This is a genomic window from Candidatus Wallbacteria bacterium, from assembly GCA_028687545.1.
Lineage (GTDB): Bacteria > Muiribacteriota > JAQTZZ01 > JAQTZZ01 > JAQTZZ01 > JAQTZZ01.
This window is the reverse complement of the sequence record JAQTZZ010000026.1, coordinates 1-57,671: the sequence shown is the minus strand read 5'-3', so window position 1 is coordinate 57,671 and position 57,671 is coordinate 1. Positions and strand designations below refer to the sequence as shown.

40 protein-coding genes (1 of these 40 running past the window's edge) are annotated in these 57,671 nt (G+C 46.8%); 24 read left to right on the top strand and 16 right to left on the bottom strand.

The window, feature by feature from the left end:
• From PHW04_11655 to PHW04_11640, 4 genes are all read right to left on the bottom strand, one after another.
• The coding region annotated (locus tag PHW04_11655) for a hypothetical protein (GenBank protein ID MDD2716535.1) crosses the window boundary (this coding region is incomplete at its 3' end): on the bottom strand, positions 1-13,329 show 13,329 of its 14,157 nt. The annotated region extends 828 nt beyond the left edge of the window.
• Positions 13,230-14,075, bottom strand: a complete 846-nt coding sequence (locus PHW04_11650; GenBank protein ID MDD2716534.1) for a hypothetical protein — start codon at positions 14,073-14,075, stop codon at positions 13,230-13,232. The genes PHW04_11650 and PHW04_11655, both read right to left, overlap by 100 nt.
• Positions 14,066-15,418 (bottom strand): hypothetical protein, encoded by a 1,353-nt coding sequence (locus PHW04_11645; protein ID MDD2716533.1) that lies wholly within the window; start codon positions 15,416-15,418, stop codon positions 14,066-14,068. The genes PHW04_11650 and PHW04_11645 overlap by 10 nt, the downstream gene beginning before the upstream one ends.
• On the bottom strand, positions 15,415-16,089 hold the full coding sequence (locus PHW04_11640) for a hypothetical protein (protein ID MDD2716532.1): 675 nt from the start codon (positions 16,087-16,089) through the stop codon (positions 15,415-15,417). Before PHW04_11640 ends, PHW04_11645 begins: the two co-directional genes overlap by 4 nt.
• Before the next feature lie 505 nt (positions 16,090-16,594).
• Here PHW04_11640 and PHW04_11635 point away from each other — a divergent pair.
• Positions 16,595-17,005 (top strand): hypothetical protein, encoded by a 411-nt coding sequence (locus PHW04_11635; GenBank protein MDD2716531.1) that lies wholly within the window; start codon positions 16,595-16,597, stop codon positions 17,003-17,005.
• A gap of 11 nt (positions 17,006-17,016) precedes the next feature.
• Here PHW04_11635 and PHW04_11630 read toward each other — a convergent pair whose 3' ends face one another.
• Positions 17,017-18,927, bottom strand: coding sequence for an amylo-alpha-1,6-glucosidase (locus PHW04_11630; GenBank protein MDD2716530.1), 1,911 nt, complete (start codon positions 18,925-18,927; stop codon positions 17,017-17,019).
• 18 nt (positions 18,928-18,945) lie between these two features.
• A complete protein-coding gene (locus PHW04_11625; protein MDD2716529.1) occupies positions 18,946-19,272 on the bottom strand; it encodes a CBM20 domain-containing protein in 327 nt (108 codons plus the stop codon).
• Positions 19,273-19,392: 120 nt separating this feature from the next.
• On the opposite strand from PHW04_11625, the gene PHW04_11620 reads away from it, so the two are divergent.
• Together PHW04_11620 and fusA are read left to right on the top strand one after the other, a co-directional pair.
• Complete coding sequence (locus PHW04_11620; GenBank protein MDD2716528.1) at positions 19,393-24,852, top strand: MG2 domain-containing protein; 5,460 nt, start codon at positions 19,393-19,395, stop codon at positions 24,850-24,852.
• 141 nt (positions 24,853-24,993) lie between these two features.
• On the top strand, positions 24,994-27,072 hold the full coding sequence (gene fusA, locus PHW04_11615; GenBank protein ID MDD2716527.1) for an elongation factor G: 2,079 nt from the start codon (positions 24,994-24,996) through the stop codon (positions 27,070-27,072).
• 192 nt (positions 27,073-27,264) lie between these two features.
• Here fusA and PHW04_11610 read toward each other — a convergent pair whose 3' ends face one another.
• Together PHW04_11610 and PHW04_11605 are read right to left on the bottom strand one after the other, a co-directional pair.
• Positions 27,265-27,966 (bottom strand): CPBP family intramembrane metalloprotease, encoded by a 702-nt coding sequence (locus PHW04_11610; GenBank protein ID MDD2716526.1) that lies wholly within the window; start codon positions 27,964-27,966, stop codon positions 27,265-27,267.
• Positions 27,967-27,968: 2 nt separating this feature from the next.
• Positions 27,969-29,027 carry a hypothetical protein gene (locus PHW04_11605; protein MDD2716525.1) on the bottom strand — a complete coding sequence of 353 codons (1,059 nt, stop codon included), beginning with the start codon at positions 29,025-29,027 and terminating at the stop codon, positions 27,969-27,971.
• A gap of 149 nt (positions 29,028-29,176) precedes the next feature.
• On the opposite strand from PHW04_11605, the gene PHW04_11600 reads away from it, so the two are divergent.
• Positions 29,177-29,764 carry a DNA-3-methyladenine glycosylase I gene (locus tag PHW04_11600; protein MDD2716524.1) on the top strand — a complete coding sequence of 196 codons (588 nt, stop codon included), beginning with the start codon at positions 29,177-29,179 and terminating at the stop codon, positions 29,762-29,764.
• Here the strand turns inward: PHW04_11600 and PHW04_11595 are convergent, their stop codons facing one another.
• A complete protein-coding gene (locus PHW04_11595; protein MDD2716523.1) occupies positions 29,765-30,175 on the bottom strand; it encodes a secondary thiamine-phosphate synthase enzyme YjbQ in 411 nt (136 codons plus the stop codon).
• Positions 30,176-30,468: 293 nt separating this feature from the next.
• On the opposite strand from PHW04_11595, the gene PHW04_11590 reads away from it, so the two are divergent.
• From PHW04_11590 to PHW04_11525, 14 genes are all read left to right on the top strand, one after another.
• Positions 30,469-31,059 carry a thioredoxin family protein gene (locus tag PHW04_11590; protein ID MDD2716522.1) on the top strand — a complete coding sequence of 197 codons (591 nt, stop codon included), beginning with the start codon at positions 30,469-30,471 and terminating at the stop codon, positions 31,057-31,059.
• A 206-nt stretch (positions 31,060-31,265) separates the two neighbouring features.
• On the top strand, positions 31,266-34,022 hold the full coding sequence (locus PHW04_11585) for a type I restriction-modification enzyme R subunit C-terminal domain-containing protein (GenBank protein ID MDD2716521.1): 2,757 nt from the start codon (positions 31,266-31,268) through the stop codon (positions 34,020-34,022).
• A gap of 50 nt (positions 34,023-34,072) precedes the next feature.
• Positions 34,073-34,876, top strand: a complete 804-nt coding sequence (locus PHW04_11580; protein ID MDD2716520.1) for a hypothetical protein — start codon at positions 34,073-34,075, stop codon at positions 34,874-34,876.
• On the top strand, positions 34,851-36,341 hold the full coding sequence (locus tag PHW04_11575) for an ATP-binding protein (GenBank protein MDD2716519.1): 1,491 nt from the start codon (positions 34,851-34,853) through the stop codon (positions 36,339-36,341). Before PHW04_11580 ends, PHW04_11575 begins: the two co-directional genes overlap by 26 nt.
• An 8-nt stretch (positions 36,342-36,349) precedes the next feature.
• Positions 36,350-38,062 (top strand): hypothetical protein, encoded by a 1,713-nt coding sequence (locus PHW04_11570; protein ID MDD2716518.1) that lies wholly within the window; start codon positions 36,350-36,352, stop codon positions 38,060-38,062.
• Between the two features lie 59 nt (positions 38,063-38,121).
• On the top strand, positions 38,122-39,597 hold the full coding sequence (locus PHW04_11565; protein MDD2716517.1) for a restriction endonuclease subunit S: 1,476 nt from the start codon (positions 38,122-38,124) through the stop codon (positions 39,595-39,597).
• A 69-nt stretch (positions 39,598-39,666) separates the two neighbouring features.
• Complete coding sequence (locus PHW04_11560; protein ID MDD2716516.1) at positions 39,667-39,879, top strand: hypothetical protein; 213 nt, start codon at positions 39,667-39,669, stop codon at positions 39,877-39,879.
• Positions 39,876-40,271 (top strand): putative toxin-antitoxin system toxin component, PIN family, encoded by a 396-nt coding sequence (locus PHW04_11555; protein ID MDD2716515.1) that lies wholly within the window; start codon positions 39,876-39,878, stop codon positions 40,269-40,271. The genes PHW04_11560 and PHW04_11555 overlap by 4 nt, the downstream gene beginning before the upstream one ends.
• 53 nt (positions 40,272-40,324) lie before the next feature.
• On the top strand, positions 40,325-41,761 hold the full coding sequence (locus PHW04_11550) for a class I SAM-dependent DNA methyltransferase (GenBank protein ID MDD2716514.1): 1,437 nt from the start codon (positions 40,325-40,327) through the stop codon (positions 41,759-41,761).
• A 98-nt stretch (positions 41,762-41,859) separates the two neighbouring features.
• Entirely contained in the window at positions 41,860-42,354 is a 495-nt protein-coding gene (locus PHW04_11545; protein ID MDD2716513.1) for a hypothetical protein, read from the top strand.
• On the top strand, positions 42,351-42,509 hold the full coding sequence (locus tag PHW04_11540; GenBank protein MDD2716512.1) for a hypothetical protein: 159 nt from the start codon (positions 42,351-42,353) through the stop codon (positions 42,507-42,509). Before PHW04_11545 ends, PHW04_11540 begins: the two co-directional genes overlap by 4 nt.
• Positions 42,510-42,696: 187 nt before the next feature.
• A complete protein-coding gene (locus PHW04_11535; GenBank protein MDD2716511.1) occupies positions 42,697-43,119 on the top strand; it encodes an HI0074 family nucleotidyltransferase substrate-binding subunit in 423 nt (140 codons plus the stop codon).
• Entirely contained in the window at positions 43,112-43,402 is a 291-nt protein-coding gene (locus PHW04_11530) for a nucleotidyltransferase domain-containing protein (protein MDD2716510.1), read from the top strand. The genes PHW04_11535 and PHW04_11530 overlap by 8 nt, the downstream gene beginning before the upstream one ends.
• 31 nt (positions 43,403-43,433) lie before the next feature.
• Entirely contained in the window at positions 43,434-45,080 is a 1,647-nt protein-coding gene (locus PHW04_11525; protein ID MDD2716509.1) for an ABC transporter substrate-binding protein, read from the top strand.
• A gap of 25 nt (positions 45,081-45,105) precedes the next feature.
• Here PHW04_11525 and PHW04_11520 read toward each other — a convergent pair whose 3' ends face one another.
• Complete coding sequence (locus tag PHW04_11520; GenBank protein MDD2716508.1) at positions 45,106-45,486, bottom strand: response regulator; 381 nt, start codon at positions 45,484-45,486, stop codon at positions 45,106-45,108.
• A 245-nt stretch (positions 45,487-45,731) separates the two neighbouring features.
• On the opposite strand from PHW04_11520, the gene PHW04_11515 reads away from it, so the two are divergent.
• From PHW04_11515 to PHW04_11500, 4 genes are all read left to right on the top strand, one after another.
• Positions 45,732-46,856 carry an aminotransferase class V-fold PLP-dependent enzyme gene (locus tag PHW04_11515; protein ID MDD2716507.1) on the top strand — a complete coding sequence of 375 codons (1,125 nt, stop codon included), beginning with the start codon at positions 45,732-45,734 and terminating at the stop codon, positions 46,854-46,856.
• Between the two features lie 6 nt (positions 46,857-46,862).
• Positions 46,863-47,243 (top strand): hypothetical protein, encoded by a 381-nt coding sequence (locus PHW04_11510; GenBank protein ID MDD2716506.1) that lies wholly within the window; start codon positions 46,863-46,865, stop codon positions 47,241-47,243.
• Between the two features lie 66 nt (positions 47,244-47,309).
• Entirely contained in the window at positions 47,310-48,089 is a 780-nt protein-coding gene (locus tag PHW04_11505; GenBank protein MDD2716505.1) for a hypothetical protein, read from the top strand.
• A gap of 115 nt (positions 48,090-48,204) precedes the next feature.
• On the top strand, positions 48,205-49,314 hold the full coding sequence (locus tag PHW04_11500) for a hypothetical protein (protein ID MDD2716504.1): 1,110 nt from the start codon (positions 48,205-48,207) through the stop codon (positions 49,312-49,314).
• A gap of 134 nt (positions 49,315-49,448) precedes the next feature.
• On the opposite strand, the gene PHW04_11495 is transcribed toward PHW04_11500, so the two are convergent.
• Positions 49,449-50,717, bottom strand: coding sequence for a PQQ-binding-like beta-propeller repeat protein (locus PHW04_11495; GenBank protein ID MDD2716503.1), 1,269 nt, complete (start codon positions 50,715-50,717; stop codon positions 49,449-49,451).
• A gap of 79 nt (positions 50,718-50,796) precedes the next feature.
• On the opposite strand from PHW04_11495, the gene PHW04_11490 reads away from it, so the two are divergent.
• Entirely contained in the window at positions 50,797-52,359 is a 1,563-nt protein-coding gene (locus tag PHW04_11490) for a GNAT family N-acetyltransferase (protein MDD2716502.1), read from the top strand.
• 17 nt (positions 52,360-52,376) lie between these two features.
• On the opposite strand, the gene PHW04_11485 is transcribed toward PHW04_11490, so the two are convergent.
• From PHW04_11485 to PHW04_11475, 3 genes are all read right to left on the bottom strand, one after another.
• On the bottom strand, positions 52,377-53,009 hold the full coding sequence (locus tag PHW04_11485) for a hypothetical protein (GenBank protein MDD2716501.1): 633 nt from the start codon (positions 53,007-53,009) through the stop codon (positions 52,377-52,379).
• Positions 53,010-53,181: 172 nt separating this feature from the next.
• The gene (locus PHW04_11480) at positions 53,182-53,757 is read right to left on the bottom strand and encodes a flavodoxin family protein (protein ID MDD2716500.1); all 576 of its coding nucleotides are present in this window, start codon (positions 53,755-53,757) and stop codon (positions 53,182-53,184) included.
• A gap of 10 nt (positions 53,758-53,767) precedes the next feature.
• Positions 53,768-54,397 carry an NAD(P)H-dependent oxidoreductase gene (locus tag PHW04_11475; protein MDD2716499.1) on the bottom strand — a complete coding sequence of 210 codons (630 nt, stop codon included), beginning with the start codon at positions 54,395-54,397 and terminating at the stop codon, positions 53,768-53,770.
• 161 nt (positions 54,398-54,558) lie between these two features.
• Here PHW04_11475 and PHW04_11470 point away from each other — a divergent pair, with 161 nt between their 5' ends.
• Positions 54,559-55,623 (top strand): M20/M25/M40 family metallo-hydrolase, encoded by a 1,065-nt coding sequence (locus PHW04_11470; protein MDD2716498.1) that lies wholly within the window; start codon positions 54,559-54,561, stop codon positions 55,621-55,623.
• Between the two features lie 12 nt (positions 55,624-55,635).
• On the opposite strand, the gene PHW04_11465 is transcribed toward PHW04_11470, so the two are convergent.
• A complete protein-coding gene (locus PHW04_11465; protein MDD2716497.1) occupies positions 55,636-57,147 on the bottom strand; it encodes a hypothetical protein in 1,512 nt (503 codons plus the stop codon).
• 53 nt (positions 57,148-57,200) lie between these two features.
• Positions 57,201-57,671 (bottom strand): hypothetical protein (locus PHW04_11460; protein ID MDD2716496.1); only part of this gene is annotated, 471 nt, incomplete at its 5' end.

Sequence of the window (57,671 nt, the reverse complement as noted above, 5' to 3'; positions counted from 1 at the left end):
GTAGGTACCGTCGTAGCCTCCGATCACGAACATTTTCCCGTTCAGGACAATGTTCCCATGACCGTAGCGTCCGCCGAATCCTGCTGTCTGTCCCTGGGTCCACGGGACAGCCTGATAGATGCAGGGTACAGATATATCTCCAGCCTCCATGGTTCCATGCACGGATTCAGGCTGGCTATAGCCGATCACATCACGATATTCCACAGTACAGGTACTGCCTTCGCTCAGGCTGACACTTGTCCCACTGTTCCTCCACAGGTTTTCTCCTGATAATCTCCACCCTGCTCCTGAAAAAACCGCACCTGGAGGTGAAATTGTTACTGTCAGGTTATGGCTCAGGTTCTGATTGTATTCAGCATACATCACATTTTCGGTAGTGCCGTCTATCGGCATTACACCTTTCAGCATACCTGGCGTGCAGTACCCTCCGGTCTGCCTGAATTCCAGCATATAGCCATCGCCTTCCTGCACCTGTGCATTAGTTCCGGAATCACGCCAACCAGTTTCTCCAACCAGCTTCCACCCTGCTCCGGTAGTCACAGCTTCGGCTGGACTCAGTTGCACTGACAATTGTCCGTAAACAGGCGCTTCATAATAATTCCAGGTGTCGTTTAGGTAAGGAGCAGATCCGGTTGATCCGGCAATGATCCACAATGAGCCATTGAAAGCAGTCATAGAATGGCAATATCGCGAGGTGAGTCCAGTGGACACAGCCTGGGTCCAGCTGACCCCATCCTTTGTATACCATACATCGGCAACTGTTCCTCCACCTGTCGTTTTCCCGCAGGAGAGCCACAATCTGCCGTCATACGCCGCGCAGGTCCCAAATCTTGCGCTGAACGGGCCCTGGTTAGTTACCTGGGTCCAGTTCTTTCCGTCTGCGCTGTTCCAGACATCCCGTAAATAGGTATTGTTGGTAGTAGTGTATCCGCCTACCACCCAGATTTTATTAACATACACTGCAGTGCCTAAACAATAACGGCTTGTGAACGGAGCGTCACATTCTTTGGTCCAGGTAATGCCATTGTAACTGCTCCAGACATCGTTTTTACTGCCGCCGGCAATGTTCCCGCCGATCAGCCATAGTTTACCCTCAAACGACTCCAGCCCTGCCGCGTTCCTTGCTCCAAATCCTCCGTCAGCAGTCACTTGCGTCCAGTTTTTCCCGTCTGAGCTCTGCCAGACATCGGACTTGATTCCAGTGCTTGCACCTCCACCTGCAATCCAGATCTTGCCGTCATGCACTGTGCAGCCGAAAGAATACCTAGCTGCAAAAGGTGCGTCGCATTCCTTGGTCCAGGTAATGCCGTCAACGGTACTCCAGATATCGCGCCTGTATGTTCCGTCATAGCCACCGATTACGAACAATTTTCCGTTCAATACAGCGCTTCCATGCCCATAGCGTCCGCCAAAGGCAGCACTTGCAGTCTGCCTGCTCCAGGCAGGTGCTGAATAAGTTCCTGTTTCAGACTTGTCGTTTGTGCTCACTGTGCCGGTAATATTTGCAGGTGGTTCGTATCCTATAATGTCCCTGAAAATTATCTCGTATGAGGTTCCCTCTTGTAACTCGATGTAACTGCCACTGGATCTCCAATCAGCTTCGCCCAGGAGTTTCCAGGCTGCGCCTGCGGAATTGACCGCAGCAGGACTAATGTTGACAGTCAGGTTGTGTTGAGCAGGCAGATATTCCTGATCTATTACTATTTCCTGGGTTCCAATAATACCTGTAACATTGTCCGGTGTCAGCCAGCCCTGGATTTGCTTGAATTCGATTTCAAAGGTGGTGCCTTCTTCAATAAATCGCGTACAGGAATCAGACCAATCCTGGGTTCCGACAAACCGCCACCCAGCTATGGCGGAAATCTCTGCTTCGGGTTGCAGAGTGACAGAAACGCCATGGTAAATTCTTCTGGATGATTCCGCCCAAGTGTCGCCAAATGCAGAGTGAGGTCCCATTCCGGCAGTCAGCAGCATAGTCCCGTTGAATGCTACTGCACCTGCCATGGTTCTCTCGCAACATCCGGATTTATCCGTTACTTGTTGCCAAACAATTCCATCTGTGCTCTTGTAGTAATTTAGGTCATAACTAGTCATCGCCATGTCCAGAGTACCGCCAGCAATGATAAAGGTATTCCCTACTTTAACGCCGGACAGGAACATCCTCCTCCCGAAGCCTGCGGTCTGGGTGAGAAGCTCCCAATTGATTCCATCAATTGTATGCCACACATCATCAAGCAAGTTCACTCCGTCATTTCCGCCAATCAAATAAGCTCCATCTGCATCGGCAATCACGCATTGACCATACCTTGCTCCAAATGGAGCGGTCTGCGCTTCAAGCGTCCATTCCGTACCATTGGCTGAGCTCCAGATATCTCCATGAAGCGTTGTGCCGTCTCGTCCGCCGATGATCCAGAGTTTGCCGCCTAATGTAAAGCATGAATGCCCAAATCGTGGCCCAAACGGGGTTGATGAGACTTCAGTTGTCCAGGTTTGTCCATCTGATGAGCTCAACACATCGGACAAATAATTCTGACCTGATTTGCCTCCGATCAACCAAAGGCCGTTGTTCCAACTTGTAATGGTGTGTCCATACCTGCATGGACCCGGGATGGTTTCCAATGATTTCTCCCAAGTTGAGCCATTATCAGAACTCCACACATCATTTAGCTCATTTGTTCCATCAGATCCGCCTGTCAGCCAGCATTTTCCGTTGAATACTGCCATGGCTGAACCAAACCTGACCGGATCAATCCCTGCCTGATTGAGCTTTGTCCAATTTTTCCATGTATATGTGACTTCCAGTGTCAAGTCATTCTGCGGCATGGTCCCTGAGAGAGTGTCAGGCTGATAATAATTATCCAGGATCTTGAGGTTGATGGAGTAATTATCTCCCTCATACAGGTAAGCTGCATTACTTGGGTAGTTCCAGCTATTATCTCCGGACAGTTTCCACTGAGCCCCTCTCATGACTGCATCATTCGGAAGAATCGACACACCGATCCTGCGCGCCTGACAGTAGTTTGCAGAAATCAAGGTATTTCCGTTCATGGTTCCCGTGATCATTGAGGGCGCACGGAACCCGGCAGCATTAGAAAATTGCAGTCTATAAATCTGGTGTTCCGACAATTCCATGGAACTCTGGGAATCTCTCCATACGCTTTCCCCATACAATTTCCATTTTGCTCCTGAATCCACTGCCCCTGCAGGATAGAGGCCGACGGATAAAGTATATCTCGTTTCAGAAGATTGATAAGTTACGTCCAGATCAGTTTCTTCGGTATCGATTACTCCTGATACAGGAGAGGGCGTAACCCATCCCGCAACATCCTTAAAGATCAATTCATATGTATCACCTGCTAGAACGAAAATACTTGAGCCTGAAGTTTTCCAGTGCTCATTCCCTGCCATTTTCCAGCCTGCGTCTGCGGAAACGATTTCAGGATGCAGATTGACTTTGAGAGTTTTCAGGGAGCAAGGTTTCACCGCATACCAGGCATCGGACAGCAATCCGTTCTTGCTTATCCCACCGAAAAGCCAGACAGTATCGTGGAACATGGCAGCTGATTGCAGCGCTCTCGCGCTGACCGCACCGTTGTCCATTACTCTTGTCCAGTTTATGCAGTTATCGCTGAAATAGAAATCAGGATCAAGCTGGTCCCTGGTCGGGCTTACAAATCCGCCCGCAATCCATAACATTCCATTGTAAAACACGCAACTATGGAATGCTCTGGGACCAAAATCTGTTGTTTGAGCAAGATTCGACCAGGTAGAACCGTCAGGGGTGTACCAGACATCAGAAAAAAGATTCACACCATCATATCCGCCGGTCAAAATCAGCCCTGTCGGTGTAGCAGTCAATGCAAGCCCTGCTCGTGGAGTGAAAGGAGCTGGATCAACAGCCTGAGTCCAGTCCAGTCCGTCAGTAGTAGACCAGACATCGTTCTTGAATGCAGTACCGTCAAACCCTCCGGCCATCCACAGCTTACCGCCATATACCGCTGTCCCGCAAACATATCTGTGACCAAATGAAGCATTCATCGTGACCTGGGTCCACTCAACTCCATCTTCGCTCGACCACACATCTGAAAATATATTGTTCTGATCAGCTCCGCCGAATACATATATCTTGTCGCCTATCACTCCACATCCGAAACCATACCTGGGTGCAAAACCTGCATTTTCCGTAATTCTCTCCCAGTTGATTCCGTCGACAGTCACCCAGACATCGGCATAAGTTTTCTGTGAATCGTAGCCGCCGAGCAGGTACAGCTTATCCTTGAAATAGACTGTAGCCTGATCGTATCTTGCCGGATAACCGCCATCCGATGCCTGGAACCAGTATTTCCAGGTGTAATTAACAAAAAATACTTCGTCGCTGGCTCCTACGACTCTCAGGATGTTTTCCGGTTTGTTCATTTTTTCAACATCCTTGAATGTTACTTCAAAAGAAGTGCCAGACTGCAGTTCAACGGAATCCCCGCTTTGACGCCAGTCAGTTTCACCTGCCAGTTTCCAGGCAGCACCTGCTGCCATAGTTTCTGGTGGAAATTGGATGCCAATTTTTTGATATCTCGGGACGTAAGAAAGCTCAATAGTACCGTCAGTTACAGTTTCTATCACAGCATCAGATGGCCCGCACCAGCCAGGCACAGGTTTGAGCCAAACCGGATAGCTGAGTCCTTCCTGTAAAACGACTTGTTCGCCGCTCTGGTGCCATGATTGTTCTCCTGCCAGCATCCATTGGCCACCTCTTGCCAGCGCTTCCTCAGGCCCTAACACAACGCAGCAGGTGTGCATGAGTTCAGTGTAGAAAGCAGTCTGCTCAAAATCATCCTCGCCGATCAATCCTGAGATCGGCATTGGAGTTGAAAAGCCAGTCGCATCACTAAACAAGATTTCATAAGTTACACCACGCCTGATCTCAACGCTGTCGCCGTTCAAGTTCCATACGTCGCTGCCGTTGATTTTCCAGGTCCCTCCATTGTCAGCGGCTGATTGTGGTTGGATCAGAACACTCAATTTCTGGTTTATCGGGAGGTATTCCACTGATATAGTCAGGTCAGAAGTTCCGACTTCGCCGGTTACTGAAGATGGTGTAGTCCAGCCATATATATCGTTAAATACCACCTGGTAATTATCACACTCCTGGATCTCCACTGAATCACCGCTGTTTTTCTGGATCATGTCTGAAGCTAACGCCCAGGCTGCCCCGCTCCCGGCGGCTTCAGCAGGCAGTATCACCGCAGAAAGTTTATGCATGATCGAAGAATACTCAATGTCCTTCACTGTGTTTTCTGCAGGCATTATCCCTTCAATGGCTTGAGGACTAATCCATCCGCTCAAGCTTGTGAATTCAACCGAGAATTGAGTTCCATGGGTTACGGTCAGGCTGACCTGGCTATCCAGCCAGTCACCGTCTGGCAGCATCCTCCATTTTGCTCCTGCATTCCTCGCATTTTCCGGTTCGATTGCCATGGAAAGTTCATATTCGACAGGATCATATTCCTCGCTGAGCGACACATTACCGTTTACAACATCACCAACCTGCCAGCCATGGTTCGCCCATCCTTGCAAGTCCTTGAATTCGACCTGATAGTGTGAATGATTCTCGATTTCCAGCGAGTCTCCAGATCCCCGCCATCTTTCTTCACCTACCAGTCTCCACCCGGCAGTTTCAGATACGGCAAGATCAGGGCCAATCTGAACAGACAGTCTGTATTTTACCGGTTTGTATTGTGATGAAAGATTGAGATCAGCAGTGCCGATATTACCATTGAATGCATCAGGTTTGACCCAGCCTTCGACAGTTGAAAACTCGATTGTATAATTAGTGTCATGCGGTAGATTCACTGCATCAGAACTTGCATGCCAGCCGGATTCCCCTGCCATTCTCCATAAAGCCCCTGCTTCACATGCCCAGAAAGGCTCAATCGTTATACAAACAGGATAATTCCTCAACTTATACTCTTGGTTTATCTGAATATCTTCGTATCCGACCGTTTCCCCAGTTGAGGATGGAGCGAACCAGCCAGGAATTTCCCGATACTCTATGCCAAAAGCAGTTCCACGTTCGATTTCCACTGTTCCGGCTTGCCTCCAATTGGACTCACCGGAATATCTCCAGCCTGCGCCTTCGCTGACTGCAGCATTGGGCGATAATGAAACTGATAGATGGTATTTCTGCACCTGGTAGGTGAATGTTTCACTCGTATCCTGCTCAAGGTCGATTACTTTGTCTTGCGGGGTGACCCAGCCGTTCAGATCAGTGGTTTCTATGGTACATCTGCTGCCTTCAGGCAAAGTGACGGATGAACCAGATGCCCGGCCTTCGCTTTCCCCTGCAAATTTCCAGACTGCCCCGTCATTCAAAGCAGCAGTTGGTTCGATAAAAACGGTCAGATCCCTCATGCTCTGAATGTATGAACGAGAGAAACTTGCTTCCGCTGTTCCGATATTACCACTGACAGGTTCAGGCGTCGCCCAATGCGGAAGAATCCTGAACGTAATTTCATAGCTTGAATTTTCAGGAACCCTGGCAGATGTGCCAGACTGCCGCCAGACTGAATCCGATGCAAGTTTCCAGCCTGCCCCTGCATCCAATGCCGCCTGAGGAGTGATTTCCACTGTCAGGCATTGATAGCCGATGGTGTCAGCAGAATACAATGCGTCCGCAACCGGCCCGGCCGGTCCTGCGCCTGAACATAGCCACAGCCTGGCCGATTTTTCAAACAGGCAGGGCAATGCCCTGGCAGCAAAGCCTTCGTTGTCATGATGAACAGTCCAATCCACACCATTGGTGGTGGAATAGAAGTCGCTTTCCAGGCCTGTATTATTATTAGCAAGGAATCCGCCGACCATCCACAGACTACCTCCGTATCCAATGGCTTGATGATAATAACGGGCAGGGATTGCAGACGCAGAGATCATTGTCCAATTGATGCCGTCATCAGTTGACCAGACATCAGATAATGGTTGAGTGCCGTCATGACCACCGATCAGCCAGAGCTTGCCGTCATAAACCGTAGCAGCAGCACCATAGCGGGCTGAGAAACCAGGAGCGTCGCCGGCCAGGCTCCAGTCAGTACCGTTTTCAGAATACCAGACGTCTGATTTCAACCCTGTTATGCCTTGTCCGCTGATAACCCAGAGTTTGCCTGAAAAAACAGCAGCTGCCTGACCGTATCTTGGGCCGAAAGCAGCGCTCGAGGCTGCGCATTGCCAGTCAGTTCCATCGCTCGAATGCCAGATGTCTCCGTAAATGCTTGAACCGCTGGTACCGCAAAGCAGCCAGACTTCGCCGCTTTTTTCCAGCATGGAATGCAGGAAACGATTGCCGAAAGCAGCTTCAGCAGTGAGAATTTCCCAGGTAGCACCGGTCTGTGAGCGCCAGACATCTTTGTTAGTTGAAATACCGTTGTTTCCTCCAGTCAGCAGAATTTCAGATGACAACACAACCGCTGCAGCACCATACCGTGGTTGGAACTCAGCCATAGCTGAAGCTACATCCCAGAAATTTTCCGTGTAGATTGGCTCGATTATAACAGAGGAAGTGATCATACCTGACATAGATACTGGTTTGATCAAATCCAAAAGATCGCTGAACTCTACTGAATAGGTATCTCCAATTTGAATTGCTACAGAAGTGCCGGAATTTCTCCACTCGTTTTCTTCTGCCAGTTTCCAGCCAGCTCCCAGTTGTAGTGCCTTTAACGGTGCCAGAGTCACGGTCAAGCTGCAGGTTTGTTCAGGATAGTTTACTGATATAGTATTATCATAATCAGGCATCAGGCTTGATAAATCGGATGGAGTCAAGTATCTGGAGGCAGCGCTGAATTCCAGATTGTATGGTTTGCCTGCCTGTACTTCAATGCTGAAGCCGGAAGATTTCCAATCCTGTGTGCCTGAACTCCGCCAGGCGGCTCCGTTTTGGATTGCCTCTTCAGGTCCGATGTTTACAGTGAGGTTACGATAAAAAGGCGTGCAGGTCACGCTGACAGTAGAACCTGATTCTTCAACAACAAGGGAAACTGGTTCAGGTGTGTTCCATCCTGAAATCTGTCCGTTGCATTCCACTGTGCATGGGCTGCCTTTATCCAGCATTGTAAAACTGCCACTGTTTTGCCAGTCAGTCTCTCCTGATAACTTCCATTTCATGCCGTCTGTGACAGCCTGCTCAGGCGAAATCAGCACTGTCAAAGGTCGCAGGGAACTTTCATAGGTGGCGTCAATCGTCAGATTGGCGGATGGCATGACCAGAGATTGCTGTGTAGGAGCAGTCCAGGAAGGGGTGACTTTGCACTCAAGTGTGAAGAGCTTACTCGCCGGTACTTCAAGTGTGCCGCCGTCAGTTATCCATTCTCCTCCGTCAACACGCCAGGATGCTCCTGCAGTGATTGCATTTGCGGGATGCAACCCCACTGTCAGCACTTCCTTAGTTGCTTCAAAGTACCAGAGGTCATTTTTTGTGCCTGTATAGTCGCTGCCACCCAGCAGCCAGATTTTATCCTGAAAAGAAACAAGAGCATGCCCATAGCGCAGACCGAAACCGGCCTTGTCAGTATCTTCAACCCAGGTTGAACAGTCTGCAGAATGCCAGGCATCGTCTGATATCATAGACCCGCTTGATTCATATTTCAGTCCGCCAGCCAGCCAGATCAGGTTGTTGTATGCAACCGCTGCAGCGCCGTATCTGTCGCCAAATCCTTCGGATATCGAAGTCTGAGACCAGTGTTCTCCATCAGGGCTGGACCAGCAGCCGGTCTGTCCGCTGCTGATCAGATAAAAACCACCGCGATATGAGATGATCGATGTACTGGACGCAAAAGAAACACCGGTTTCAGCGGTCACCAGCGTCCAATCGCCGCCGTTATCGGATCTCCAGACATCCGATAATTCCAGCGAATCCCGCCTGCCGCCAAAACACCATAAAGCCCCATCATGTTCTACGAGATGTGTATTTCTTCTTGTACCGAAAGCTGCCTGACCTGTGACGAGCGTCCAATCAGCACCGTCAGTGCTTGTCCAGATGTCTCCCAATTCCACGCTGCCGTTCCAGCCACCGACCAACCATAGGATTCCGTTATGTTCTGCACAGGCGTGCAGGGAACGGCCACCGAAAGCCGCAGATTCTGTATCGCAAGTCCAGGCAATGCCGTCTGTTGAGCTCCAGATATCCGAGAGTTCCTGTGTACCCTGCCTGCCAGAAATCACCAGGATCTCGGCTGAGTAAGGTAAAGCCACGAAATCGCTTCTCTGAGGAAATTCAACTGTATCAGCTGCCAGGGTCCAGGAACCATGTTCAGGCTGGTACTCTGCAGTCAGGGTTTCTGACCAGGAACTTTTCCTTCCTGTAATCCCGGTCGGCTTGTCATAGCCCTGATAATCCGAAAATTCGAGTTCATAAGTGCCACCGGTTGGCACGATTACGGTTGATCCGCTATATAGCCAGGTCTGGCCACCAGATAATCTCCATGATGTATATGCTCTGATCCGCTCAGGCACGATCCGAACGCACAGGGTCGAACCGATCAGGCTATAATTACCGTATTCCACGGCATTTTCCGACCAGAACATGTTTGTGATCGGTTTTGGGGAAGTCCAGCCTTCCACTGGCTTGAAATCAATGATGTAATCCGTGCCGATCCTCATTTCGACCGTGCTCTCCGACTGCCGCCAGGCCACTTCTCCGGAAAGTCTCCAGGCTGCTTCGGCTGAATTTACAATGTCCGGTGCTGTATTGACTGATAAAATGCCATACGCAGGAGTATACTCCGGTCTGATCGACAGGTCCGACGACTCGATCGTACCGAAAACAGATGCTGGTGCGTGATAGCCGAAAACAGGCCTGAACAATATTTCATAGGTGCCGCCTGCCGGCAATCTGACTCCAGTTCCGCTGAAATGCCAGTCTTCTTCCTGGGCCAGACGCCAGCCTGCTCCTGACAAGACTGCATCTTCAGGGGTGGCTTCAATCATAACCTGATATCCGTATGATCCGGTATGGGTGTACTCTGCTGTGACAGTCTGATCCTGGGCTTCCATTGTACCGATGACAGGATCAGGCGTTGCAAAATCACCGGATGCAGGGCAGAACTTTATTTCATAGGTTTCACCTTCGACTAGATCAAAGGTCTCGCTTGTTCCATGCCAGAATCCATCGGCAAATCGCCATTTTGCACCTGCTGCGACTGCATCCTGGGGCAATAGAGCCACCTGTAGTTTATGATAACCGGTGTAATATGCGGACAAAGTTCTGTCCTTATCCATCAGGCAGGGAATTGTCGAAGGAGTAGTTCTACCCGTGATCTCCAAGAATTCTATCCAATTTAGAGAATTCATCCGCAATTCGCAAGTCGCTCCGCTTTGCTGCCAGTCCTGATCCCCCTTGATTCGCCAGCGTCCCTGACTGGTTGCATAATCATCAGGACCGAGTATGACTTCCAGCTTTCTCTTCACTATGCTGTATGAGCGGTCAATCACTTTATTTTCAGTCATCAATAGTTTCTCTGAGAGCGGAGTTGGATTGATCCAGCCATTACTACTGGATAACACGTAATATTCCACATACACATTCAAACCGTCTTTCAGATCAACCGTATCGCCGCTGGACATCCAGCCGGTATATCCGCTCACTCTCCATTTAGCTCCATAAAGTATCGCATCGTCCGGGTGCAATTTTACCGTCAGGGTACGTTTGGGTTTGTAAGCGATGTTGATGTTGATTTCATTCGTGCCGAATGGAATGAAGGAATACGGAGAAGGTGTTTCCCAGCCGGACATGTCTTGAAAATACAAAGTGACATACTGAGTCGCTGGAGACGAGTCTCCTGGTAAGGGGTAGGAGCCTGAGTCTCTCCATGTGTAAGGTGGATCGGAACTGAAACGAAATTTGGCTGTTGACGGATTGATATTGATCAATAGCAGGCGTTGCTGCTTTGCAGATACAACAACTGAGCTGTGTATGCCGTCTGTATAAAAACTGAGTGGTCCGCTGACATCATATCCTGGATCAACTTTGTATTCCAGATCGAAATTGCAGCCGTAAGGGATGGGATATGAACCCGGATTACGCCAGCATCCTTCATGGTAAAGTCTCCATTTTCCATGCGCTGCGGAAAAATTATCACCGCCTCCTACCGAAAAGCTAGGACTACCTGGTCCAAGAGTGTAAAGATCAGTTGTGCGCATACTCCAATTGGTTTTGAGTGCAAGAACTTTACCTGCAGATTCAAAAATACTCACGCTATCGTAGGGGAAAGGGGTCTGCACTAATTCGACATTACCTGAAGCCACCCTGGTAGGAGGTGATTCTGCATCCCCAGGTATACCATGATAGAAGAATCTGTTTCCAACTAAATTAAATTCACCATTAAATATCAGAGCTGTATTTAACCCTGAAGCACCTAAAAGAGCATTAGGATCTGTTAAGCAATCATTGGTGACTTTTCCCCAGAAAGGCTCGATATACCAATCAACTGATCCGATGTTAAAACAAGCGTAGTTCTCACCAATGGAAAATGAGTCAATCGAAGATGCCCAGGGTAGATAAAAATCCTCCAACCCAATAGTCTCGCAATCTGTAGTGAAGGGAATGCTATAGACCATTCCCGAACCTTCCCTATGGGCTTTTATCTTATCAGGGATCCACAGATAAGCTTTATTTTCCCTGCGGCCGCATTCATGACCGAGCCAGCCTGTCAACAGGCCTGTGGACTTAGTGTAAATCTCAGGTAAAGGATCATTGTGAGGGCTTAGTCCATTTTCAGTAATTTCAAAGTTACCGCTGTCAGCCACTAAATATTTCCCGGCAACTGTAACAAATCCATTAAATGTTTGTGTATGCTGCCAACACAAATCCGGCGTGTACGGGGCATAGGCATAAGTGGGATATGCCTGCATCACACCAGACACTCCTTGGGGTTTCATGAGTTTTTCTACATCATTAAACGTAACCGAATATTCTTCACCGGCATTGAGGGAGACTAATTGGTCAAAATCGATCCAGCCCGAATTGTAATTTGCAGTAGTGACGCACCATTTACCACCGTGTTTGACGATCCAGTCGGAAAAATAAGGTGGGAGTATCAATGCGCTCAGAGTATTCCTGAAGGGTGTATAGGATACAGTAATTTCCCGTGATATCTTCATGTCCAGATTCATGGTCTGAGGCGCATTCCAATATTCCACAGGTTTGAAATAGACACTGATCGTCCTGGGCGGGGAAACTGTAACACTGTCTCCGCTTGAATGCCAGCCATCCGTGGTGTCTGCCGAGGATTTCCAGCCTGTCATCATGGAGATTTGATCAGGAAGAATGGTCACTTTCAAGGTAGTAGGTGGCAGATCTACCGGAGGCTTGTAATCAGGGTCTTTCCAGTATAAGGCTGTGAGGGTCTGATTAGCCGTGAGATTTACTATTTGATCTGATGGCCTGATCCACCCAGTCACATCAGAAAAACTGATGTAATAGGATTCATTTGCCTGGAGAGATACGCTATCTCCGTGTTTGTAGGAACCTTTGAGATAGACTGACCATCTGGCATTGTCGCGTACCTCAGGAGTATCTGGATTGATGTTGAATGTGAGTTTTTTGTATGCTGGTTTGTAAATAAAGGTGAAATCTGTGTCTGAAGTAAGCTCCACAACCTTATTCCCGCCAGGTGGGTTGTCAAAATCCCAGCCTGAGGAACTGAGATTTTTGGCCTGCAGTTCATACTTGCCTGGAACAAGTTCGGCTACTCCAGCAGATAGATCAGAACTCCATGTCCCAGGAGGGGTGTTCGGATCATCAGGGATATTCCGGTATTTCCATCTCCCGTCAGGGGCTGTGCCGTCCTGAAGTTCGTCTGGTTTGAAGCCGACGGAAAGTTTACGCAGATCAGGCACAAGATACATACTTTCTTCTGCCCGATTTCCTGCATTGTCATAAATCCAGGCAGTAATCAGCATTTTTTCAGTGGAATAAAATGTGCGGGTATATTCAAAAGGCTCAGAAAAAACAACTTTGTTCTGAATCACTCTGTTTTCCGAGATTTCCTTTATTGAAAAACTGACACTATGTACACCTGAGTTGAGATCTGTGGCTTCCACTTTGAAGGTTATTGGTTCTCCAGGTGTATATACTCCTGTGTATTCATCATTGTTTTTCTCGCTTGCCGCGAGGTCCTGCGGAGGGGAAATAATAAAGCGAGAATTTTCATCAGCCAGGATCGGGGCAATTGACTTGGATTCTACCAACCCACTTTCACCCCAATGCTCGACAGGATGCAGCTTACCCCATATAGAGCCTGGATTAGCATCAAGTAATTCCCCTGCTTTGAGATATGCCATCTGAACAAGCCAAGGGCAGGGAAAACATTCAGGCATTTACCGGCAGTGTCATATTCCTCGACATAGCGAAGAGCCCAACGGGTATAAGGGTATGGGTTACCTAATTTGTCTATGCGCTCTTCAGTCACTTCCACCAAATCATACCTGTAACTTCCATCACCAAATGGAAGCTCCCAGTCATCTGTGCCATCATCCTGATACCTTCCGATCGGATTTCCATTTTCGTCATTTTCAAAGGCATTATAAAAATGCACAGGCGGTGCAAGATACCAGTATGAAAAATCCCGCAAGACCGAGTAATATGTAGGTTTATTGATAGCTTTTGTTCTCACATAAGTGCTGATTACTTTTCTTACATCGAATGTTAATCCTTCACGCCCTTTTGCGCCTCTAAAATCACAGGATTGAAAACCGCCCAGTAACGGAGGAGTATTTTTAAATGATTTCAGTGTGGAAAAGCCAACAGCTCTGAAGCCCCTTCCATCCATTGATTCCGCGATTGTCCCTTCCTCGCGCTCATTGCATTCTCTTGCTTCTTTATAATATCCAGTGAAAATGCCGTTGTGCCCGATACCTTGGCTTGAAACTGGATAAACGCTGGTAAAATAATCAATCGGGCCAAAAGAGCCGGCAGCCCCATCCCTGAAGATAACATCACCGATTTCACCGGGATCAACTGGCTGTGCTGCAAAGCAGCAGCAAGTCAAAAGAAGAAAACAAAGAGCTGCCATCTTTTTCATTTCCATTCCCATCTCCATCTCCCTTCCTTTTTTTCAAGAAGCCGAATGCCGTTGTTAACTCGTTTACTAACTCCACTCCAATCCTTTGGATGATCTTCAAGCCATTTTCTCAAGACAGGCAAAGCTCTCTGGTCGTTATAGCCAACAAAGTAATACTCAACAATACAGCCAATTCCATCGACATCCTGATTTGGAAACTCACTTAAAATTCTCTGGAACGCTACTTCATTCGTACCATGCCTCTTTAAAGAAAGTGCACATGCATTTCTGGTGATGGGGTCTTCTTTACGATCAAACAACCTGTCAAGCAGCAGGTTTGCCACCTTTTCGTTTTTATGATCATCCGCGATAAGCGCAGCAGCTTGTCTGGTGGCTACTCCAGGCCAGATCTTACGCTCCACGTCGCTCAGAATCATTACAATCACTTCCTCAGCCTTCTGCCTGTCAAGGCAATCCAGGGATTTAATCGCTACATTGCGGGCATCATCTGCTGTTTTCGGATCATTGATCATATTCATCAAAAGCTGAGCCGACTCTGCCGTATCTTTTGTGCTTCCTGATATAGCATATGCAGCAGCCATCCTTGTGTCTTGAGTCTCATTGCTGTCTGCCAAAACTTCGTGCAGAACACGGTTAGTTTTTTCACTGGGATCGCCACGCAGAAAAGTCATGGCCTGACTTCGTTCAGGGTCTGTTTTGTCATACGCAATTTTTCTCAATACTTTTGCTTTTGTTTCCCGGTTAAAGTTACCCATGCCGAATGCTGTTATCGCGTTACTTCGGAGTCTGTCAGCAACACCCTTTTCAGTTTGTTTTGCTACGATTTCGGTCGCTGCTTTATCGATTTTCCCCTGACCAAGCATTTCCATGCACAACATGCGCATATACTCACTGTTGGTTTCATCCGAGACTATATCAGAAAGCGGACCTTTGATCTTATCTACTGACCCCAAAATAGAAGCCAGCAAAGCATTCAGTGCTTTTCCGTCTCTTCCGTCATCTGCCTGAAGCAGTTTGTTGAGCAAGTAAAGAAGATTGTCCGGGATTATTCCCTTGTATTTCGCCAGATATGGCCTAGTCCAATCAATGTTGTCCAGATTCACAGGCTTTTTCCCATTTATGATATCAGCAACCTCACCTGTGATGGCTGCAAGGTTTGCCTCTTGCGTCTGATCAAATTGTGTCGGCGGTGTTGGCGGTTGATTAACAGGTTGCGCAGGGGTTTGTACGACCGTAGGGGCGGGGTTTCCCCGCCCTCCCTGTTTCAACGCAAATGTTTGCCTGATCAGAAAATACAGGCCCAGAGACACGAGAATTGCGATCAGGATGATTTTCAGGCGATTGTTCATTTATCCTCCGGATAATTTATATTCACATTGGACGATTCGTGAATCGCCCTTACGGGGATCGGGCGCGAATATCGTAATGGATTTTCGTCATCCGTATCCCATTGCGCCGTGTTATCGCCGATATATTTCCGGATACGGTTCAATTCGTTTTCATCGCGGATGACGTGTTCGTAATAATTTCTCTGCCATAATTTACGTTCGAATGGGGTCCATTTTTCGGATTTTACACCCCTGATATATTCGTTCGTTGTCATCCTTTTAAACCAAGAAATGTAACGACCCAACCCCCGTAGGGGCGAAACCATGTTTTCGCCCTTAACAGAAACCCCGTTTTCGCCCATGGGAATCATGCCGTTGGGATCAGGGTGATTATTCGATAATACGGGGCGATTACATGGAATCGCCCCTACGATTGGTGATCCGTTGATGATAATAATTCCATGGAAATGATTGGGCATTACGATAAATTCATCACATGTCATTTCATTGAATTTTTCCGGTAATTTCCGACACCATTTTTTCACCATCCGGCCCGCGTCGTTTAAATTCACGTTAACGTTTTCAATACAGCCAAAAATATCCGATCTGTCGTTCACACAGATCGTCACAAAATACGCACCATTGGAGGAATAATCGTAATTTTTCAAACGCAGAGATCGCCTGTGGCTCACTGCTAAACGCCCTCCTTCTTAAACCTACGCCGTCGTTTCCGGCGTTTCTGCATACATACGGGCTGAATTTCAGCCTCTATCTCTCCTGCATTGCACTATCTATAGAATTCTGAATCAGCAGGCCCTGGTTAGTTTGATCAATTTGATTAGTAGACAACGGTTTTAAGGCCAACACAATATTTCAGATTTCTATTGTATTTCCTGGAAAAGAATATTTCAAGGGGAAAAAAAGGTGGAGTGATTATCATTATCAGATGACTGTTCAGCTTGTCGCAGCTTTGAAAGCCACTCTGACTCGGGTTTTATGCTGAAAAGAATAATTTATATCTGTTTCACATGAATCTGCCACAGTGTGGATTTAAATTATTACCAAGCAAGTCCTTGTCATCTATTGCAACTCCTCCGCAGAAATTTTCTTTAAATTTATTGAATCTTGCAACTTGTTTGAAATAAACCGGAAATTTGTATAATATTAATAATCAAATTCCAGAAAGGTCGGCCAGTTATGATCAGGATATTCTGTCTCGTAATAATTTGCTTTCTGAATGCTGCCTACGCCACAGAGGAAGTCGGCAACCAGAAAGAAGCGGAAAAGCTTTTCGAAGGCCTGACTATCGGCGCGGCTCCTGTTGTGCCGGACCGCTCCAGGGACTGGGTGGGCGAGGCGATCCAGGCAGGCAGGGATATGATCAGGAACAAGGACTTTGAGGGAGCGCTCGAATCAGCCAATAAAGTGCTGGCCGAACAGCCGACCTACCCTGCTGCTGAAAAACTGAGGGACGAAGCCAAACGCGGTATTTTCTGGCGCAAATACGGGCAGTATTTCGTGCTGGGAATTTTTTTGATTATCTTTGTCCCGATCTTCCTGAAGGTTCTGGAACAGGTCATCGCAATTTTTTTAAAGAAAAAAAAGTAGAGCTTCTGTTTTTATTTCCCGTAACTTGAAATTATCCTCAGAATCTCTGCCACAGACCAGGCCTGGGAAAAACAGCCCCTGGATTCATGCGGCCATTCGCCTTCCGCGATTTCAGGCACAGTGCCGCACCAGGTCCCGCTGATCATCTCGCGCACAGGTTCAAGCATAGAGCTTATTTTTCCCTGCGTATCCCCGAATTTCTTCAGAGAATCATAAAAAGGTCCGAGCAGCCAGGGCCAGACTGTCCCCTGATGGTATGCTCCATCCCTGGACCAGCGTTCTCCTCTGTATTTTCCTATGTAACGCGGGTCTGCCTGAGGCAGAGTGCTGAGCCCGAACGGAGTATACAGGTTCTCAATTACGCTGTTCAAAATCAGGCGTCCTTTGTCTGCTGGCAGCAGCGGATATGGAAGGGACAGGGCCAGGAGCTGATTCGGCCTGATCGAATCATCCCTGAAATTGTCGCCTGTCACGTCGTACAGACAGTTAAGCGCCGGATTCCAGAAATCAGCCTGGAACGAGCTTAAGGTCTTAACTGAGAGCGACTGATATTCAAATCTCCTGTTCAGAATTTCAGCGAAGAATTCCATGATTTTCAGGGCATTGTACCAGAGAGCATTGATTTCCACAGGTTTTCCGCAGCGCGGAGTGACAGTCCAGCCTTCGACTTTTACATCCATCCAGGTCAGCTGAGTTCCCGGGTTGCCTGCTGCCAGCAGTCCATTGTCGTCCACCTTGATCCAGTAATCAGTGCCTTTGACATGCGCTCTGATGATCCCAGTAAGCAGGTCAAAATATTCTGCAGCCAGGCTCTGGTCGAGCGTGTACTGGAAATAGCGGTAGAGCGCGTGGAACAGCCAGAGAGTGGCGTCTGCCGTATTGTAGCCTCCGGGATTTCCCGAATTGTCGTCAAACACGTTCGGGATCAGCCCGTTTTTCAAATTCCCGATGAAAGTCAGCAACACTCCTTCTGCTTCTGAAAATCTCCCTGTCACGAGCAGCAGTCCTTCAAAGGCGATCATCGTGTCGCGTCCCCAGTCTGTGAACCAGGGGTAGCCTGCGAGAACAGTATAGGACTTGGTGCTGCGCCTTTTCACTATGAAAGTATCGGCAGCGAGTTTCAGGCTGCCTGTAATCCTGTCACTCCCTTCTGGAACAAGTTTTTGCAGACGCAAGTCTTCGGCATGCAGGCTGGCTGAAGGATCAATATCAGCGATCGGCTCTTCTGCGCCCAAAATCAGATAAAATTCCTGGCCTTTGGATAACTCGGTATTGATCCTGAGGCAGGTGACGAGCTCTTCGTATGCGAACAGCCCCCGCTCGTCCTCCAGGTCGTAGAAAACATTGGAGATCCTTGTTTCATATGGTTCGATCAGCCCGGGTCCGCAAAACCGGAGCTGGATCTTATGTGACAGATTGGTAATGAATGTCGCGGCACAGTCTGATCCTGACAACAAATCGAGTTTCACAGATCCTGGCAGTGAATTCTGATGAATCTCCCGGTCAGTGAAACTGGGGATCAGGCGAAGCTTGATCGGATCCCCGCTGAGCTGGCGGTATGAAACAACAGTTGCATTACGGTCTCTTGGCATGAAAATCCGCTTTTCCAGCAGCGCGTTTCCAGCTTTGAAAGTGAAGACAGGGTAGCCCTGAAAATCGAATGAGATCAGGTTTTTGAAACCGGATTCAGAAAGACCATTCACATTTTTCAGAGAGCTGAGCAGAAATTCGCCGCTTTTCGTGGAAACTGTTTCAGAGATCCCTGTCACGAACATTCTGCGCTCAACAGGCGGATTAAGGGCTGCGCAGAGAAGCCCGTGATAACGCCTTCGATTGAGCATTGATGCAGTTGAAGAACAGAATCCGCCGATTCCGTTTGAAACCAGGAATTCGCGTTTTAAATAGTCTGAAAGGACAGTCATGGTAATTCTGAATCCGGCTTATTTCTGAACGGTTCCGGGCTGTGAAAAATTGTCTGCAAAAGCCAGTACATCATCATCTTTCACCATTCCGGTTTTAACGATCAGCCTGCGGTTTTTCAGCTCTTCCCCGCTTTTGCCCTTTTCCACAGTATCCCAGGAACCGCGGGTGTATTTATATTCATATTCGCCAGTAGGTAATTCAATCGCAGCAGTAAAATTGTCAGAACAGCACTCGAGCCTGATTCCATCTGCGCTCCAGCTGCCAAGCGCGGGATGGCTGCCGGTCAGATAGAGCTTATCTGTTCCAGCCGGAACCAGTACCCTGAAAACGACCTTAAACAACATTTTCCCTCCGGAATAATAATTTAAAATATGAACCTGATATTGTCAACCATTTTTTTAACTCTGTAAAAACCACCTTTTTTCTGATAGAATTCTGTTAAATGAATTCAGAGGGGGAATCTGATGAAAGCCTTGATTTTGATACTTGCCATCATACTGTCCGGCTGCGGTGAGCAACCGAAGATTAAGCCCGCCAAACAGATTGCAGCTGCAGCTAAAACCCTGGAAACCAGTCAGAAACCCGTCTCTGCAATTCCGCGGATTTCCCAGGTTACAGCCGAAGCTCACATGATCAGTTCGATTACCTTCGGCCTGATTTCACCTGAAGACCGGATCAGCGTGCGCTTTTCCAGTGTGGAAGTGGAGGCAGGCCAGATCGGCGTCCCGCTGAAAAAAGAAGTGTTCAGTTTCACTCCCCCTCTCGCCGGTTCCACCAGATGGGATGACGGGCAGACCCTGATCTTCGTGCCGCAGGATCCTTTGAAGATGAGGCAGAAGTATCTGGGAAAACTTGATAAGTCCAAACTTTTCCCTGACAGTACCGGAATGGTTTTAAAGGAAATTCCCTTTGAGTTTGAAACTACAGGCCGTGAGATTTCAGATCTTGCCGCAGGATTCGAACTTGTAGATACAGCCGATCCGGCAAGCCTGGTATACAAAGGCAGGATCAAACTGTCACAGAAGACATCGCTGGAAGTGCTGGTCAGCGGAATCAAGCTGAATTGCAAGGGCACACCGCTCGAACTTAAAATCGCAGATCTGGGCGAAGAGCGCGAATTCGGCTTTCAATCCGGACCATACCAGCGCACTGACGAAGATCAGGAATATTCACTCCATGTAGATGCAGCGGCATTGGGCCTGGCCAAAAACCGCGACGAAATTTTCCACCTGCCCCCGCTTAAATACTTTGCTGTGGAAAATCTGCGCGAAAAAATGCAGGGCAAGAAACTCTTCGCTGAAATTGCATTTTCCGATTTGCTCGACGAGCGCAAGGATTACCAGGGTTTCGTGCAATTGCAGGAACTGGGCAGCTTTAAACTCAAAGCTGTGGGCAAATTTCTGGTTCTGAACGGCGACTTTCAGTCCGGGAAAACCTATCAGATCCGGGTTCTCAAAGGCCTGAAAAGCCGCTGGGGAACTGAGCTTACTTCTGACTGGACCGGTGAAGTGACATTCAGGGATATGCAGCCTGCCGTGGAATTCTGCCGCTCAGGATATCTCCTGCCTACTTCAGCGAATAAAAAAATTGATTTCCGCACTGCCAATGTCAGAAAAGTCCATCTGCTGGTGAAAAAGGTTTTTGAAAACAACCTTTCCTATTTCATCCAGGACAACCGCATGCAGAGTGCAGGCTCCAGAAAGGATTTCTTCTACAATGTGGAACGTCTGGGAGTAGTCGTGTCTGAGAAAACACTGGAGATCGGCGAAGAAACAAATAAATGGCTGCAGTCTGAACTGGACCTGTCCGACCTTTTCAAAGACAGCAAAAAAGGCCTCTATGTGATCGAACTTTCCATGAATCGTGAAGATATAATCTGCGGAATACCTGATGAAGAATCCTGGAGTGAATTTTACTACAGACATTGTCTTGTGACCAAACCAATCATACTTACAGACATCGGACTGACAGTACAGAAAGAATACAAACGGACCATCGTGTATGCCAACAACCTTCTCACAACAGAACCCCTGGCCGGAACAGATATCAAGCTGTTATCCTATCAGAATCAAACTCTGGCCCGCGGAAAAACTGATCTCAACGGCAGATGCGAGTTTCCACGCACTGACGCATTTCTGGTGGAAGCCGAACGTGACGGACAGCAGTCCCTGCTTAAATTCAATGAAAGCGAACTGGATACCACCCTGTTCGAGACTGCAGGCGAGGAAGAACCTGCTTCAGGAACCAGAGCCTTCACTTTCACAGACCGCGGCGTTTACAGACCTGGAGAAACAGTCAACCTGACCATAGTGCTGCGTAATCAGGACAACACTTTCCCGGACAATCATCCTGTGACTATCAAACTTTACGATCCGCTGAACCGCAAGGTCAATCAAATCACCTCCCGCGAAGGAGCCGACGGCATATACTGTTTCACTTTCGCGACAGACGAGAGCGATCCGACAGGGAACTGGAATCTCGAGATCAATGCAGGTGACGCATCCTTCAGCCACACCCTCAAGATCGAAACTATAGTGCCTTACAGGCTGAAACTGAAACTGGCATCAGATAAGGAAATCCTGGGTCCTGAAGACAGGGAAATCAAGGCCACCCTGCATGCGGAATATCTGTTCGGAAATCCGGGAGCAGACCTTGCCTCATCGATAAACATGAAGATAGTACCCCGCACAGTCAGCTTTGAGAAGTACAGATCCTTCTCCTTCAGAAATGAGGGCCTGGATTTCCAGGAAACAGCCAGTCCCCAGTTCGATGCCAGACTTAATTCTTCAGGAGACACAGCTGCTTCCTGGAAATATCCGTCCCTGGAAAATGTCCCCTCTGCCCTCAATGCAGTGGTCGATGCGAAAGTCCTGGAAAAAGGCGGACGGCCCGTGCCTGACACCCTGGTGATCCCGATCGAGTATTTTGACCGGTATGTGGGCATCCGCGGCCCTGAGGACAGCTATCTGATGACCGGCTCTCCAGCCAAATTCCAGGTGATGCTGGTCTCAGGCAAAGGCGAGCCGGTATCCGGCATCCAGCTCACCTACAGGGTTTACCTTAATCATCAATACTGGTGGTGGGATTATGAAAACGAGAACGATTTCAAGAAACATTTCAAGACCGCCTATTCTACTGAACTGATTGAATCCGGAACACTCAGCTCTGGAACAGAACCGGCTGCTTTCGAATACACTCCTGAAGAATACGGAGAGCTGCTGGTAGAAGTACAGGATGGAGACAAAGGGCATACTGCCGGCTACTTCTTCCGGGCGTATGCCTGGGGATCAGAGCAGGCAGGCAAGGACGCCAGTACGATCAACCTGGTAGCTGACAAGACATCCTATTCTGCCGGTGAGACGGCCAGGATCGCACTCAAGACCCCCGGACAGGGCCGGGCTCTGGTCAGCGTGGAAAAAGGCGGGCAGGTGCTTTCATCCAGCTGGTATGAATTGAAAGGCAATGATCCGCCTTTTGAAGTACCGATCACTGAGGCGATGGCTCCTACTTCCTATGTGTTCGTGAATCTGATCCAGCCCCATGCACAGACGAAGAACAACAGACCTCTCCGCATGTATGGCGTGATCCCGCTGGCAGTAGAGGAACGGAATACCAGGCTGCTTTTAAATCTCAAAGCTCCTGAAGTTCTTGGACCAGGGCAGTCTTTTGATCTGGATGTCCAGACGCCTGACGAGGAATCACAGGTTGTGCTGGCTGTAGTGGATGAAGGATTGCTCAGCCTGACTCGCTTTCAGACACCGGATCCGTGGAGTTATTTCAACCAGAAGCAGAGGCTCTCAGTTGCCACCTTCGATACTTTTTCCGATGTGATCGGCTTTGAGATGGGTGAAATTTTCAAACATTTTACTGTCGGCGGCGATGGAATCCTCGCTGAAATGTCCAGGCAGGCTTTTTCCAAAGCCAAACGATTCAAGCCTGTGGCACTCTTCAAGGGACCTGTGAAAACCGGCACCGATGGACTGGCCAGATTCCATTTCACGATGCCGAATTATGTCGGTGCAGTGCGGGTAATGGCTCTGGCTTTCCACAAAAACCATTATGCAAGCACAGAAAAATCGATTCCTGTCAAATCTCCGCTGATGATATTACCAACTCTGCCGAGACAGCTCGGTCCGGACGATCAGGTCAGGATCCCGGTCACGGTTTTCGCGATGGAAGACGGGCTGGGCAGCGTGGAAGTGCGAATTTCGGCCGACGGCCCGGTTAAAACCGCATCCTCTGAAATCCGATCCCTGAATTTTGAGAAAAAAGGGGACCAGGACCTGTATTTCGTTCTTAAAGCGGATCAGGCAGTCGGAGTATCACTGATTCAGGTCAGCGCTAAATCAGGCTCGTTCAGCGCGACTGAAACAGCAGAAATCGCAGTCAGGCCGGTCAATCCTTACATCTATTCCACGGAAATCAAGATTGTAAGTCAGAACGAGACGGCGAGCATGGTGATTCCGGACCGCGGCCTCAAAGGTACGAACAAGGCGACTTTCATGGTTTCCAGAAACCAGAAGCTCAAGCTCGGGAATCGTTTGCACTGGCTCCTGGAATATCCATACGGCTGCGTGGAACAAACCGTATCCAGCGTTTTCCCCCAGCTCTACCTTGGAGACCTGCTCAAAAACGGTGACCGTCTTTCAGACCGGGTTGACAGGAACATCAACGGGGCAATCCGCAGGCTTGCCAAATTCCAGCTTCCAAGCGGCGGATTTACTTACTGGCCCGGAATGACAGAAACCTGCGACTGGGGAACCAACTATGCCGGACATTTCCTGCTGGAAGCGGACAGGCACGGCTATCATGTTTCACAGGACATGCTCGACAACTGGAAGAATTTTGAAAAGAGCCGTTCCCTTGTCAGTGAAGGCGACACACTTACAAGATGTTACAGGGTCTATCTGCTGGCTCTGGCAGGTGAGGCTCAGATGGGTGCCATGAATCTGATCAAGGAAACCATGACACCTAAGCTGGACGACACCAGCAAATGGTTGCTGGCAGCTGCATATAAGCTCGCTGGAGTGGAAAACACAGCGCAGGAAATCCTGAAGGGCGCCGGCCTCAACGTTGGTAAGACCGAAGAATTTTCAGGCACTTTCGGTTCAAACCTTAGGGACAGGGCGATTATCCTGGAAATCATGACTCTGTTCGGCGACCAGGTGAAGAGCCTGGAACTTTATAACCAGATCGCGGATGAGCTTTCGACAGACAGCTGGCTCTCGACTCAAAGCGTGGCTTATGCTCTGCTTTCGATGGGTAAATTCATGGCTCTGCAGCCCAGGCAGAGCGGAAACTTGACCGGAGAGCTTACGCTTCCCGGCGGCAAGACGACAGTTATCAATTCCACTGCCGAGACATACTCTATGGAAATCCTGGAAGGTTTCGGGGATAAGCTCATTTTCAAGAACAGTTCGACCGGAAATCTCTTCGCCAGCATGGAATGGGAAGGAATTCCGGCCTGCAATGATATCGTAGAAGAGCAGAAAAACCTGACACTTTATCTGGAATGGCTGGATGACGACGGAAGCAAGATCAACCCGGAAAACATCAAACAAGGCACGACTTTCTGGGGACACTTTACAGTGATCGGTAATTCCGGTCTGAATCTTTCCAACATCGCTCTGCTGCAGATACTGCCTTCAGGCTGGGAAATCGACAATCTCAGACTCGCAGGCACGCCGCTCCCTGCCTGGACCCAGGGATACACTTTGAATCAGGAGAAATACCTGGACATCCGTGACGACCGCATCATGTGGTTCCTGGATTTGCCTTATGGGAACACCAAACAGGACTTCCTGGTCAAATTGAATCCTGTCAGCATCGGCAGATTCTTTCTCTCCCCCACCATCGTGCATGCCATGTACGAGCATAATTACAGGGCAAGCGTGGCCGGGAAAACTGTCGAGGTGACTGAATAGCGGTTCAATTACTTACTGCTCTTGCAAAAAGTGCTGCGGATAATTAAACTAATCCGCAATTGAAATTTACGATAGACCTGTTTCCATAAGCATGAAACCGGATCTAGAAAAAATCAAGTACTAAAACTGAAGGTGCATTTTATGGGACTTTCCAAGGTTAGAAACATCGGAATCGCCGCGCATATCGATGCAGGCAAAACAACAGTCACTGAACGGATTCTATTCTATACCGGCACTACCCGGAAAATGGGTGAAGTCCATGACGGCACAGCCACCATGGATTTCATGAAACAGGAGCAGGAACGTGGCATCACGATCGCTTCAGCTGTGATCACCTGCAGATGGAAAGACCATCAAATCAATGTCATCGACACACCTGGGCATGTTGATTTCACGATTGAAGTGGAACGCTCGATGCGGGTGCTGGACGGACTGATCAGCGTCTTCTGTGCTGTCGGCGGAGTGGAACCGCAGAGCGAGGCTGTCTGGTCTCAGGCGGACCGCTACAAAGTTCCGCGCATCGCTTTCATCAATAAAATGGACCGCTCAGGTGCGGATTTTTACGACTGCCTTTATCAGATGGAAGAAAGGCTTGACGCTAATCCGGTTGCCTTCCAGATTCCGATCGGCGAGGAAGCCGATTTCAAAGGCGTGATTGATCTGATCACCATGAAAGCCTATCCCTTCCCTGACGGTGAGATCACTGAAACTGAGATTCCGCCGGCACTGAAGACCAGAGCAGAAAATTATCGTCAGGTGATGCTGGAGAAGCTCTCGAATTTCAATGAGGAAATGGCTGGTTTGTATTTATCCGAAGAGGAATTTCCAGTTGAAATGGTCCGGCGGGTTGCCCGGGATTGTCTGCTGCGTTCCCTGATCACCCCTGTCTTCTGCGGTTCCGCCTATCACAACATGGGGATAGTTCCGCTTTTAGATGCAATTACCCTGTATCTTCCAAGCCCGATCGACCATGGCCCAGTGACGGGCAAGGACCCTGATGAACCCGGTAAACTTCACATCCGCCGCCCGACAGCACAGGACCCTTTCTGCGCACTGGCCTTTAAAATAATCCATGACCCCTTTGTCGGGCAGCAGATTTTCGTCCGCATCTATTCGGGCACTCTTCATCAGGGAGATACATTGCTCAACGCCACTACCGGTGATTCCGAACGTGTTCTGCGCATCATGCAGATCGCTGCCAAGGACCGTTTCGACATACCTGAAGCCGGCCCAGGCGACATTGTAGCCCTGATCGGGCTGAAAAAAACCCGCACAGGAAACACCCTCTGCCACCCCAAATCACCCCTTTTACTGGAAGAAATCGTTTTCCCTCAGACTGTGATTTCCGTCAAAGTCACGGCACCCGGCCAGAAGGAAATGGAAAAGCTGCATGCCTCGCTCAGGAAGCTGGCAATCGAAGACCCTTCTTTCCAGGTCCGCATCCCTGAACGTACGAACGAGACTGTAATCGCCGGAATGGGCGAACTGCATCTGGAAATCATCATCGACCGCCTGAAAACTGAATTCGGGGTAATAGTCCAGGTCGGAGAGCCTTCAGTCGAATACCGGGAAACAGTCACAGCCAGCGCGGAATTCGAATACAAACATGTCAAGCAGTCCGGCGGCCATGGGCAATATGCCCATATTGTCCTGCGTGTGGAACCCAACCCTGAGAAGGGATTCGAATTTGTGAGCAAGATCATCGGCGGTGCCATTCCTCAGGAATATATACCTCCCATCCGCAAAGGCATCGAGGAGTGTCTGATCAAGGGAATTCTGGCGGATTATCCGCTTTCAGACGTGAAAGTCACCTTGCTCGACGGCAGTTTTCACGATGTGGACAGCTCTGACCTGGCTTTCCGCATCTGCGCTTCAGTCTGCTTCAAGGAAGCTTTCCGCAGGGCGCACCCTGCCCTGTTTGAGCCAATGATGTCTCTGGAAATCACTACACCAGACGAGTCCATCGGCGATATCACAGGCGACCTCGCCCGCCGCCGCGGCAAGGTTCTGTTCATGCGCCGTTCGCGCAAGGGTTTTCAGAAGCTCTCCTGCGAGGCTCCTCTGATGGAACTCTTCGGCTATGCCACAAATTTCCGCTCCATGTCCTCGGGTCGCGCCACTTTTTCCATGGAGTTCAAAAGATACGATCTTCTTCCCACCAAGTTTCTGGATAAAGTCCTGGAAAAGGCCAGAGAGCGCATGAGTCCCGGTAAGAGTTAACTTAAATTGTTGAGTTTGGCAAATTTTTGTGGTGTGCAGCCAAAGGCTGTTCAAAACTTTGATATGTGGCGGGTCCTGTCCTGGCATAACTTTTTCTCTCCTTCGCAAGGCTCAGATCGAGAAATAAGTTACGCCTGGCCACCCCACAAGGGTTTCAGCGGCATGATATGGAAAATTTGCCTAAGCCGAGATTTAATTCATCCACATTAAAATAAGCGTTGTGCCGATCAGGAAGATGTTATACGAATAGTGAGTGATCAGGCTGGGTATCAGAGACCCGCTGATCTGCCTCTGCACAGTCACGATCAAAGACAGGGCAGCCAGCATGGCGAGCGCAGGCGGATTACCGCTTGTCTGGTAAAAATGCATCAGCCAGAATGTGAATGCTACAACCGCTACTGTTGAGACCGGCTTCAACTTATTCCTGAGGATGCCGAACAGGAAGCCGCGGAAAAAAAGCTCTTCCAGGAACGGGGCGATCAGTGAGCCGTTGAGCGTGAAAAAAAGCATGCCGTAAAACCCGGATGTCACCCGGTCGATAAAGGTTTCCTCCACCTCGACAAAGCTCATCAGATAGATGCAGAAGACTGCAGTCAGAAATCCGGACAGGAGAGCAGCCAGGGCGTCCGATGCACTGACTTTTCTGAACGAAAATGCTTCTCTGAAACTGCGGGCTGATCGGAAGCAGGCGAAATAAAACAGCATTGCGAAGAAGATGAAGTCGTTTAAAAAAGATCTCAGCATGTCAAACAGGGAAAAATCAGGAGTTGGGTTCAGGTATCCGAACTGGATCAGGATCTTTTTAGTACAATGTTCGCAATAGACGAGCAGCGCATATCCCAAGACCAGCAGGAAAAGTTCGCTGAAGCCAGGTTCAGGCTTTTGATCCTGCAATTCTATTGCCCGCTTTTAGGATTTAGCTGTCCAAAGACAGACACGCAGTCATTCCGGCCTGAGATATGAAAAATGTCAGGTTTGATCTTTAATGGAATGATGTCGTCGAAATTAGCATTGAAAGTGATTTTCCGGTTTAGGTATGTGAACTGCATCCGCTCCCCTTTTACAGGTGAAGGCATGGCTTTGATGTTGGCATTGACGAGATTGACAAGCTCAGCCATCAGTCCGTCGAAGCTGCCTGCGCTGCCGCTGTAGTTCCTGATCAGCAGGTTGATCAGATTGAGCTTGGGAACTTCGGCATTCACATCGATCAGGATATTGGAGCTTGCATTGTCAGCCTGCAGATAATTTATCGAAATGCGGGAGGATTTGTCTCCCACGTCCAGGCTGATGCCTGAAACCTTGATTACATTGCGTACCCTGGGCCTGGTATACAGCTTTAACAGCTCGTTGATCACGTTTTCACCGACATAGGCCTGGATTTCAGCATTGTTGTTGGCGAATGTGTCTGGGCTGCTCGAAACAGTGAAAAAATGAGGCTCCAGCACTATCTTCCTGATCTGTAGTCCGGGCATGGCAGGGATCACTGAATACTGTTTCAGATTAAGGCGGACTGAGCCGCAGTATTTACTTGAAGGAATATATTCTGCCGAGATGTTGACCGGTTTCTGAGCATTGCTGCAGGCTTCATTGATCGACTGGACTATGGTCCTGATGCGGGAAATGGTAGTGGATTTGTCCTGGCGTTCTCCGTTCTGGATGTATTCCGCGATGTTGAGCAATACGTCTCCGTTCAGCGCTGCCATGTCGCCCACGAATTTGATCGGAATATCAGCGACTGGCATGAAAAGTATGCTGAACGGGTAAATCCCTTCGAAGCTGAAACCATTGTTGAAGAATCTGAGGGCAGGTTCCTGCAGTTTGGAGTCTTTCAGGGCTTCCCTCAGCACAAGGTTGATGGAGTCTTCATTGAATACGACCTGCACGTCATTTCCTGTCAGAGCCCATATTTCAACTGTCATCAGGCACAGAAGCATTACCAGCACCATCTTCTTCACCAACATGCACCTCCAGGTTCATCTTCTTTAATTTTGATATTATTTAATTATGTCCGAAACTGATCTAATGTCAATGATTTTCGTCTAGTCAATCCTGTGATATAATCCTCTGGTTTGGCAGGTGAAATAATTTCAATAAGGAAGATAACATGCAGAGATGCCATTGGCCAGTGATTGAAAAGAACAGCCTGTATCTTGATTACCATGACCTGGAATGGGGAGTTCCTGTACATGACGAACGTAAGCTGTTCGAAATGCTGATCCTGGAAGGAGCCCAGGCCGGACTTTCCTGGGAAACTGTTCTGAACAAAAGGGAAAATTATCGTAAGGCCATGGACGGTTTTGATTATGTAAAGATCGCAGCATACACTGAAGACAAGATCAGTGAGCTTCTAGTCAATCCAGGCATCATCAGGAACAGGCTTAAGATACTGTCAGCAGTCAGGAACGCCAGGGTGTTCATGGAAATACAGAAGGAATTCGGTTCGTTTGATCAATATCTATGGGCTTTCGTGGATTTCAAGCAGATCGACAACAGTTTCCAGTCCATGAGTTCAGTTCCGGCCAGAACCGAGATTTCCGATCAAATATCCAAAGACCTGAAGAAGCGTGGCATGAATTTCGTAGGCTCTACTATCATCTATGCTTTCATGCAGGCAGTGGGGCTCGTGAATGACCATGAAACCGGGTGCTTCAGGCATGCCCAGTGCGGTGACCGCGGGTCTTCCCTGCTGTGATCACTCGCCAACCAGCTTGACTGTGACCTTTTTCTTTCTCCTGCCGTCCAGTTCCAGGTAAAATATCTGCTCCCATGGCCCAAGATCCAGCCTGCCATCCGTAAACGGCATCACCGCCTGATGGCCAAGCATGGTCCGCCAGAGATGGGCATAGGCATTGTCCTCCCCTGTCAGGTTGTGATCATAGCTGTCGTTTTCCGGAGCCAGGCGGCGCAGCAGGCGGAGAAAATCCTTTTTCAGGCCCGGCTCGTCGTCATTGACGATCACTGCGGCGGTGATGTGAGCAGGATTGATCAGAACCAGCCCGCTCTTCAGGCCCGATTTTCCCACGATTTCATTGATCATCTCAGTGATCCTGATGAACTCGATCCGTTCCCTGGTGTTGAAGAAAAGATATTCTGTGTGTGTCATGGAAATAATATAAATGAATCCTGCATTTTAACGCAATGGCGAATCATACGTTTTCGATGTATCATAAATAAGTTACTCGACTTTGGCAAATTTTCCATATCATATCGCTGAAACCCTTGTGGGGTGGCCAGGCGTAACTTATTTCTCGATCTGAGCCTTGCGAAGGAGAGAAAAAGTTATGCCAGGACAGGACCCGCCACAAATCAAGGTTTTTAACAAATATCTGGCTGCACACCATAAAATTTGCCAAACTCAAGTAAGTTATTTAGTTGACTACGAAATGGAGGATAATAATGAAAACATGTCTGCTGGCTGCAATGCTTTTTTTCTGCCTCTGGCTGCCTGCCTTTGGTTCTTCGAATCTGCAGGAAGTGTCCTTTGGAAGCGAAATAGACCTGAACGATTATATCACCAGCGGAAGCCCAACAGTCTTCGAATTTTTCAGTCCTTACTGTGGTGCCTGCAATAAAGTTGCCCCTGTTCTCCAGACTCTGGCTGCCAAAAGCAGCGAAATCACAGTGATCAAGGTGAACATCAACCGCAGCAATATCAATGGGATCGATTGGACATCGCCTGTGGTGAAAAAATTCAAGCTGACATCTGTGCCTTATTTCATAGTCTCAGACAGGCAGGGAAACCTCGTGTCTGGGAGTGCTGCCCAGGATCTGATCAACGAATGGCTGAATGCACCTGAGCCGACCAAACCGGCTGAGGAAAAAGCGGTGTCAGACGAGAATCCTGCTGCCGAAAACAATGCCGCTCAATCTGACAGCGCATCTTCGGACGAGCCTAAAACCCCTCCAACAGGTCCAGCTATAGAGGAGAACATCTTCGCTCCTGCCAATCCAGAGCCGACTGAAAATAATTCTTCATCAGGCAGCTGATTGGATGGGAAAAAGTTAAATATTGGATTGATTATCTAGAAAAGAAAGTGAAGATTAAAAATAAATAAATTTTATATTCATTATCTGCTGTTTATCAACTATTGTGGATCATTTAGGCATTAAAACAGTGTAAAATGCTGAAAAATTGATTTAGATATTCCGAAGAGAGTAAAATATTGTTGTTGTAAGTAAAAAAGAGGTATCTGATGGGACCTGAAGATAAAGTACGGATTATTATCGATCAGAACCTGGAAAAAGCAGGCTGGAAAGTACAGGATTATCGATCCATTAATCTTGGGGCCTCACCAGGTGTTGCAGTCGGATACTTTCCCCTGAAAAATCAGCTTGAAGCCGATTATGTCCTGTTTGTTGACCGTAAAGCCATCGGCATCATTGAGGCAAAAAAAGAAGGCCATACCTTAAGCGGAGTTTCTGAGCAATCCTCTATTTATATCGAATCATTCCCTGGCAACATTCCCAATTATGGAATTCCACTGCCTTTCCATTATGAAAGTAACGGCACAGAGATCTTTTTCCGGGACATCAGAGATCCTGATTCGCGCTCCAGGAGGGTATTCAATTTTCACAAGCCTGAAACCCTGAAAAAATGGGCATTGGATGCGAGCACTCTCAGAGCAAGGCTGAAAGAACTGCCTCCACTGATCAAAGATCATCTCTGGAAACCGCAGATTCCTGCCATTGAGAATCTTGAGCTGGCCTTGGCCGAAAATCATCCCAGAGCATTGATCCAGATGGCTACAGGCAGCGGCAAGACTTATACTGCCGTCAATTTCGTCTACAGGCTGATCAAATTTGCCAAAGCCAAGAGAGTGCTGTTTCTTGTAGATCGTAATAATCTCGGCAGGCAGACACTCAACGAATTCCAGCAGTTCAGGACTCCTGACGATGGCCGTAAATTCACTGAGCTTTACAATGTGCAGCGCATGACAGGCAACACAATCGACGATGCCTGCAAAGTTTGTATCACTACCATCCAGAGACTATTTTCCATGCTTAAGGGCGAGCCTGTTTTTGATGAGAGCCTGGAGGAAGATTCGCTGTTTTTCAACAGCCTGGAAAGAACGCCTGTGGAAGTTGTTTATAATCCGGCGATCCCGATCGAAACCTTTGATTTCATAGTCACTGACGAATGCCACCGTTCGATCTACAATGTCTGGCGTCAGGCACTGGAATACTTCGATGCCTTTATCATCGGCATGACTGCCACTCCCTCAAAGCAGACCATCGGTTTCTTCAATTCCAAGATCGTGTCCGAATATCCTCACGAGCGGGCTGTAGCTGACGGCGTGAATGTAGGATATGAAGTCTACAGGATCAAAACCAGGATCACTGAACAAGGGAGCACTGTTGAAGCCGGGCTTTATATTGATAAAAGGGATCGGCTGACGCGTAAAGTGCGCTGGGAACAGCTTGACGATGATCTGGAATACAAGTCAAACCAGCTTGATACGAGCGTGGTATCCAAAGACCAGATCAGGACAATCATCTGCACTTTCAGAGACAAAATGTTTACAGAGATTTTTCCTGACCGCAGCGGTGTAGTCCCCAAAACCCTGATCTTTGCCAAGGACGATTCTCACGCAGAGGACATTGTCGGAATCATCCGCGAGGTATTCGGCAAAGGCAATGACTTCTGCAAAAAGATCACATACAAGACAACAGGCGAAAAGCCTGAAGACCTGATCAGCAAGTTCAGGAATTCGTATGACCCCAGAATCGCCGTGACTGTAGACATGATTTCCACAGGAACAGACATCCGGCCTCTGGAATGCCTGATCTTTATGCGCGATGTGAGATCAAGCCTTTTGTTCGAGCAGATGAAAGGCCGCGGCACCAGGATCATCAATCCCACTGACATGCGCTCAGTCACTCCAGGCACAGGCATCAAGGACGGTTTCGTGATCGTGGACGCTGTAGGAGTCTGCGAAAGTGCGAAAAACGATTCCTCGATCCTGGAACGGAAAAAAACTGTACCTTTTGAAGCCCTGATTCAGAGCGTGGCTCTCGGCAACAGGGACGAAGACACATTATCAACTCTGGCCTGCAGGCTGATGAAACTGATGCGCAGGCTGGAAAAAGCCGAGCATGAAGAAATCAAAACACTGACAAACGGCAAAACGATCAGCGATATCGCCAATTCACTGCTTGATGCGATTGACCCTGATAAACATGAGGAAAGGGCCAAAGAAAAATTCAAAGTCCCTGTGCCTGACGAGCAGCAGATCAAAGAAGCTGCAGATGAAATCAAGGAAGAATCCTGCCGGGTTTTCGATGATCCGAAGTTCCGAGAGCGTTTGATAGAAATCAGGCGCAGCAAGGAGCAGATCATTGACACAGTCAGCCAGGATGAGGTGATATCAGCCGGATTCGATGCCAATGCCAAGGAAAAATCCGAAAAGATCATCGGCACTTTCAAGCAGTATATCGAAGATCACAAGGACGAACTAGCAGCCCACAGCATAATTTTTGGAAAGCCATACACTCAGAAGCAGATCGCAGAAGACGAAATCAAAAACCTGGCAGCCTCGATCCAGAATCCCCCATATTTCCTGACAGCAGACAAAGTCTGGCACGCTTATGAACAGCTCGACAGATCCAGAGTCCAGGGCGCAAGCGCTCACCGTTTGCTGGCAGACATCATTTCCCTTTTACGTTTCACAGCAGGCGATGAAAATGTACTCCGCCCTTTTTCCGAAACTGTGGAAGAGCGTTTCGCAGACTGGCTGAAAATCCAGGCCGAAAAAGGCGTGAAATTCAGCGAAACAGAACTGGAATGGCTCAAGCTGATCAAAGAACATGTAGCCACATCCTTATCCATAAAAATGGACGACTTCGAGCTGACCCCCTTCCAGGCCCGTGGCGGAGCGATGAAGGTTTATCAGGTGTTTGGGGAAAGGTTGAACGGGATTCTTGAAGAATTGAATAAAGTGCTGGTGGGGTGAAATGGAATATATGTATGTTATAATCAATACAAAATATTATTGGACGGGTTATGGAAAAGCATGATGATTTGAAAATCAATAATCTCAGTATTGATGAATGGATTGATAAGGGAGAAAAAAAGACTTCTCCAAACTTACAGGAATTGGAGAAGTATGATTTTAAAAATGTCGCTTTTCTAGACCTTCTTGCTATGAAAGACCTTGTTTACAATGAAAAAGATGATTCGGCAGCAATACAGAAGATGAAGAAAATCAAAGGGATTATTGATATTGAAACAAAATCAATTGCATTAGATCCTGACTTCATACTAACACATTTTTCGGATTCATTCATTTTTACATGCTCGGAAAAACACATGCTGGATCTTGTATCTTTACTGGCTACTATTCAAATGAGAATTTTGGTGGAGTGCCAGTTTCAGCTCCGTGGTGCAGTAACCTATGGTAAAGTAAAAGTAACTGATGCTGGAAAAGATATAATTGGCCCTGCTTACATTGATGCGTTTAAACTTGAACAAAAAAGTGCTATATACCCACGAATTATTATTCATAACAATTTCCTTGATAAATTCTGCGAAAAGCACCCTAATTCAAGTGAGATTATTTTGACAACGGATAACGAAAAAATCATTGACTATCTTGGTCATTTTGTTACATCTGAAGAGAAAAACAAAAAGAGTAAAGAGGAGATAATATTATTCTTAAAACGCGAAAAGGTATTTAGATTTTTATCGGAGCGTTATGCTGAATTTAAAAAGAAAAATGATCATGCAATAAAACAAAAATATGGGTGGACGATTCAATACTTTTTAATGAAAGGAATATGGCATGAATCAACGAATATTAATTGGTAAAAATCTCTTAGAAACTATTACTTCAGCCCTTTATGAAGACCCAATTATTTTGTTTAGAGAGTATGTGCAAAATTCTGTAGATGCTTATAAAAAAGCAATTCAAGAAAATGGCAAGCCAGAGTTAAGCGAATTCCAAGTGAATATTGATGTTGATAGAAAAAAAAGAAGCATTATTGTAAGAGATAATGGATATGGAATATATCCAAAACCTGATGTGTCTCCTCTACTAATCGTGCAAGAGTTTAATAAAAAAATGCTTTCATTTGGTGAATCCGATAAAAATTCCCAGCCGACAAAATATATAGGTTTTCGAGGAATTGGAAGAATTTCTGCAATGCCTTTCTGTAAAAAACTTAGGTTTGTAAACAAACCCGAAGGGGTGTCCGAAAGATATATTTGTGAATGGCAGGGGGATAAATACAAGGAGTTGCTAAACTCGAATTCTAAAGATTCATTTGATGACATAGTACGAAGAATCATTAGTTTTAGCACTGAAAAAAATCAAAGTAATAATGATCATTATTTTACTGTCGAGATCATTGATTATTCTTTAGACGTTGAAGAATTGTTAGGCGAAGAAAAAACAAGGATAGGTTTGTTTGAGCAGAGATTAATGAAAATGCTTCCATTGCGATACAAAAGTGATTTCAAGTCAGCGAAAAAAATTATTGATAAATATAATGAATTTATGGACGAGGACCTAAACGATTTCATGTATTCTATTGTACTCAATGGTAAAGAATTATCCAAAAACTACTCTGACGAACACGTTTTAGAGGCAGGTATTAATTTTTGGGAAATTAGAGGCAAGCAACGGGCGAATGGTAGGCCTGGAGATAAAATGGGTATTCTTTGGTTCACATTTAATCACGATCTGGAAGCAGTCAAAAAACATACTAGCGACTATGGCATTTTAGTAAGATCGAAAAATGTATTGATGGGTAGTAATGATAAATTCGTTGAGCTTTGTGTGAATAGTAATAAATATGTTTCTACATCCAGAGAATTAACCCAAGCTATGAAAGCAACCTGTGGTGAGTTATTAATAAACTACCCAGAGTTAAAAGATAATGCACGAAGAGAATGGTTTAGAATTGATGAAAAATCTCTATATTTACGGAATCTTATCGTCGATTTCATGGAAAAGTTACATAAATGTAGGTATAGCGCTTCTCGGTACTATCATGGACCTCATGAAGAGAATAAGAATAAATTTAAACATGCTTTGACAGATCTGATTAGTGCAAACATTGATCATAGTGGTTTTTTTAAAATTGATCCAAAAAAGAGAAGAGAAAATGTCTTTCAGATTGCTGACGAAGATATGCCGAGTGAGTCAATGCCAATGAAAAGAGCATATGATAATCTCATGGTGATCATTAAGGATTTTTTCAGAAAGAAAAATACCTTAGAGTTGTTTTTAGAGTTACGTGCTTATATAAAAAAATCCTATTCAAAAAAGTAGATTTGTGTATGAATGTTTTATTAGTTGAACCAGATTATGTTAACAAGTTTCCTCCACTGGGCCTTATGAAATTGGCAACGTATCATAAGAATCGAGGAGATAAAGTAGAATTTTATAAAGGTAAAGCACCTTATACACTGATAAGTAGGACTGATAGAGTTTACATCACAACATTATTCACATTTTATTATGAGATAACTATCGAAACTATAAAGCATTATTTGAACTATCTTCATAAAGATAGTGTTTATATAGGAGGGATAGCTTCTACGATTTTATACAGAAAATTTAAAAAAGAATTATGCACCGACAACGTCATTCGTGGTCAGCTTACGAATTCATCAATGATCGGTTTTTCTGATAACGTGAACATCGATGAATTATCGTTAGATTATGATATTCTAGATGATATTATCTATCAATATCCAGTCAAAGATAACTTTTTCATTCATACTACCAGAGGTTGTCCGCGGAGATGTGAATTTTGCGCAGTCCCTGTTTTAGAAAGTGAATTCAAAGATACAAATAATGTCATAAAACAAATCACTTCAATACGTGAAAAATACGGTGATATGCGAAATGTGATGATAATGGATAACAACATACTTTACTCACGTAAACTTTCACAGATTGTCAAAGATTTAAACAGACTAGGATTTATCAACCAGAGGCCCAATTTTGTATATCCACATCCCCTAGAATTGTTGGTAAACAAAGTTTTACGAAGGAAAAATGATGGAGATCCTTTTGCTAAGCAAATTGATGACATTATTGATTTTTTGATAAGGTTTTCAACAAAAATTCAAGGTCGAGATAACCAAGTAATTTATAAAAACATTCTTCTCAAGATTCAAAGCGGGGATAATAAGCTTGAAATAATGCTTGAATCCCAGGAAATTCTTAACAAAATCATCGATATCTATAGGTACAAACAACCTTTGCAGAGATACATCGATTTTAATCAGGGTATCGATGCTAGGTTGATAAATGAAAAAAAGATGAAAACTCTTAGTAAATTACCAATAAAACCATTTAGGTTAGCTTATGACAATATCGAAAGTACTGAAAATTACCAAAATGCATTTAACACAGCATATAAACATGGAGTAAAGTACTTTTCAAATTACATACTCTACAACTATAAAGACAAACCAGAGGATTTGTGGAATCGACTTCATAATAATACCGATTTATACAAAGAAAAAGATGACATTCAAGCCTTTTCTTTTCCAATGAAATATGCACCTATCGGCCGCATAGACCGTGATTTTATTGGTATAAATTGGAATAAAAAGTATTTATCAGCAATTAATCTTATTTTGAATGTAACAAAAGGTGTAGTTGCTAAGGAAAAGGATTTTTTTTACAAGGCATATGGCGAGAATATTGAAGAGTATTTGATGATTTTAACAATGCCAGCGGACTTCATCAAACATAGATTTTTGTTTGAAAAAAAAGGATTCATTGCTGCATGGAAACAAGATTACTTAAAATTAGATCCCTCTGAAAGGAAAACCCTACTCGAAGCTCTCTGCGGAAAAGGGAAAGAAAAAGCATCGAAAAATGTAAAGATAAAAAATGTATTGGGATATTACACAATCACAAAAGAAAACTACAAAAACAAGCCTTTGATAATAAATCAGTCAGATGAAGTCAGCTGTAGAAATAGGAGTGTGGTGCGTAAAAGGATGACTTCATCTGGAGAAATAGAAGAAGAGTAATTTTCTTCAAACATTTACGCGAGCAGTATTAGAGCATCAAGAGGTTTTGGGGTGTTTCTTTGGTATTTAAGTGGTCAACTGTTAGCATCGAGAGCATTGCAGCAATAAACCCAGACCTTCCATTCGAAAATTTAACTGATGATATTGAAGTTTCATTTCTACCGATGAAACATTTAGAAGAACTTAGTGGGAAGATATCCCGACTTGAAATTCGTAAGTATTCTGAAGTCAAAAAAGGCTATGTAAAGTTCATTGATGGAGATATTTTGTTTGCCAAAATCACTCCATGCATGGAAAATGGAAAACTTGCAATCGCTTTGCATTTAAAAAATGGAATTGGTTTCGGCTCAACTGAATTCCATGTAATTAGGATGCCGGAAATTGTATGTAGAAAATTTTATTTTTACTATTTTATCCAAGAGAAATTCCGTAACTTAGCAAAAAAAAGCATGAAAGGTACTGCTGGACAACTGAGAGTTCCAGCAGATTTTTTAAAAACTTGTCAATTACCTCTTCCTCCCCTCCCCGAGCAGCATCGCATTGTTGCCAAAATCGAAGAGCTTTTCACGCGGCTGGATGCTGGGGTTGAGGAGTTGAAAAAGATCAGGAAGCAGTTGAAGAGATACCGACAGTCTGTGTTGAAAGCTGCATTTGAAGGGAAATTGACTGAGAAGTGGAGGGAAGAACATAAAAAGGATCTTGAATCCCCAGAGATTTTATTGGATCGAATAAAGAAGAATGACAAAAACAAGAATTGTTCTGTATGGCGCAATTCTTCCCATGAAATTGCTGGGTTGCTTTCAATTCCTAAAAATTGGCTATGTGTAAAAGCGGAATTCATTTCCGAATTTATCACAAAAGGCACTACACCCTCTAAAAACCAAATGTCTCAAGGTGTCGGCGAAGTACCTTTTATAAAGGTTTATAATCTGACATTTGATGGAAGTTTAGATTTTTCTGTTAATCCTACATTCGTAACAAAAGAAACCCATACTGGTTTTCTAGCTCGATCTATAGTGATACCCGGTGATATACTGATCAATATTGTTGGACCGCCGCTAGGGAAAGTGTCTTTAGTTCCAGACGATTTTCAAGAATGGAATATTAATCAAGCAATAGCAAGATTTAGAGTCAATGATAACTTAGATAAGAAATTTCTTATGTTTTATTTCCAGTCGGAAACTACAATAAAATCAATGATGAAAAAATCAAAAGCTACAGCTGGCCAATTTAATTTGACGCTCGAAATTTGTCGCGATATTGATATACCTGTGTGTGGATTGAAAGAACAACACCAAATCGTCCAGGAAATCGAGCGGCGGTTTTCAGTAATTGAGAAATTGGAGAAGACTGTTGAGGAAAGCCTCAGGCAGGCTGAGAGGCTGCGGCAGAGTATTTTGAAGAAGGCGTTTGAAGGCAGGCTTGTGCCGCAGGACCCGGACGACGAGCCTGCTGAGAAACTTTTGGAGAGAATCAGAAAAGAGAAGGAAAAGCTGGAAACGGAAAAGAAAAAACGGAAAAATAGGAGTGTTTGAAACAGCATTCCGGAAATTAGAGTATAATTTTATCAGACAGCTTGGAGAATCAAGCGTAAAGGAGTCCATATGTCCGCAGCATTGAATATCAGTCTCAAACAGATGAAAAAGCTCGTGAGCAGTTTTTCCAGTGCCGAACAGGAAGAGCTGGCCCGCTATCTTGATCAGCTTACTCTCGGCCAGAGATTGAATAAATTCATTTCTGAGAATTCCAGCATTCCCTTCTCATACGAAGAGATCACCCGGGAAGTGGAGAAAGTCCGAACAGACAGATACAAATGAAGATCGTAATCGATACCAATGTCTGGATCAGTTTCCTGATTGGAAGGATTCTTGGTGGACTTGAAGAAAAGCTTGTCAGCAGGAAGATTCAGATTCTGACTTCAGATGAGCAGATTCATGAAATCATCAGAGTGGTCACCAGACCGAAATTCGCCCAGTATTTTTCACGGGAAAAAGTGTTTGAGATGCTGGCCTTGATTACCAGGCTTTCAGAAACTGTCGTAATTGAAAAGAGAGTTTTTGACTGCCCGGATAAAAAGGACAATTTCATACTGGAAATTGCAGTCAATGGCGGAGCTGAGTTGATTGTTACAGGAGACAAGGATCTTCTGAACATGAATCCTTATCAGGGAATAAAGGTTGTTAATTATAAAGATTTTGTCGGCTTGTAAAGAATGATATTAATCCCACAAGGAATTCTTGACAGTTCGAAAAGAGGGCAACCATGGCCAATGAATCCTCTGCCATAGTCCAGCGGCTCTGGAATTACTGCAATGTGCTGCGCGACGATGGGGTCAGCTACGGTGACTATGTCGAGCAGCTGACTTATCTTTTGTTTCTGAAAATGGCTGACGAGCAGACCAGGCCGCCATTCAACCGGGTTTCAAACATTCCCGTCGGATTCGACTGGATGAGCCTTGTAGCGAAAGACGGCGATGAGCTGGAAATTCATTACAGACATATCCTGGAAAACCTTGGGAAATCCAAGGGATTGCTGGGCGTGATTTTCCGTAAATCCCAGAACAAAATCCAGGATCCGGCCAAGCTCAAGCGGTTGATCAAGCATATCGAGTCAGAGAGCTGGATGGCGCTTGATATTGATGTAAAAGGCGAGATATACGAAGGACTGCTGCAGAAAAACGCTGAAGACACCAAAAGCGGGGCAGGCCAGTATTTCACTCCGCGGCCTTTGATCAGGGCCATGGTTGAAGCGCTTAAACCGCAGCCAGGTCTGACGATTTGCGATCCTGCCTGCGGAACAGGCGGTTTTTTTCTGGCTGCCTGCCAGTATCTTGAGAAAAATACCAGACTGGACAGGGAACAGAAGCAGTTCCTCAAATTCAATACATTCAAGGGCTGGGAAATCGTGGATGCCACAGCCAGGCTCTGCGTGATGAACCTTTACCTGCACGGCCTTGGAGGTGATGAAAGTCCGGTTCTGGTCAGCGATGCGCTGGCATCAGACCCGGGCGACAGATTCGATTTCATCCTCACTAATCCGCCTTTCGGAAAGAAGAGCAGTTCCACAATCGTCAATGAGGAAGGCAAGGAAAACAAGGAAGCCCTGATCTACGAACGCCAGGATTTCTGGGCCACCACTTCCAACAAGCAGCTCAATTTCGTGCAGCATATTAAATCCATACTCAAAACCAACGGAAAAGCCGCTGTGGTAGTACCAGACAATGTCCTGTTTGAAGGCGGTGCTGGAGAATCAGTCCGCAAAAACCTTTTGTCGCAATGCAATGTCCATACGCTTCTGCGTCTACCGACCGGAGTTTTCTATGCCCAAGGAGTCAAAGCCAATGTGATTTTCTTTGACAAAAAGGAAGCTGGCGAAAAGCCCTGGACAGAAAAGGTCTGGATTTACGATCTGCGCACAAACAGGCATTTCACTTTGAAAACCAATCCCCTGAAATACGAAGACCTGCAGGATTTCATTAATTGTTATAATCCGGACAATCCCTTTGATAGAAAGGAAACCGAGCGATTCAAGTGTTTTACCTACGACGAAATCTCCAGCCGCGACAAATTCAACCTCGATATTTTCTGGCTCAAGGACGACAGCCTGGAAGACATGGAAAACCTGCCGGAACCTGATGTGATTGCAAGGGAAATCATGGAGAATCTGGAGTCGGCATTAGGGGAATTTAAGGGGATTTGATTGAAGTGGGACGGTACTTTACTCTTTTAAATAAACTGGTCTCCAGCGCCTGTCTGTTCCATTTTGCCGTAATCGCATGATGGGGTTATCATAAAGGCATGAAAGGTAATTTTTTCTTCAAATTGCTTGAAAACCTGATCCGGGAAAATGTGGAATTCGTGATCTGCGGAGGAGTTGCCGCTGTTCTTCATGGTTCCGACCGCATCACTTACGATCTTGACTTGATGGTCAATCCGGAAAACGGAAATTTCACCCGCCTCGCGGCTGCATTGAAGAGAATGAAGTTCAAACCCAGAGCACCGGTTTCTGTTGAGGACATCGCTGATCCGGATAAAAGGCGTGAATGGATTGATCTGAAAGGTGCGCTTGTGATGACTTTCCTGGATGAGCGAGGCATCGCGCAGCTGGATATATTCCTTACCTATCCGATTCCCTATGAAGAGCTGAAAACCCAATCCGAAACAATTGAGCTGGGCGGAATCAGGGTCTACATCTCCTCCATAGGCCATCTGATCAAAGCGAAAAAAGCCGCAGGACGGCCTCAGGACCTTGCGGACATCGAAATTCTGGAAAGGATTCGAAAGCAGACGTGAAAAGACAAGGCAAGGAGATTCATCAGGATTTTGACGGCCACAATATACAGCTGTCTTCACTTGCACCTATCAAGCGCCTGGAAGTGCTGTCCCAGCTTGCAGAGTTCAGGAAAATGCTGATCAATGCACGAAAAAAGAAGGGAAAAGTACTTTAGGGGGAAATTAGGGGATAATTAGGGTCAAGTCTTGAAAATTAGCGTTTGTCTTCACAATGTTTCCTGAATTCCCTGCGATGGTTGTATTCCTGTTAATTCTTCCAATCAATCCGAAAAAAGAGTAAACTTTTTTAATGGAGGATTGCCAGCACGTTTAATGCTGATGATCTGAAACAGGAGAAGATAGATGCCGCTTGAACTGGAGAGCCTGAGAAAAGCTGTGACAGCATTGAGCGATGTGCTGGCAAAAAGCGATGATGCTGAATTCATGAAAACCATGGATGAAGTAACCCGCAATGCGATCAAATCCGGAGTGATCCAGCATTTCGAGTTCACCTACGAGCTCTGCTGGAAATTCATTAAGCGCTGGCTGGACATGAATGTCAGCGCCTCGGCTTTCGACGGAGTCGCACGTCGGGAACTGTTCAGGCACGCAGCTGAACACCGGCTGATTACTGATGTGGAACAGTGGATGCGGCATCATGAAGCCAGAAACCAGACTTCCCACACCTATGAGGCCGAAACCGCTGAACTCGTCTATCAGGCAGCGCATGAATTCGCCGGAGACGCAGTAAAGTTACTTGAAGCATTGGAAACCAGGAATGATTGACCTCAACCCCGGCCATCTGGATACAGTCAAACGCATCCTGGCCGAACATGTGCCTGACTGCGAGGTACGCGCCTTCGGTTCCAGAGTGACCAGGACTGCCAAGGCTTATTCTGATCTTGACCTGGCCATTGTAAGTCCAAATCCTTTGGAGCGGGATACACTACGCCTCCTGAAGGAAGCTTTTGAAGAATCAGACCTGCCGGTCAGGGTGGATGTGCTGGACTGGCAGTCTATTTCAGATAAATTCCGCAAAATCATTGAAGCTTACTATGAAGTTCTTTAAATTGATGATTAGCTGTTGATTGGAGGGAATCTTGAAATTTTGCATTTTATCTGCTCTGTTTTTCCTGTTCTGGAACAGTACGTCAATTGCAGCGGAACAAGTAAAGGTCCCCACAATCGAAGCAGAGTTGGATTCCTCCCCTGCCTGTGGCGACACGATCGTGAATTTCTATCAGGCCGCACCTGTCACTTTTAACCCGCTGCTGGCCAGGGAATCAATCTCCCAGAGCTTTTGCAGCCTGATCTACAGCAGCCTGACCAGTTACAATCAGAATTGTGAGCTCGAGCCTGACCTCGCTTCCAGCTGGGAAATCTCAGCTGACGGCCTGCAGATCACTTTCGAACTGAAAAGTGGAATCAAATGGCACGACGGAGTGGATTTCACTGCAGAAGATGTGAGGTTCACCTATGACCTGATCATGAACCCAGTCGGACGGCCGGCAGACCAGAAAATGACCGGTTGCTTCGAAACCCTGGAAGTCCTGACAAGCCATTCTCTGCGCTTCAAGCTGAAAAAACCGTTTGCCCCTGCCCTGAATTATTGCGGATTTCAGATCATAGCCAGGCATATTTATCTGACCGAAGATCTGAATACGTCATCATTCAATCTGAATCCGATTGGAACAGGACCTTTCCGCTTTGTGAGGTATCTGAAAAATGAGCAGGTGGTTCTGGCAGCCAACCAAGAATATTTTTCAGGCAGACCCTTTGTCGACCGCCTAATCACCCGCATCATTCCTGACCGTTCGCAGGCTTTCCTGATGTTCAAACGCGGGGAGATCGACGTTTTCCCGCTGACTTGGGATCAGTATGTGAATCAGGTCAAGGGCGGGGAACTGGAATCCAAAATCAATGTCTACACTTCGACCAATAAAGCCAATTTTCTTTTGTATAACAATTCCAGGGAAATCCTATCTGACAGGCGGGTGCGCCGGGCACTCACACAGGCGATCGACCGCGAAGCTCTTGTCAGAGAAGTGCTCCATGGATACGGAACAAACACCTCAGGACCGTGCCTGCCGGATTCCTGGGCCTATGACAAGACTATAGAACCATGGCCGTATTCTACGCGGGAAGCGACTAACCTGCTATCAGCGGCAGGCTGGTCAGACACTGACGGCGATGGAACACTGGAGCGCGGCACAAAGGAATTGAGGCTTTCGATCGTCAGATTCGGCAATGACCCTGTGGCAATGCTCGTACCGGGAATGGTCATGAATTACTGGTCCACTGTCGGGGCTACGACGGAACTTTCAGTCACAACCTGGGGTGGATTGATGGACAAAGCCGGTCAGGGTGATTTTGACGTGATCATGATCGGCAACAGGATCGACCCGACTGAACCTGACTCAAATTACAGCGTCTGGCATTCATGCGAGATTCCTGACCCCAAACTGAAAAAAGGCGACAATCTGGCCCGTTACTCAAATCCTGAGGTGGACAGTCTGCTGGAACGCGGCAGGGAGATTTTTGACAAAGCTGAACGGCAGAAGATATATCACGCTTTGCACAGATTGCTGCACGAGGATCAGCCCTGCACTTTCCTCGGAATGCAGCAGTCGTTTTTTGCTGTGAACAAGCGATTCCACGGGATCAGCGCAACCATGGCCGGAGGTCTGACTCCGATGTGGCGCTGGTTCGTGCCTGAATCCCAGCAGAAGTACTCAGATGGAAACTAGTGGTTATTGCAAAAGAATTACTGATTTAGGCTTCAGCTGATCTCTCAGAAAATTTCAGCGCTTTTTCCACTTTTTCCCTGAGTACTTTCGCCTGAAAAGGCTTAAGCAGGTAATCGTTGGCTTCGATGATTGAGTAATTGTTCTTCAGGGCTTTCAGTTCTATGCCTGTCACCAGGATCACTGGAAGGTCCCGGTTGAATTTTCGGATTTTACTGCAGAGTTCGTATCCGTCACTGCCAGGCAGCATGAGGTCAATCAGCACAAGATCGGGTTGATAAAGTTCACAGGCTTCGCGTATGTCCTGGCAGAAGCTCCGCGGTATTACTTCAAAATCGCGCTGCAGTTCCTGCTTGACCAAATCCAGTATGTCCTGGTCGTCATCAATGATCAATACTTTTTTCTTCATGTATTCCCCCTGCACTTTAAAAATTATTGTGGTTATAGCATTCATTATGCCGTTTTATGTAAAAAATAGCAACGCAGCTGGAAACAAGCTGAGTTAATGGTTTCCTGAATTTCATCCGAAATCAAATCATATCTAAAGAGATGTAAAGCTGTAAAATAATTTCCAGCTTGATTAATAATAGATCGCAATTTCTTACCAATCCAATGTTTCTGCCGAAAACTTTGAAAAGATATCAGAGGCTTAAAATGAAAAAACTGCTTTATCTGGACAATGCTTCCACTACATTTCCAAAGCCTGAAATTGTCTATAAATCAATGGACCACAATTACCGCACCAGGGGGTTCAATGCAGGCAGGAGCGGTCACTCGGCTCTGGCAGCTTTGAGCGACATGATCCTTGAAACGCGCTCGATGCTGGCCATCCTGCTGGGAGGCCCGGCTCCCGATAAAATCGTATTCATGCCTTCTGCCACGATCTGCCTGAACACGATCATCCAGGGCCTCAGCTGGAGAAAAAATGATGTGGTTTATGTATCTCCTTTTGAACACAACGCCGTGCTGCGGCCTCTGCATCGTATCAGACAAGAGTTTGACATTAAGATAAAGCTGATTCCTGTGAACAGGGATTACAGGTTCGACCTGAAAAATCTGGAAAAATTGCTGATAGAAGACAAACCCAGGCTGATCTGCTGCACGCATGTCAGCAATGTACTGGGCTTGATCTGCCCTGTGGAAGCAGTGGCCGCGCTTGCCAGAAAACACGGGTCTGTCCTGCTGGTAGACGGCACTCAGGGCGCAGGGCTCATTGACGTGAATGTCGTGAAAGCAGGGATTGATTTTTACGTTTTCGCAGGCCACAAGACTCTTTATGGTCCTTTTGGAATTGCCGGATACATCTATAACTCAGAGATCAGGATCAGGCCGCTTTATTTCGGCGGTACAGGCACGCATTCGGAACAGGAATTCTGCCCTGACGTGATCCCGACCAGATACGAAGCAGGCAGCCCAAACATCCTGTCCATTTCAGGCCTGCATGCTTCCCTTAAATGGCTGCAGAAGCATCTGCCGCCAAAAATATTTGAGCATGAACGCAAAACCATGCATCAGCTCAAGAATTTCCTGACCAGGCTTCCTGATCTTGAAATTGTGGAAATCCCTGATGAAATTTCGGCAGGGATTGTTTCCTGCATTCCCCAGAAAGGAAGCAGCACTGATTACGCAAAATTCCTGGACCGCGAATTCAACATAGTAGTGCGGCCAGGAGCTCATTGCGCTCCATATGCACACGAGTTTCTGGGCACTCTCGATTCAGGCACCGTGCGCTTCAGCCTTGGCTATTTCAACAAAGCATCACAATTCGCCGGACTGTGAGGCAACTTGAAAAAAATCTCCGCCATACTGCTTAACATCTTTCTTTACACATTCGCTTTGGACGCTGTCATTTCCCTATCCGACTCAGCGTTATGCTTTATCGGACAACTGCAGACCCTGCAGCAGATCAGAATTGTGACAACGTTCATCGCGGCTCTGGAAATTCTGCTCCTTTACCTGGTTTTATGCGTAACCTGTGTTTTCCCGCTGAAACTGATTGTTCCCCAGATTCTTTTTCTCTTCTTATCCACTATTGTCCAGCTACCGGCAGCTTTCATCGCTTCAGCCGAACTTCCCAAATTAGATCTGTTTTTTTCGCTGGCCCAGTTCCTGATCGGGTGGAACAGCTTGCGGATTTTACGGAAATCGAACCTGAATCAAAGCTAGTTTGCGACTGAATCAGGTCTCAACCCCAGTTTTTTTTCCTGGAAGCATACTGTCTCCTATCTATTCATGAATATTTTCGTAGTCATCCCTTTCCTGGCAGGCTATATCCTGATCGGACTGTCCCAAGGGGTGTCACACGCCTCTGCAGGATTTATCGAACTGAGTGCCTCTTCGATGGAGCTCACCCAGAAGAAATATTCCAATGATTCCAGGGAAGTATATCTGGTTGCCATGATGCATATCGGGGAGCGGAACTTTTATGAGAAACTGGCTGCCTCTTTTCCGGCTGAATCATCCATTGTGCTGATGGAAGGAGTCACTGACAGGAAGAAGCTCCTTAAGTATCACCTTAATTATCAGAAATTCGCCGACTTTCTGGGTATTGATACTCAATCCGACTATTTCAACCCTGCTTCCAGGGAGATTGAATGCAAGTATGCTGATCTTGATATGTCCGATCTTTCACCCGGAACAGTAAAATTCATTAATAAATGTGCCAGGATCCACAGCCAGGGATTTACCAGCCAGGAGTCACTGAAAGAAATGTTCTCCCAAGGTGCTGACGACAAAGAATTCGAGCTTTTCAAAACCGACATCGTAGGGAAAAGGAACATCCATCTTCTGGAACAGATCGCAGCCGGACTGAAGACTCACAGGATCGTTGTAGTGCCATGGGGAGCTTATCACATGCCTGGGCTGGAATCCGCCTTGCTGTGCCAGGGTTTCATCCAGTCAGACCTGAAAAAGTGGGATGTGGTGAAATATCAGACTATTTTTCATTCCCTTGTTTACAAATGGCAGTCTAAAAACGCTCCCAGTCTAAATGAAACAGAAACCAGCAAATAATCAACCTGAGTATTACCGGAAAAGTCCTTGAAAAATCTGAGCTTCCGTCTATAATTAAATCAGAGTATAAAACCTCTCGAAACAGAGGGGCAACAAGTGGAGACAGGAGGGCAGTATGAATTTTGGGGTAAAAGTCTGTTTCGCAGTTCTTTTTTTCGCTCTTTTTTCAACATCTAAAGTTTTTGCAGACACCGCAACGGCCGGACAGGACCGGATTCAGGTCGTGTTCGAAGACAAGGATTTCCAGTTGCTGCAGCAGATTGCTGATGTCTATAAAAAACTGCCTGCAGAAGTCAAGGAGAAATTGAAGCCGATCCTGCAACAGATCAAAGGCGCCCTGGAAAAGGCTGCTGCAGCAGGAATCATGAAGAAAGCAGATGTAGACAAAATCATCGCCATGTTCCAGGGCAAGTCCCTGGACTTTGATTCTTCGCATGCAGATCGTGTTCAGATTGTCTTGGATGACAAGGATTTCGCCAAAATCCAGATGGTAGCGGATATCTATCAGAAGCTTCCGGCTGACGCCAAAGAAAAGCTGAAACCAGCGCTGGAATGCATAAAAGGCGCTCTTTTAAAGGCTGCAGAAGCCGGAGTGCTTAAAAAAGCCGATGTAGACAAGATCATCGCCATGTTCTCAGGCAAGTCACTGGATGATGTTGAACGACTGCAGATCATCATGGAGCAGAAAGACTTCGACTTCCTGCAGAAACTTGCGAGCCTTTATACCCTGCTTCCAGACAGTGCCAAGCAGCAGATCAAACCCTATCTCGACAAAGCCAAGGAAATCCTGAATAAAGCCGTTGCAGCCGGCATTATGAAAAAAGACGATGTGGACAAGATACTCAAGCTGTTCAATCTGAAAGATGGAGTGCATTCAGTCACTGAATGGCTCACCAATTTGATCAACCGCATAGTGTCCATTTTCGACCTGCAGAAGACCATGGTTGGAAGGAGCGACGTCGAGGATGCACAGATCGACGCTTTGGTGGCTGAGATGGAATCCTGCACCGATGAAATGGTCAACAGGCTGCAGATCCTGCTCGACCAGAAAGATTTCGACAATCTCCAGAAGGCAGCCGCCGTATATACCCTGCTTCCCAATGACATCAAGGACAAGGTCAAGCCTGTGATGGAACAGGTAAAGCAGGCTCTGCTCTCAGCAGCCAAGGCAGGAGTGCTTAAACAGGCTGATGTGGATAAAATCCTCAAGATGTTCAACCTTTAGAAGCTGTTAAACCTGAGCTCCCGCGAAGATTTTACAGCTTCTTAACCCCCGAAGTCCTTTAGGACGTAGCGGGGTTTAAAATGTAACCAGCCCTAAATGAATTTAAAAGAGCCCTTTTCGGGCTCTTTTCTTTTTCAGTCTTCGTAAAAATCCGGATCATCCCTGAGTATGTTCGTTTTCCAGTCTTTTCCATCATCAAATTCAATCCCTGGATCAGAATCTTTCCAGAAATGCCAGCCTTTATAAGCAATTCCTTTCCAGTAAATCCTCATGCTGCAATCATTCCAGGGACCCCAGAAAATCTTGTTATCGTAATAGATGGGACCGCCCTGCTGTTCCACTGGTTCTCCAAATCTCCTCATCGGATCTTCCGAGAGACACTTGCCGGTTTTCTTGTCGATCAGGTAGATGCAGTTGTGTGCGTCGGTGAAAACTACTGAATCTTTCAATATCAGTGGAGTACTGCGGCCTTTGTAATATCCCCGCTCATAAATCCAGAGGCTTTCCATGGTTTCCTGGTCTATGCAGAAATGATTCTGACCCATTGTCACGTATACGTTCCGGTCATCGCAGGCAGGCGAACCCCTGCCTTCAAATCCTGTCTCGTACTTGACCACAGTCTTCTGCTCCAGGTCTATCCGGTAAACTGCAGTCTGCTGGGTAAAAAAAAGATATTTTCCCGAGAGGCAGGGTGTCGAGTAAAATTCCGCTTCAGGCAGGTCCTGGATCCGCAGATTGCAGTTTACGCTGCCGTCAGCCACTTTCCAGCCGGTAATCCCGCGTCCGTTGTTGAGATAGATGATTCCGTCTCTGACCACTGGAGTGCAGTAAGTCAGTTTCGGCGAATGCTCCACGTTTTTCGGCAGGTATCTGCGCTTCCACATGATCTCGCCTTTGAGATTCAGGCAGAAAAGTTCGCCGTAAACCGTAGTGACCAGAACTCTGTCATCAGCTCCACAGGCTGCGGATACGACCGGTCCGGAAAGTTCAGACTGCCAGAGTTTTTTTATGCTGTTACCTGAGATGTCCAGGGCATAGAAAAGATTTTTTTTCCTTGATCCGATGAAAAGAATCCCTTTGTATACGATCGGCGAAGCTACGAACGGTCCCTTGAATTCAAGAGCGAACTTCTCGAAGTGGAAATCGCGCATGTCGAATGCAAGAATACCTTTGCCGTATCCGAAGAAAATTCTGTACCCGTAAACAAACGGGGTTGATGACATGGGTAGAAAATCGCGTGTCCATAGCTGGTAGGTATAAGTTTTCTTATATTCGAAGTTGGCAGGGACTTCCCTGACAGTTCCGAAAATTCCGTCATGGCCGGCTCCTCCACGATAGTTGACTTCTTCAGTGCAGAATGCGAATACAGATGTAAAAATTATGGCTAGAATTATTCTGTTCATCGAAACCTCCTAAGATCTCCCACAATTCATATAGCATGGATCTTGATTTCTGGGCAGATTCGATTAAAATATTAAAACTATGAAGATCGGAATTCTCTATAATCATGTGGACAGTGTCAGCCGTGGTTTCGACTATGACAAAATTTCCGACAATGATGTTCTGAAAACCGTTGAGCACATAAGGGGCGCACTCGCAATCAACAACGAAATCCTGCCAGTTCTGGTTGATGATGAAATCCTGGCACGTCTGACTCCAGAATGCTTTGACCTGATTTTCAACCTCTGCGAAGGGATCGGATCCGACATTACAAGGGAAGCAGAGGTCGCAGCCGCACTCGATCACAATGGAATTGTATACACTGGTGCGGGAGCGGACGCGCTCAGCCTCTGCGTCGATAAGATCCGCACTAAAAAAATTCTGTCAGAGCATGGGATCAAAACGCCGGCTTTCCAGCTCTTCAAAAGCTCAACCCAGCGTAAAAGCAGTAAACTTAAATTTCCCCTGATCGTCAAACCGATGCATGAGGATGCCAGTGTCGGCATCAACAGGGACTCGGTAGTCAGAAACACGTCAGAACTTAAGCGCCAGGTGGATTTTATTCTTGAAAATTACATGCAGGACGCTCTGGTTGAGGAATACATCGAAGGACGCGAACTTAATGTAGCCATCCTGGGGAACGGTAGAGACCTCCAGGTGCTTCCAATTTCAGAAATTGTTTTCACCTTGCCGGATGATCATCCCAGAATTCTGACCTATGAAGCTAAATGGTGCCAGGATTCCCATGTCTATAAAAACACTACAGGCAGATGCTTTCCAGACCTGCCTAACGATGTGGCTGAAGAAGTCCGTGCTGTCTCAGTCCTGGCATACAGATTGACAGGATGCAGGGATTACGCCCGCGTAGACCTGCGGCTGTCCGGGAACACTCCTTACGTGCTTGAGGTCAACCCGAATCCTGATCTGGATGTGGGAGCAGGTTTTGAGCGCAGCGGCAAGGCAGCAGGCATGGATTACCCAAAGCTGATTGCAGGAATTATTTTGGAAACACTCAAGCGTTATCCGCATTTCCGGAAAATCTCCAGACCACTGATTGATTGCGCATCTAAACGCCTGTCGGTCCGGAGAGTGATTCAAGCAGACACCCAGGACCTGATCCACTGGTTCAACAATCCTCAGGTATCAAAGTATATGGAATCCCCGGACAAGGAATGGAATCCCGGCAACATCTATAAATATTATTTCATCCTGAACCAAAAAGACCTGGATGTTCTTTACACTGATCTGCAGACAGGGTTGAAAATCGGATACGGCCAGATATATGGCATCGATCTTAGGAAGAGAACCGCGGAAATTTCCTATCTGATCGGTGAACCCGCATTTTACGGCAGGGGTTATGGCACAGAAATGGTGGAACTGCTGCTTCAGATCGCCTTCGAAAAGCTCGGCCTGAATTCAGTGGAAGCTGGAATCATCGAAGGCAATCTCCCTTCCATGAAGGTCTGTGAACGGCTCGGATTCAAAAGAACAAAGGTCAACAAGGGATCTGAAATCATAGATGGAAAAAAGACGGACGAGATTATTTTCGAGCTCTCAGCTTCTGAATACCTTCAGAAAAATAAGCCGGCAGCAAGCTGTCTTTAGATTATGCTTCACTTCGTTTAAAGGTCCTTGGCTTTGAACAGCCCTTCTTCCAGAGCTCCCATGAAACCTGCCTTCAAGACATCCGGATCGATCGGGTAGAGCTCTTTGATCATCTGCTCTGTCAGCACTGAGTAATATTTCTGATTCGGAAAGTAATCACCGATGAATTCAAGGTCTTCATCTGTAGTCATCCAGTTTCGACTGTCAAAGATTCTCAGATCAAGAGGCCTGGAGTACTTCCGCAGGGTTTTCTTACCCACTGTATTGAAGTAGAAATCAAAGTAAGACATTACCAGTTCACGCAGGCTCCTGTAAACAGGTTCCCTGAAACGCAGCACAGTGGTATTTGATTTGGCAACTGAACCGTAAAATTTACCCCTGCGGTAAATGGCGATCACATGATCATCATCATTGAAGGCTGAAAGGTCTACGACTTTCGGAACCTGCCCGAGATATCGCAATGCGGCAGCCGCAAACAATGCGCCTTCAAAACAATGAGCGCATTTCTCTTCCATCACTCTGCGCGGGGATTTGCACTCTGGCTTCGGATTGTAGGGCAGGCTGTTCAGGAACACCTGGACATCCCATGGATTATCTAATTTGCTCAGCACAGATGTTTCACGTTCAGACCATGGGTTTTGAGCTGCCAATTCAGTCTCCAAAGAGAAAACTTTTTCAGTGCAATCTGAAAACAATCCAAGTAATTCCCGACCTGACCTGAGCGGGTCCCAACCCGCAACCCCTATCTGTAAAGTAAATTATAACCGATAAACAGTCAATCAGGCAAATTTGCGATAGACCGGCTGCCGAGTTTAACTTTTTTCAGACATGGATTTTTTTCAAAAGCCAGGCCATGTTCAGGCCTAGGTTTTCCATTGTCTTCATGCCTTCCTCGTCTTTTTCGACTTCGCCTATCGCCCGGCCGATGCCGAGATTCCAGTAAGACGAACCAGGCACGATCATTTCATTGATGAAGAAGAAGAAGTTCAGGCTTGAAAAGGCATGGGTGGCCCCGGCCCGCCTCACCGCTGTAACAGCTGCTCCAATCTTTCTGGTGTACAACCCGCCATTGGAGCGGGAAACATAGCCTGTGCGATCGATGAAAGCTTTCATGGTGGATGTGACGTCCGAGAAATAAACCGGGCTGCCCAGTATGATTCCGTCTGCTTCGCGCATCATACCGATATACTTGTTGATCCCGTCATCTGTATTCACACATTTTCCGTTCTTGTTTTTCCCGCACATGCTGCAGGCCCGGCAGGGGTGGATAAGCTCGCCTGACAGTTCGATCAGTTCAGTACTGATCCCTTCTTTTTCCAGTTCTATGAATACGCGCCTGATCAGCAGGGTGGTATTTCCGTTTTTTCGTGCACTTCCGTTAAAGGCGATGACTTTCATGGTTTCTCCCTTAAAATTTCTCAGCCAGTTTCCTTGCCAGTTCCTGGGCCTGCTGGATCTTCTCTTTCTGCACTTCAGGTCCAAGCGCATCCATGGGCTGGGCATTGATGAAAGTGATGTCAGTGATGCCGATAAAATTGAAAGCCTGACACAGGTAAGGTTCAAGCATGTCCATGGAGTGCAGAGGGCTCTCAGGTCCATAGTCTCCGCCTCTGCTGGTCACGATCAGCATCTTTTTCCCTGTCACCAGTCCTTCAGGACCCTTTTCCGTATATCTGAATGTATATCTTGGCTGCAGAATCACGTCAATAAAATGCTTTAAAGTATATGGCAATCCAAAATTCCACATGGGTGTGCTGACCAGATAGCAGTCTGCGGATTTAAAACGCTCGATCAGGTCTATCACCTTAGTCCAGTTTTGCATCTGCCCCTGGTCCAGGTCCTTTCCTGAAAGCAGGGCGTACTTGCCTTGAATCGTCCGATAGGTCAGATCCGGAAGTGCCTCTGTCGAGACATTGATTTCATCGATTATCAATTCGTTATGTTTTTTCCGGCATGCTTCCAGGAAAGTCCTGGAAACCTTCAAAGTCCTTGAATCCTCTCCTCTGGGTGTGGCCAGTATGTGCAGGAGCCTTTTCATTCTGCCTCCTTTTCTTTTTTGCTTCAATCCGGATATAATGAGCCTCTTGCAAAATTCTTTTTTGCGCTGTATCTTGGGTAGGAATTTTGTTAGAGGCTCATATGGGCACTAATCTTAAGACAAGTGCCAAATAATGTTATCACTAATCGTTGGAGATAGATATGAAGGCAGATAATTTCAGACTGGTCCGGAAACTGATTGATGCGGTGAGTCCTTCGGGCTGTGAATCCCCTGCTGCTTTGGTTTTCAGCCAGGAACTTCCAGGGATCAGGATCGAACGGGACTGCATCGGCAACACCTCAGCGATCATCACTCCCCGCCGCAGCCTCGGCAAAATCATGCTGGCAGCACATTCCGACGAGATAGGCTTGATGGTTAAATACATTGATGAGGATGGATTTGTTTATTTTTCCCCTGTCGGAGCAATTGATCCTGGTGTCCTGATCGGCGTTCGTGTAACCATGATCAATGGATCAGGAAAACAAATCCATGGCGTGATCGGCAAGAAACCGATTCATCTCATGGATGCCAAGGAGCGCGAACGGGCAGCATCAATGGACGATCTTTTCATAGACATCGGATGCAGGAAGAAGAGCGAAGCGGAAAAACTGCTGGCAGTTGGAGATACCGGGATTGTGGAATTTTCGCTTGATTTTCTTCAGAAAGACCGGATCGCAGGCAGAGGACTCGATGACCGGATTGCACTTTATGTAATCATTGAAGTGATGAAAAGACTGCACAAGGAAAAAAATAAACTGAATTTCGAGGTTTTCGGAGTCGCAACCACCCAGGAAGAAGTCGGTCACAGGGGAGCCCAGGTTTCATCGTTCAACATCAATCCGGATTGCTGCCTGGTGATTGATGTCACGCATGATACCAGCTATCCCGGGTCATCTAAACAGAAAGACGGAGATGTTACCCTGGGTTTGGGCCCATGCATCTGCAGAGGACCGATCCTGCATCCGCTTTTGACATCAATGATCGAACAATTCGCCAAGCTGAAAAAAATCCCGCTGCAGGTTGATATCGGGACAAGATCTACAGGTACGGATTCGGATCACATCCAGAATAACTGCGGAGGGATTGCTACTGCACTGCTTGAAATTCCACTCCGCTACATGCATACTCCATCGGAAATGATCGCCATGGGAGATGTGGAAAAACTGATAGACCTGATCACAGGATTTATTCTGTCATTAAAAACCAAGCCTGATTTCAGGGTGTAGTTTCGATAGGGGTTACTTGTTCCGCTTCAGCTCCAGCAGTTCCCTTCGCACAACCCTGGCAAATTCCTTCTCTTCCCTGCTCCCGCTCTTTTGAACTTCCGACAGTTCAGACACTGGATCAATGGATCTTAGAATTCGAGCCCTGAAAACATCAAATCTGTTCTCAGCTGTGGACAGAGTAGGTTTCGTTTTCAGAGGAACAATCCGGGAAGATTTCGTGGCAATGTAGATCAGATGATCTTTATCCCATGTGTTCCCGTCATAATGGAAGACAAAATCAACTTCTGTCACTCCGTCAGTGAAAGGTCCGATTTCAGCGAGGTATTTCCCGCCGCTGGCAGTCATTTTTGTTTCCACCGCTTTGCCGTCTGTCCAGGCTGTGGTATCTGAAGTCCAGTATTTTTTATCAGGCAGTTTCCAGCCATTGACACCCCAGTGAAGAGCACCAGGCTTTGCCGACCAGATCCTGATCTTGTCGGTTGCGGTGGGGTTTTCCGGTTCCCAGATTGAAACAGTATCTCCCATGTTTCCCACATAGACATGGAAGATAGCGGATCTGCCGGTATTGCCTAATGTATCCGCAGCTTCCACATAATAATTGACCATTTTATTCTTCAGATTCATGATTTTGGCGAGATAATAGCCTGCTCTGATTTTGGGAATCGCTTTTCCGCAAAGAGGGAGATCCTGGAGAGTCATGTCCAGTGAATTCCACTCGCTTCCGTTATTGTAAACCAGATCGCCGGACCCGATCGTATCCCCGGTTGTCTGATAAAATAGCTTTACAGACTTCAATCCTGATACGTCATAGACCAGAGTCCAGACAGTGAAATCCCTGGTCATTTCAGTTCCCCATTCCATTCCGCCTGGATTGTAGGGTTCGCGTTGCGGCGGAAAGATGGTGGGAGGAGTCGATTCGCCTGACGGGCTGGCAGCTCCCAGCGCATTATAACTGAGGTTGCAGGCCAGGGTGGGCTTGTCGTCCCATTCGTCCTTGCCGTCCCAGTACCAGTAGCAGGAGGTTTGGCCTTCCATCAGATATCTCCAGGCATTTTCCACTGAAGAGCTGAGGAAACCACTGGCTGCGTGTGTATGCACCTTGTTTTCCATGGCAACGACCGCTGCCCAGCTGTTGCGGTCCGAGCTTTTCCCTTTTGCCGGATCCACAGTTCCGTTGTAATAAGGGTCTCCGTTCCATTTCTTGAATTCCGGGTCTCCGATGTCGGCACCGGGCCAGGCCCCGTCTTCCACATGGATCAGGTCCGAACTGCCCGGAGGATACATGTCAAGGTAATCCTGAATCGTGGTCAGCTGATAATTGTCCGGATCTGATCCGATCCAGTTCAAGGTCTCGAAGTAATAACGCGACCCTGAGCAGCCGGCATTGTCGCCGTCGTGCGCCAGCACTACCAGGATCGGGTGGCTGTCGTCGTTCTGGTTTGCCAGTTCCTTAAGACGCGGAATCGGCGAACGGTCGCCGTAGCTGTCGTCATAACCCAGTGAGCGTGATGTGGGGACTGCCACGATCCTGGCCGGCTTGCCCTCAGGCGTGACAGCCCTTCCAGTGGAAGGATCGACTACTGCACCCAGTGCGGCTGGAAGGAGAAGGGCACTGAGGCAGCGTTTTCAGTGTTCTGCTGGCAGGACTGATTGACGTATGAAAACTGTGAATCATTGCGGATATCCGACTGGTTAGGCGGAATCATCTTTTCCCTGTCGCTGTATGGAAAACCGCTGTTGGCGCGGTCCAGATGCATGCTGTCCACCAGCACCCACTGGAAGCCTTCGTCTACCAGGGCCGGGATCATCCGTTCTGAAAATGCGTTTTCAGGCGGGAACAGTCCTTTGGAACCAGGATAACCGAACTTTGATTCGATCTTTTTGCGGTGCAGGCTGAGCTGACGCCTGATGTCAGGATATTCCACAAAAGCCATCAAAGGGTGGAAATATCCGAAACCGACCAGGTCGATCCTGGGATTGCCGAGTGCGGTTTTCCAGGTCCCTCCCTCGCGGTAGCGGCCGGCCAAGTCGTGTGAATAGGTTGTTCC

Bases quoted from the DNA above. Each gene is read 5' to 3' on its own strand.
- PHW04_11625 (MDD2716529.1), bottom strand. From the start codon at position 19,272: ATGTTGTTTAAGGTCGTTTTCAGGGTACTGGTTCCGGCTGGAACAGAT.
- PHW04_11600 (MDD2716524.1), top strand. From the start codon at position 29,177: ATGCAGAGATGCCATTGGCCAGTGATTGAAAAGAACAGCCTGTATCTT.
- PHW04_11650 (MDD2716534.1), bottom strand. From the start codon at position 14,075: ATGGAAATGAAAAAGATGGCAGCTCTTTGTTTTCTTCTTTTGACTTGC.
- PHW04_11550 (MDD2716514.1), top strand. From the start codon at position 40,325: ATGGCCAATGAATCCTCTGCCATAGTCCAGCGGCTCTGGAATTACTGC.
- PHW04_11545 (MDD2716513.1), top strand. From the start codon at position 41,860: ATGAAAGGTAATTTTTTCTTCAAATTGCTTGAAAACCTGATCCGGGAA.
- PHW04_11635 (MDD2716531.1), top strand. From the start codon at position 16,595: ATGATCAGGATATTCTGTCTCGTAATAATTTGCTTTCTGAATGCTGCC.
- PHW04_11590 (MDD2716522.1), top strand. From the start codon at position 30,469: ATGAAAACATGTCTGCTGGCTGCAATGCTTTTTTTCTGCCTCTGGCTG.
- PHW04_11470 (MDD2716498.1), top strand. From the start codon at position 54,559: ATGAAGGCAGATAATTTCAGACTGGTCCGGAAACTGATTGATGCGGTG.
- PHW04_11475 (MDD2716499.1), bottom strand. From the start codon at position 54,397: ATGAAAAGGCTCCTGCACATACTGGCCACACCCAGAGGAGAGGATTCA.
- PHW04_11595 (MDD2716523.1), bottom strand. From the start codon at position 30,175: ATGACACACACAGAATATCTTTTCTTCAACACCAGGGAACGGATCGAG.
- PHW04_11580 (MDD2716520.1), top strand. From the start codon at position 34,073: ATGGAAAAGCATGATGATTTGAAAATCAATAATCTCAGTATTGATGAA.
- PHW04_11645 (MDD2716533.1), bottom strand. From the start codon at position 15,418: ATGAACAATCGCCTGAAAATCATCCTGATCGCAATTCTCGTGTCTCTG.
- PHW04_11480 (MDD2716500.1), bottom strand. From the start codon at position 53,757: ATGAAAGTCATCGCCTTTAACGGAAGTGCACGAAAAAACGGAAATACC.
- PHW04_11585 (MDD2716521.1), top strand. From the start codon at position 31,266: ATGGGACCTGAAGATAAAGTACGGATTATTATCGATCAGAACCTGGAA.
- PHW04_11535 (MDD2716511.1), top strand. From the start codon at position 42,697: ATGCCGCTTGAACTGGAGAGCCTGAGAAAAGCTGTGACAGCATTGAGC.
- PHW04_11555 (MDD2716515.1), top strand. From the start codon at position 39,876: ATGAAGATCGTAATCGATACCAATGTCTGGATCAGTTTCCTGATTGGA.
- PHW04_11620 (MDD2716528.1), top strand. From the start codon at position 19,393: ATGAAAGCCTTGATTTTGATACTTGCCATCATACTGTCCGGCTGCGGT.
- PHW04_11575 (MDD2716519.1), top strand. From the start codon at position 34,851: ATGAATCAACGAATATTAATTGGTAAAAATCTCTTAGAAACTATTACT.
- PHW04_11520 (MDD2716508.1), bottom strand. From the start codon at position 45,486: ATGAAGAAAAAAGTATTGATCATTGATGACGACCAGGACATACTGGAT.
- PHW04_11505 (MDD2716505.1), top strand. From the start codon at position 47,310: ATGAATATTTTCGTAGTCATCCCTTTCCTGGCAGGCTATATCCTGATC.
- PHW04_11490 (MDD2716502.1), top strand. From the start codon at position 50,797: ATGAAGATCGGAATTCTCTATAATCATGTGGACAGTGTCAGCCGTGGT.
- PHW04_11500 (MDD2716504.1), top strand. From the start codon at position 48,205: ATGAATTTTGGGGTAAAAGTCTGTTTCGCAGTTCTTTTTTTCGCTCTT.
- PHW04_11530 (MDD2716510.1), top strand. From the start codon at position 43,112: ATGATTGACCTCAACCCCGGCCATCTGGATACAGTCAAACGCATCCTG.
- PHW04_11630 (MDD2716530.1), bottom strand. From the start codon at position 18,927: ATGACTGTCCTTTCAGACTATTTAAAACGCGAATTCCTGGTTTCAAAC.
- PHW04_11495 (MDD2716503.1), bottom strand. From the start codon at position 50,717: ATGAACAGAATAATTCTAGCCATAATTTTTACATCTGTATTCGCATTC.
- fusA (MDD2716527.1), top strand. From the start codon at position 24,994: ATGGGACTTTCCAAGGTTAGAAACATCGGAATCGCCGCGCATATCGAT.
- PHW04_11515 (MDD2716507.1), top strand. From the start codon at position 45,732: ATGAAAAAACTGCTTTATCTGGACAATGCTTCCACTACATTTCCAAAG.
- PHW04_11560 (MDD2716516.1), top strand. From the start codon at position 39,667: ATGTCCGCAGCATTGAATATCAGTCTCAAACAGATGAAAAAGCTCGTG.
- PHW04_11570 (MDD2716518.1), top strand. From the start codon at position 36,350: ATGAATGTTTTATTAGTTGAACCAGATTATGTTAACAAGTTTCCTCCA.